The organism is Mycobacterium sp. NGS15, from assembly GCF_059813245.1.
The window spans coordinates 285028-342698 of the sequence record NZ_JCALEF010000004.1 but is presented as its reverse complement, the minus strand read 5'-3'; the positions used below and the strand labels follow the sequence as shown (position 1 = coordinate 342698).

Here is a 57671-nt window from a genome sequence, read left to right as displayed (position 1 = left end):
GGGCTCGCCGGGTCGCTTCGACCAAGAAGGCTGAGGAGACTCCTGCGGAGGAAGCTGTCGAGGTCGAGACCGACACCGCCGATGACGCGGCCGCCGAGGACGAAGGTGTGGCGGACGCCGCAACGGACACGGCCGAGGCCGAGGACGCAGACAAGAAGGAGTGACCTTTGGTCACCTCTGAGAACCAGCCCGCCACCGGAGACGGTGGCGGGCTGGTTCGTTTGCGGCTCGATATCGCCTACGACGGAACTGATTTCGCGGGCTGGGCAACTCAAGTCAGTCAGCGCACGGTCGCCGGGGTACTGAGTGAGGCGTTCACGACCATCGTGGGCGAGCCCGTGTCGCTGTACGCCGCCGGGCGCACGGATGCCGGTGTGCATGCGACAGGCCAGGTGGCGCATCTGGACATCCCACACGCTAGGCTCCCGGAGATTCTCGGTAGATCCCGCTCCGCGGATGCGCCCGAATTCGGCAGGCTGATCCGGCGGCTATCGCGTTTCCTCCCCAAAGACGTGCGCGTGCTCGACATCTGCCGCGCCCCGGCACATTTCGATGCGCGGTTCTCCGCCCTGCGACGGCACTACGAGTACCGGATGTCGACGGCGCCGTTCGGAGTGTTGCCACTTGCGCGGCATGACGTCGTCGGATGGCATCGCCCGCTGGACATCGGCGCGATGGCCGAAGCATCGCAGAAACTTGTGGGACTGAATGATTTTGCGGCCTTCTGCCGTCACCGTGAAGGTGCCACAACGATCCGCGAATTGCAGCGGTTTGACTGGACGGTCGACGGGCATCATCTAGCCGCGCACGTGAGTGCCGACGCGTTCTGCTGGTCGATGGTGCGTTCGTTGGTGGGCGCGGTGCTGGTAGTGGGGGAGGGTAGGCGGCCGGTGCAGTGGTGTGCCGACTTGCTGAAAAAGGAAAGGCGTTCAAGCGATTTCGCGGCTGCGCCGGCACGTGGACTGACACTGGTCGGCGTCGACTATCCGCCGGACGACGAGATGGCGGCACGTGTGTTGATCACCCGCGACATTCGAGTCCGGCAGGACTAACTCTCGGTGGCCTCGGCTTCACCGTGCCGGTTGAGTTTGGAGGCGACGAACGCCGCGGCCTCGGCGGGTAGCCCGGTGCGTTCGTAGGAAGTGTGGGCATCCCAGCTGTTGTTGGGCCCGGCCATGCAGATCGGATCTCCCTGATTGCAGAGATCGATGGCACGCGCACCGAATACGCCGGCGATACCGCTCAACGGGCCACCGGTTCGGTGGGTGGCGTTGCCGAAGGTGGCGATCGCGACGATGCGGTCGCCCACCGCCGGAGACAGGGGGCGGTTGAAGCCGATCCCTACATTCGGAACGCCGATGATGGTGTCGATAACCTCGGCGCCCATCGAGTACCCGCCGATGACGAACTTGGTACGCGGACAGTTGGCCGCCACCGATTGCAGGTGATTACTGAGGTCGTTGGCTCCGCCCCCGGCCGAGAAGATTCCCGCGTCGTAATTGACGGGGTAGACGTTCAGGCTGGCTCCGGTGGCCTGGATGCGCGGGGTCAGGGAATCGACGAACTCGTCGCCAACCCGGCCCAAACCGACGGGCTCCTTACGTCCCCGCGCAAACGAGACGTCGACATCCGAACACGGATCTGCCGATGCATGAGGTGCCGCATAGACAAGTCCGACGACATTCACCGCTGACAGCGCGAACACCGTCAGGGCGACAAGATAACTCAGGACAACGCCGACCCTCGTGCCCCGCTGATGCGTGGTCACACCATGATGCTACGGGTCACCAAGTTCCCGCGTGCCGTTTCCCGGAGTGTGCCCGGCTCTACAGCTTGCCCGCCACGAACGATGCAGCCTGCGCGGGCAGATTGGTCTGCTCGTAGGTCTGATGCGCGGTCCACGAACGGCCGCCTTCCTGGCAGACGGGATCGCCGGGGTTGCACTGGTCGATCCACCGTCCGGCAAGGGGGCCGGTCATTCCGCCGCCGCGGCGGTCGATGTTCCCGAATGTTGCGATTCCCCTGATCCGGCCGGCGACGTCCGGCGGCGGGTTGTTGGCGATGTCATCCACGACGGTCGCCCCCATCGAGTAGCCGCCGATCACCAGCTTGGTGTTGGGGCACGATCCCGCGATGTCACTGAGGTGGCCGCGCAGGTCATCGGCGCCTTCCCCGGTGGAAAGCAGTCCAGCGCTGTAGTTGACGGGGTAGACATTCATGCTGCCGACCTTGGGGCCCAGGGCATCGACGAACGCCTGCCCCACACGGCCCAGGCCGGGCGGCTCGTCACGGCCGCGGGCGAACGAGACGTCCACTGCGGCGCAAGGGTCGGCGCTCGCGGGCGCTGGCTGCGAGATGGTCACCAGACTGATGAACATGAGCAGGGCGGCGAGGAGATATCCGGGCCGCCGGACGTGCGAGATTGCAGGTGAAACAGCACTGTGCGTCGTCACACGCGAATGCTACGGGTAAGTCAACCTAGTTGTCATGTTGGTGCGATATGGGCCTCGTCACCTGGACGGAAGCGATCCCAGGAACTCGATCATCGCAGAGTTGATCGTGTCCGGCCGCTCCATCTGCACGAAGTGCCCGGCCCCCTCGACGATCAGAACCGACCTCAGCCCGGGAACAAGACCGGCCATCGCCGTCATTGGGTCGCGACCGAGCATTTCCAGGACCGGATCGGCCGATCCCGCCATGAACGCCACCGGTATGCCGATCGGCCTGTCATGGAGATGCTCGTTCTGGGCCCACACAAGATCCTCGGCCCGGTACCAGTTGAGGCCACCGGTGAATCCCGTGCGCGCGAATTCGGCCGCGTAGTAGTCAAGATCTTGTTCGGAAAGCCAATTCCACGGCAGGGGAGGGGGAGTCGGAAGTACGTCCAGGTAGCCGTTACGCTTCCCGTCTATCTGTGCCGGATGGTCCCAGCAATCGAGATAGCGGTTCGCGCCGCTGAGGGCGTGGAACAGCGTGGCCAGGAAAGTCTTTGGCTGCGTGTCCAGCTCGGACTCCGCCACACCCGGCCCCTGGAAATACTCCAGATGTGTGAAGTGCTGAGAGGCAAGGTAGTTGAAGCCGACGCTCGGCTTCACCGGGAGCCGTCGGGTACGCGGCACCGACAGCTGGATCAGTGCACGGACTCGATCCCCTGCCCAGGCCGGCATGTCCCACACCAGATGTGCCCCGAAGTCGTGCCCGCAGAACACCGCATCCCGCAGATCGAGGGCATCCAACAGGCCGACGAGGTCATTGACCGTGGTGCCGCGGTCATAGGCCGCAGGGTCTGGCGGGGCCGTTGTCCGTCCATATCCGCGCATATCCGGTGCGATAGCGCGATATCCGGCTGCCGAGAGCGCGGCCAGTTGGTGGCGCCAGGTATACCAGAGCCCGGGAAAGCCATGGCAGAGAACGACTGCCGGACCTTCGCCCTGCTCGGCGACGTGCATGTCGATTCCATTGACACGCAGCTGATGGTGGGTGATCTGAGAAACAGTCACCCAGGCGAGGCTAGTTCACCCTTGCAGCCGCGAAGTCCGCAGCCTGGTTAATCAGTGCGGCCGGGTACGAGGTGTGGGACTTCCAGGTGTCCTGGTTTCCGTCCATGCACACCGGATCGCCGTCGTTGCACAGATCCAGCACTCTGTCGCCGTACGCACCGGCCAGATTCTGGATGGGGGCGAAACGATTCACGATATTGCCGAATGTCACGATGGCGCGGATGTGGTCGCCCACCTCCGGTGGCACGGGGTTGTCGAAGGAGAACAGGTTGCCGATTTGGACCGGGCCGGGCACTCCGAGAGCGGTATCGACGACGCCGGCGCCCAGCGAATAGCCGCCGACGATGAGCTTGGTGTCGGGGCAGTTGTTGGCGGTCTGCTGCAGATGCGCGCTCAGGTCGTTGGCGCCACCGCCCACGTCGGTATTGGCGTCGTAGCGCACCGCGTAGACATTGAGGTTCTTGACACGATTGCGCAGTGCGCTGACGAACGCTTCGCCGATGTTGCCCAGACCCGGCGGCTGGCTGCGTCCACGGGCGAACGACACCTCGACATTGGGACAAGCCGCCGAAGCGGTAGCGGGCAGGATGACCGTGAGACCTGTGGTCAACATGATTGCCGCAACCGAAATAACCGCCGCGCGAGCGGCGGCGGTAAGCAACTTACTGGCTGGGCGTGGATTCGGCTGTAGCGTCACACACTGAGGCTACGGATAATTCGCTGTCGCTGCCATGTGATTTCAATCCCGCAGGTAAAGAGGCCGTGAGCCCGGCTGTGCTGGATTCGGGGTCCGCCGCGGTCTCCGCACCCCGGTGTGCCAGCACCAGTCCCGCGAGAATGACCGCGGCTCCTGCGTATTGGATGGGCGCAATGGTTTCCCCGAGGAGTACCCATCCCGCGATCACCGCGCACAGCACTTCGGTGAGTGCGATCAACGACGCATAGCTCGGCTTGAGTCGGGCAATGGCGGCGATACCGGTGAGATAGGCGATCGCGGTGGTGACTACGCCGAGAATGAGGATGGGCACGTAAACCGGCGCATGCCAGCCCGCGACCTGCACAGCCTGGGTAGAGAAGGTCATCGGCATGATGCCGGTCAGCCCGAAGCCGCCCACCGCGATGGTTCCGACGAGCAGCCCGCTGGTAGTCAGGGTGATGGGTTGCAGCCCTTGTGCCTTGCCGCCCGCGCGGTGTGACGAGATGAAGTAGTACGCGGCGCAGACCGCCGCTCCCAGTCCCCATAGCACCCCCACCGGCTCCACTCGGGATCCGCTGAAGATGTTGAGCACCAACAGCATTCCTAATAGTGCGAGCGCCGCGCCGGCAAGCACGCGGGTGTGCGGGCGTTGCCGCGTGGACAGCCAGATCCAGGCGATCACCAGGATGGGGCTCAGGAACTCCAGGAGCATCGCCACACCGACCGACATGTGCCTGACCGCGCCGAAGTAGCAGAATTGGGCGCCGGCGACGGGAATGATTCCGTAGAGCACAACGACTTTGGCGTGGCGCCGGGCCTCGGAGAACCACCCGGGCGCCGCGATGCAGGCGGCCACGACCATGACCGCGGCGCCGGCGGCCAGACGCGCGGTGACGACGGCAGTCAACGACCAGCCGGCCGCCATGAGCGACTTGGCGAAGGGGCCGGAAAAGCCGAAGGTGGCGGCGGAGGCGAGGGCGAGGACCACGCCGGCCCGGAAATTGGCCTTGTCGTTCACCGCACCTCCCACGTGTCATGAGTAAAATCAAATACGGTCATGACGGTATAAGCGGAGGAGGTCAGGTGTCAAATGCTTTTCACTCATGACACGGAGCAGGGGCTGAAGTCGGCCGCTGAGCTGATCAATACCGCGCGCAACGACCGCGAGCTACTCCCGGATCCGGACGCGCTGCCGCCGCTTCTGGATCGATACGGCTGGACAGGCAGGCGTGACGGTGACGAAGCTGAACTGCGGGCCGTGAAGGCGCTACGGACTCGGCTGGGCGATATCTGGGGGCATATCAACGACGAGGAGTATGTGGTCCGGCAGGTCAACGCGCTACTGGCTGATACCCATGCCTCCCCGTGGCTCACCCGGCATGTCGAGGAGCCCGATTGGCATCTGCACATGGCCGCCAGCGATGCGCCGCTGGCAGACCGCCTCGGTGCCGAGACCGCGATGGTGTTCGCGGACCTGGTACGCACCGGTGAGCAGCGGCGCCTGAAGACCTGCGCGGCCCCGGATTGCGATGCTGTTCTGGTGGACTTGTCGCGCAACAGGTCCCGGATGTTCTGTGACACCGGGAACTGCGGTAACCGGCAGCATGTGGCCGCCTACCGGGAGCGTATGCGCGACGAACCGTAGTGGTGCGAAAGCTCTACTGCGCGAAGGCCTGTATCGGCCGGCCCAGGTAGGCCAGCTCATCGCTGACCGTCACGAGGCGGACCTGAATGGTTTCACCGCCGGCGGTCAAGAGAATGTGGTCGCCGTAGCCGTTGGGCTGGTCGATGATGACGTCCGGACGGGCCGGAAGCGCGTCGTACTCGCTGCTGATGATGTGCACGGCGGTGCAGTTGCTGGGCAACGCGGTCGGCTGCATGCCGTCCACCACTGCCAGCGTGCAGCGGGGATCGATAAAGCCCGGGCCACTGGCGAATTGGATGCGATTGGCGTCGCCAATCGAGGTCACCATCACATCCCACATGTGGGGGCGGTCGGTGTAGACGACCACCAGCGCGCCGATCGCCACCGATCTCAGCACCACCTGCTGGCACACATAGAGCTCGGCGCGTACCACCACGGTGTGAACGCCCAGCCCGGACAGCCGCGCCGCAATCGCGCGGCCCGACATATCCGATCCGATCAACTGTCCGCAGCCCGATGTCGGCAGATGAATGCCGTCGAGCTCCTCGTTGCTCATCTCGATGCTGCGGGTCAGATACTCCAAGCCGATGGCACCCACGGGAAGTCCGGCGAAAAACGCGTCGCGCTGGCTGCCGTTGAGCGAGGTCATTCCGGTGGAGTGGCGTACCGGGAGTTGTTCGTCGGTGGCCCACCGCACCAGTGCGCCAACAGATGTGCGGCCCTTCGCGGCAGGGCGCAGCCGAACCGTCACGGTGGTTTCGAGCGTTGGCCGGGCCCACAGCCCGGTCAGGGTGGCATCGGTGATGTACCACGGGTCAATTCCCATGGCGACGTTGTAGGAGTCGATCAGCATGAGCCCGCTCCACTCCTCGTGCATGGGCGCGCCCGCGTACTGGCGAAGCATTTCGGCGCTGATCCGGTGAATCTGTCCGGCCTGCAGGATGGTGCTGGCGCAGTGGGCCGCCGCCAGTGCTCGCCGGACCCGTGCCGTGGCGATGACGGCGCACCTTTCCGCGCCGCGGCGGCCGCCTCCGCGACGGAACACCGCGTCGACGTTCACGCCGGGGTCGAACCTCAGTACCACCCAGACGGTGCGGATGGCGACGGCCGGCAGCGGGCCCACCAGTCGGTCATATCCACCGCGCAGGACCGTCCCTTGGGCGGTGCGCTGGCCATTGCTGATGACATCGATGCTTTCGAGCTCAATATCGTTCTGATGCATGCACTCCCGCAGCACGCGCAACGGCACCAGCGAGTCGGTGGCACAGTGATCCGGGGTGATGACCGAGGGGTGGCGCTGGGTGGCGCTGACTTCCAGCACCGTGATGAGTTTGCCGTTCTCCCAACGCGTTCCGGTCCAGCTGTCCTGGCTGCTGGGGGTGTCGGCAATGCTGCCCGAGCTACGGTAGGTGCGACCCGTCAGATACTTGAATCCGGTAACCGCCCAATGCCTGACGGTCTGGCCCCCCCACCGGCCGAGGACGAGCGCCAAGGACACGATAGCGATCAGTAGTGCGGCCCACCACGGCCAGCTGAACAGCAATGAGATCAGGACCGCGGCGAGAATCAGCAGCTGCGAGATCACCATGATCTGGATCGGCATCGTGGCCCGACGCACCTGCTCCGGAGCCGCCCCGCTCGAGGTCACCTTTCCCCCTTCTGTCCCGCCGATATGCCGTGCCGACCCGACTGGGGCACCACGGCTGCCACCCGCAACCTATCGTGGTTGCCCAGTATTGCAATAGGCTGCATGGCCGTGTGGCCGGTACGTAGGATCTAGCAAGATCTGGGGGCCGGCCTAGAGGCATCACTGGGTCGTAGATCCGAGTTTCGCAGATTTCCTGGAGGGGGGACGATGGCGCGACAACCGACAACCCGGCTGCAGGTCAGCGGGTACCGGTTCCTGGTGCGGCGTATGGAGCATGCACTGGTTCGCCGTGACGTCCGGATGATCCACGACCCGATGCGGTCGCAGTCCAGTTCGCTCATGGTCGGAATTGTGCTGGCCACCGTCGTCGTTGCCGGCTGTGCGATCTTGGCGTTCTTTCGGCCCAACATGCCGCTGGGTGATCAGCCCATCGTCATGGCCAAGGACACCGGCGCCGTCTATGTCCGGATCCAGGACACACTTCATCCCGCGCTCAATTTGGCGTCCGCCCGGTTGATCTCCGGGAACAACGAAAATCCCAAGCCGGTCAAGGACTCGGAGTTGGCTAAGGCGCGCCGCGGACCGTTGGTCGGCATTCCCGGTGCGCCGGCGTCTATTCCGGCGCCGTTGTCGGGTGACGACACCATCTGGACGGTGTGTGATGTCGCGACGCCCCCGCCGAGCTCCACCGTCACCTCTACGGTGATTGCGGGCAAGGTGACCCTCGAGAACGGCAACCAGGAGATGCCGAAGGACAGGTACGCCCTGGTGACGGTGAACAGCCAGATGTACCTGCTCTACGACGGGAAGCGCGCCGCGGTCGACCTGACGAACCCCGCGGTGACCCGCGCGCTGCGTCTGGAAGGTGTGACGCCGCGGCCGATCTCGATGTCCGTTCTCAACGCCATTCCCGAGGTACCGGCCATTGCGCCGCCGCCCATCCCGGATGCCGGAGGGCCGTCACCCATTACCACCGCCGGTGTTCGGGTGGGGTCGGTGATCAAGATGAGCCGGGCCGACTCCGCCGAGTACTACGTGGTGCTCGCGGGCGGAGTGCAACGCGTCAACGAAGTCACGGCGGATCTGATCAGATTTTCCGATTCCCAGGGGGCGCAGGACATTGTCGCCGTCGCTCCCGACGTGATCTCTGGGCACCCCAGCCTCAACCTGCTTGCGGTACAGACCTTTCCAGACCGCGCGGGGAAGATCGTGGACGTGCCGGAGAAGTCGGTGCTGTGCAGCAGCTGGAAGCCCGGTCAGGAGAAGACGCAGGAGCACGCCTCCACGAAGCTGTTGATGGGAAACTCGCTGCCGTTGAAGACCGATCAGGTGCCGGTGGTTTTGGCGCAGGCCGACAAGGAAGGCCCCAACGTCGACACGGCCTACATTCCACCCGCGCGTAGCGCCTTCGTCCGGTCCACTGGTCTGGGCGGGGATACCGGGCGTGCCGAGTCTCTCTATCTCATCCTCGACACCGGTGTGCGCTTCGGCATCGGGAACCTTGAGGCCGCGAAATCCTTAGGGCTCACAGTTGAACCCGTTCCCGCGCCGTGGCCGGTCGTCGGGCTGCTGCCGCCGGGACCCCGTCTGAGCAAGGAAGACGCGCTTGTCGTGCACGACGGAATGCCGCCGGACAAGACAGGTTTGGCGATCAATCCGTCAACGTCGAGCACCGCGCCCGCGTAAACGGTGCGGTACGGGCGCTAGTCGGTGGAGCTGTCTCGGCCTTGCCGTAGCTTGCGCACTGGCGTCAGCATCGCCAGTGCCGCGGCGAGAAATGCCGCGCAGACCGCTATTCCGATCAGCGCAAAGCGTCGCGGCCGGGGATCGGCGGGTGGCGGTGCGGGCGGCAGCTGCAGCTTCTTGGCCGCATTGGCCCGGGCGAGATCACTGGTGGTGCCGAGGTCGTCGCTGACCGCGGCGAGTGCGTCCACCACGCCGTAGCCCAGATATGGGTCCCAGCCGCCCGGCGGGCGGTGGGCAGTGTTCTTGATGCGGTCCATCACTTCACGCGCGCTCAACTGAGGGAAGCGTGAACGCACTAGCGCGACAACGCCGCTGACAACCGGCGCGGAGAAGCTGGTGCCCTGAATGGGTACCGGGCCCTGCTCGCCCATGTAGGCGTTGGTCAGTGCGTCACGGTTGGGGTCCAAGGAGACGATGTCTTCGCCGGGAGCGGAGACATCGACCCAGGGGCCGCCGAGACTGAACTTGGAAGGTTGCCCGTCCGGGCCGATCGAGCCCACTGTGAGGACGAGGTCGTTGTACCAAGCCGGACTCACTGTTTCCAGGACGGCATCCCAGTCCGGAGTGTTGGGTCGAGCCGGATCCGGTGCTGGATTCTGGTTCTTGCATTGCCCGTCGCCGACATTTCCCGCGGCAACGACCACCACCACGTTCTTGACGTCCACCGCGTATTGCAGGGCGGCGCCCAATGGTCGATCGTCCAGGAACTGTTTGGCGGAGGCGCACGCCACCTCGGAAATGTTGATGACCGTCGCGCCGAGGTCCGCGGCGGTACGCACCGCCATCGCCAGGGTGTCGACGTTTCCGACGCCGCTGATCTTGGAGGGGTCGTCTCTGTCGCTCCCGCCACCCTTGTTCTTCACTGCGAACTTCGCGCTGGATTGACGAATGGTGATGAGGCTGACGTCGGGCGCGATGCCACTGAACGCGCTTGCGCCGGTGGGATCCGGTGCGGCCGCGATGATCCCGGCGACGATGGTGCCGTGCGCGTCGCAGTCCTGAGTGCCGTTGCCGCCCTCGAAGACGTAGTCGCCGCCGGCGATGAGTGGTGGCAGCCGCGGACTGCGTGCCACACCGGTGTCGATCACCGCGACCGTCTGGCCGCCGCCGCGTGACAGCTGCCAGACCAACGGTAGATCTAGACCGCGCTGCTGCGTGGGCACCTTGTTGAGGTCGCGCTTGGGGTCTATGCCGGGGAATCGGCACAGTTCCTTCTGTTCCGTGGGCTCGATGGGAGCGGCGGGACGCGGGCCGGGAAGCATGCTCGGATCGACCGGAAGCGGCGCGAACGCGTGCGCCGTCGCGAGCATGTGTACTGAACCAGTCGCCAGCTGTGAGGACATCGCCAACATCACAACGGCTGCAGCGGTGGCGACACGGCGGGCCACGCCGAGGTTCATGGCAGGTTCAATCCCCGCACGGCGCTGTATACGCCACATACCCAGACGGCCATCGGAACGATCAGCGATAGCGCGATGTATTCGATGATCTCCACCGTGCGGCGCGCGACGGGTGAGTACTTGCGCGCCGATACCAGGAACCCGAGAGCGATGGCCGAACCGGCCGCGATCGCCGCCAACGCGGTGGTGAACACAGCGGCTGTGGGGTACGCGATGGCGATGAACGCGAATCCCGCTGCCGGAATGGCCAAGCCGCCCAGGTTGATGGCCACCGTCTGCGCAAGGTCGGCATGCGAGCGCGCCCGAAGCATCATGGCCAGCGCGATCAATCCGGCGAGCACCACACCACTGAACCGGTGTGCACCGGTGGGGTGGTGGTCGCCCGCGCCGGGGAAGGTCAGTGCCGCGAGCATGGCGCCCACGGCGGTGACGGCGGATGTTCCGCACACCAATCCGGTCAACACGGCATGCGCGCGCAACGCCTTCTCGCGAAGGTCGGGGAGCGGCGGCAGCGCCGTGGCGTCCTCGACGTCGTCACCCTCGGTATCAAGTCCGTCCAGCCCCTCGATGGCTTCGATCGGAGCCGTCGAATGTTCGGGCCTAGATGGTGCGCCCTGCGTGGGCACCGGGGGAAGGGGTAGGCGGGCGAGGGCCATTGCCACCCGCGGCGAAAGCGCCACCGAGCAGATTCCGACCGACCCGAGCACAGCGCCGAGGCTGTAGATCGGAGGTTCGAAAAGCACATAGCCGAGGGCCGCCGCGAACCCGAGTAGTGATGCCGAAGCGACGGCGACGAGTGACATCGTGCCGGTGCCGGTCGCGCGCATGGCGAGGATGGCGACGACCATCGCCACCATGAGTGCCAGCATCGCGTGGGGGGCGCCGTATTTTCCCGGCACGAAAAGGGCCCCCGCCACCGCCGAGAAGCCGACGGCGCAGTGGCTCAGCATCACGGATGCGAGCGAATCGTCGTAAACCCTGTTCGCGAAGACCGCGGCGGTCATTGCCACCAGCGCGATCGCGACAGCGATGATGGGAAGGAGTAGGCCGGGATTTGTCGCGCCGGCGCGTAACAGCGCGGTCGCGCCGAGCACCGCGGCTAGCCCGCACGCCGAGGCACCGAGTATTCGGGCGGCGGTGCGGCTCCACGGTTGTGCCGAGACGGTCCGGAATGTGGACACGGCAAGAAAGACATCGTCGAACAGTGGGTCGGGCGCGGCGACATCGGACGCGGTGAGGATGAGTTGATCGCCATCGCGAACCTCCAACTCCCCAAGGGTGCTGGACATCTGTAGCGGTGGCTGACCAGGCCGGGACAAACGCCAGTGCGTTTCCACGGCATCCTCCGGGCTGGTCAGCTCGGGGACACCGACATGTTGGTTGATGATGTCGACGATCGAGCCGACCAAGAGGGCCAGCGGGACACTCGTCGGCAGCGCCAGGTCGACCTGAGTACGGTCAGCCTGAATGGAAACGCGGCACAGTTCGAGAACCGCCGAACGTTGCTCGGCGCCCGACTGCGCATGTGTCATGCTGTGCCCCCTACCTGCCCCCACGGTCATTGATCTTTGCGCATGCACACTAGCCGAACGCGGCTGAGCGCCGCCAGCGGTTCGGTGCATCCGGGCGAACGCCAACCGCATGACCAGCGGCTCCGGTGATCTTGTGAGCGAATTCGTTGCGGCACCGGATATAACGGCCCTATCCTGTAGCCCGCCGTGGGCTGGGCGGTAGCGTGGATGCGAAATAGCCACGAGATGCGACGCGGGGGAAACCGGAGGGCCAGGGTGAGCACGGGGTGAACACCACAATTTTCATTCGTCGGCCTCGGCTTGCGGTGCCTCGCGTGCCGGGTGGCGAGGTCAATGTGCAGCCGCCGCCGGAGATTCCACGGCCGGTGCCGTCGCCGATCATCGCCAAGATCATGCCGCTGGTCATGGTGGTGGCAATGGTGGGCATGATCGCCTTCTTCGTCACCTCGGGGAGCCTGGGCGGTGGCGCGGGCGGTGGGATGATGCGCAGCCCGATGTTCATGCTGTTCCCGATCATGATGATGGTCTCGATGGTCAGCATGGTCTCCAACAGCGGTGGCAAGGGAGCTAAAACCAGCGAAATCAATGAGGACCGCAAGGATTACCTGCGGTACCTCGAGGTGGTGCGCAAGAACGTCACCGATACCGGCGGTGCTCAACGCAAGGCACTGCTGTGGAACAACCCGGACCCCTCCGCGCTGTGGACGCTGGCCGGCGGCCGCCGGATGTGGGAGCGGCGTCCCGGCGACAGTGACTACTGCCATGTGCGCGTCGGGGTGGGCGATCAGCGCCTGGCCGCGCAGCTGGTGGCGCCGGAGATCGGCCCGGTCGAAGAATTGGAGCCGGTCGCTTCCGTAGCGCTGCGCCGGTTCGTGCGGACGCACTCGTTGGTGCCCGAGCTGCCGATCGCGTTGAACCTGAGAGGTTTTGCGGCCGTCACCATTGATGGCTCACCTGAGGTGGCGCGAGGCATGTTGCGCGCCATGATTTGTCAGCTGGCGATGTTCCATGGGCCCGACCAATTCCTGGTTGCGGCAGTGGTCAATCGGCACGCGGCACCGCACTGGGACTGGCTCAAATGGCTTCCGCACGCCCAGCATCCGACCGCGTTCGACGGTGTCGGCGCCAGCCGTTTGGTCTACCACTCGCTGGGTGAGGTCGAGGAGTCGCTGGCATCGCTGATCACAGAACGTGAGCGGTTCTCGCGTACCGCTCAGCCCTCTCCCGACCGGCCGCAGATCCTCATCATCGTGGACAGCGGCACACTGATCGGTTCCGAACGCCTCATCATCGATCACGGCATCGATTCGGTGACCCTCGTCGAGATCGGCACCCGGGTGGACCCGCTGGCGGCCCGGCGCGGGATGCAATTGGAGCTGACCGAACGCGGCCTCGGAGCCAAGGGCAATGTCGGGTCCGAAGTCTTCGCTCACCCAGACCACCTCACCATCACCGAGGCGATGGCGTGCGCGCGCCGGCTGGCGCCCTACCGCGTACTCACCGGCAGTGGCGATGAGGTTCAGATCCAAACCGAGGTCAGCACGCGGTGGTCCGATATCGTGGGGATCGGCGATCCCGGGCTGCTAAACCCGGAAGTGGTGTGGCGCAATCGGGTTGGACGAGACAGGCTGCGCGTGCCCATCGGCATCGCCGTCGACGGCACTCCCATGGAACTGGACATCAAGGAGGCCGCCGAGAACGGCATGGGTCCACACGGGCTCTGCATTGGTGCGACCGGTTCGGGTAAGTCTGAGTTCCTGCGCACACTGACACTCGGCATGATTGCCACCCATTCGCCGGACGCGCTCAACCTCGTGCTCGTCGACTTCAAGGGTGGAGCGACATTCCTCGGGCTGGACCGGGCGCAGCACGTCGCGGCCATCATCACCAACCTTGCCGAAGAGGCAAATCTGGTGTCCCGCATGAAGGACGCGCTCGCCGGCGAGATGAACCGGCGCCAGGAGCTGCTGCGTGCCGCGGGCAACTTCGCCAATGTCACCGAGTATGAGCGCGCCCGCGCCGCCGGCGCATCCCTCGCCCCGCTGCCGGCGCTCTTCATCATTGTCGACGAATTCTCCGAACTGCTAAGCCAGCACCCTGATTTCGCGGAGTTGTTCGTGGCGATCGGCCGCCTGGGCCGCTCGCTGCACGTGCACTTGTTGCTTGCTTCGCAGCGTCTGGACGAGGGCCGCCTCCGCGGTCTGGAATCCCACCTGTCCTATCGGCTGTGCCTGAAGACTTTCTCTGCCAACGAGTCCCGCGCTGCCATTGGTGTTCCGGACGCCTACCACCTGCCCAACACTCCGGGTTCGTGCTACCTCAAGGACGACTCGGGGGAGCTGACACGGTTCCAGACCTCTTACGTGTCCGGCGCATATGTGCCGTACGGGCCAGCGCGTCGTGCCGTCTCAACCGGGGGTACCGGGGCCGCGCCGCGGCTGTTCACCGCGGCGCCGGTGGCACTGCAAATGCGCCCCGCGGAATTCGTGGAAGACGACGCCCCCGCCGCGTCCGAAGGGGCAATCGGAAAGTCGGTCATTGACACGATCCTCGATCGCGTTGAAGGACATGGCAATCCGGCACACGAGGTATGGCTGCCCCCGTTGGACGATTCGCCGACTCTCGGTGACTTGATTCCGCGTCATGGTCGCGCCGGCTTCGACGCGGTGGGCAGTTTGACTGTCCCGATCGGAATCGTGGACCGGCCGTATGAGCAACGGCGCGACCCGTACATCGTCGATCTTTCGGCAGCGGCGGGCAACGTCGCCATCGTCGGCGCACCGCAGTCCGGGAAGTCGATGGCGGTCCGCACCTTGGTGACGTCGCTTGCGGTGACCCACAGTCCCGCACAGGTGCAGTTCTATTGCCTGGACTTCGGTGGTGGCACGCTCACCTCTCTGGCACAACTACCGCATGTCGGTTCGGTGGCCAGCCGACTGGAGTCAGATCTGATCCGGCGCACGTTCGCCGAAATGCTGACGATTGTCAGGTCGCGCGAGAACGCGTTCCGCGCCTATGGGATTGACTCGATGGCCGAGTACCGGCGCCGCAAGGGTGCCGGTGACCCACAGCTCGCGAGCGATCCATTCGGTGACGTGTTCTTCATCATCGATGGCTGGTCCACGGTCCGTCAGGAGTTCGAGGCTCTTGAGCCGCAGGTCACCGCGCTGGCTGCGCAGGGGCTGGGCTTCGGCGTGCACACAGTGGTCACGGCCTCACGCTGGGCCGAGATCCGGCCGGCCCTGAAGGACCAGATCGGTACGCGCGTCGAGCTTCGCCTCGGTGATCCGCTGGACTCGGACTTCGACCGCAAGCTGGCACAGCTTGTCCCGGATGGCAGGCCAGGCCGGGGTATCACTCGCGACCGCCGGCACATGCTCATCGGACTGCCACGCGTCGATAGTGTCTCGTCGAATCAGGACCTCGGCGAGGCGATCGGTGCGGCCGCCGCGAGCATGCGGCAGCGCAGCTCGGCGGAAGCTCCGCAGGTTCGCATGCTGCCGCACAAGATCGATTACGCCGCGCTGGTTCCGCAGTCGCCGCAGAACGATCTGCCAAACCTGCGCATCCTCGTCGGCATCAACGAGACCGAGTTGGCTCCGACGTTCCTGGAGTTCGGCGAGCAGCCGCACATGATGATTTTCGGGGACAGCGAGTGCGGCAAGACAGGTCTGTTGCGGACCATCTGCCGCGAGATTGTCCGCACCACCACTCCGCAGCAGGCGCAGCTGTTCATCGTGGACTTTCGCCGCACCTTGCTCGGTGTCGTCGAGACGGAACACCTGGCCAAGTACGCGATGTCGAGCAGCACCTTGGTGGATGAGGTGCCGGCATTGGTCGAGCTCCTCAAATCGCGGATGCCGGGGCCCGATGTCACGCAGCAAGAGTTACGTGACAGGTCCTGGTGGTCCGGCCCAGAGATCTACATCTTGGTCGACGACTACGACCTGGTGGCTCTGGCGAGTGGAAACCCACTGCTGCCGCTCGCGGAGTACCTGCCGCACTCGAAGGACATCGGACTGCATGTTGTCATCGCGCGTCGCACCAGCGGCGCCTCGCGGGCCATGTTCGAGCCGATGATGGCGCGCATGAAGGACCTCTCCTGCATCGGCTTACAGATGAGCGGAAACAAGGACGAAGGTGTCCTGATCGGCACGGTTCGACCGAGTGAGCAGCCGCCGGGTCGCGGCACGCTGGTCATGCGCTCGGGCGGCCAACAACTGATCCAGGTTGCCTGGAGCGATCCGCAGTGATTCTGGATCGCGACCCGCAGACAGGGACGCGGGTAGCGATCGAAGTGACCGAGACCGCCGTCCGGGCACGAACCGACGAAGGGATCCGAGAAGCCGGATATCCCGATGTCCGGTCGGCGGTTGCCGCGCTCGATGACGAAACGGCCCTGTTACCCGGTCGTGTGGTTCCGTCCCGTGCGCTCTGGGCCGCCTTGTTCGAGTCGTTGCTTACCGATCGGAATGTGCCGGTCCGCCTCGATTCCATGCTGCTGATCCATCCGACGACGTGGAGTTCCGGGCGGCGCACGTTGTTGTCGAATGCCGCGCGGATGATGGCGGCGACGCTGACCGTGCGCTCGCGTGCTTTCGCGCTTGCCGAGCGCGGCGTGCGCACCGATTTGTCGGGGCGCTCGTTCGTGGTGGTCGAGGTGTCGCCGGGCGAGGTCGCCGTCACCGTGGTGGGACACGGCTCCGCCGGTGAGCCGGCATCGACGGTTCGTCATCTCGAAGAGCGGTCCTGGGAGACCAAAACCGCCGCGGACGTCGCAGGCGCGGTGGCGCGTGCTGTCGAGGAGGTAGTCCGCAGTGAACGGCCCGGAGTCGCCGCGATCCTTGTCGACTCGGCCGATGGCGAGATGGGCGAGGCGATCGTCGACGCGATCGATCGGATCGGCCTGACTCCCGGAGTATCGCAAGTCGCCGGAGATGCGGTGTTTCGTGACGTCAGCCAATCTCCCCGCGTCTCGGCGTTCATCGAGAGGCCCGCCGACGAGCCCGCTGGTGCGAGACGGCCCGAATGGACACCCACGTCATCCGCCAGATCGGTTCCGCGGCTTCCCGCGTGGTGGCCGGTTGCCGCGATGGGTCTGGCGGCCGCGATCGTCGTGACGGGTGTCGTGTTGACGGTGGCCTTCATCCGGGAGCGGCAACCGTCGCCGACGACTCCCGTGGTGGCGACATCACTGCTGGTGGAGGGCCGTGTGCAGTTCATGGTGCCCGCGGAGTGGGCGGTACGGCGTATCGCTGCGGGCGGTGCTGGTTCGGCACGGGTGGAAGTGATCTCGCCCTCGGATCCCGAGGCGATCGTGCATGTGACCCAGGTGCGGGTGAAGTCGACCGAGACCTTGGCATCAACCGCCGAGACGCTCCGAGCTGCCATGGAGAAGGAGCCGCCGGGGGTGTTTACGGACTTCAAGGCCGACGATCGCAAGATGGAGCGGCCGGCGGTCACCTACACCGAGGTACGCCAGGGCCATGACATCGCGTGGACTGTACTTCTGGACGATAACCTGCGAATAGGTGTTGGCTGTCAGTTCAAGAAAGATAGCTATGATACCGTTCGTAAAGCTTGCGAACTGGCTATTCAAACGGCCAAAGCGGTAAGATCGGGTAACTGACAAGATTGCTGAAAAAAACTTTGAAAAAGATGGAACCGATCTGACGATAGGGCCATCGTATGTAGTTGTAAGGACAAAACCGGCCAGAAACCGGAAGTCACACCCGTGACTGGCCGGGCCTGGGGACAAGGGAGGACACGAAGTGGCTGTTTTTCAGAATGACCTGGCGTTGCTCGATTCCACGGCTAAGAAGATCGACGGCAAGTACCAGGAGTTCACTGCGATGCAGTCCCAGCTGCGGGATCGCGTAGCGGTGGGTACCAGCACCTGGCAGGGTCAGGCGCGGCATGCCTTTGATGAGGCGATGGCCCGTTTCGATCAGGAGATGGGCGACATCCAGAAGGTGCTCTTGCAGATCCACGACACCATGGATTCGAACAAGCGTCGCATCCAGGAGATGGACGAGAGCCAGACCTTCTAGGCGTCTCGTAATAGTCATCAAAGACATCACATAGCAAAGGGGATTGACCATGCAGATTACTTACAACCACGGCGAGATCGACGCGCTGGTTGCCGATGTCAAGGGCATCATCAACAAGTTCCAGGCCGGCCTCGAGGAGCTGCAGCACGACATTCAGCCCCTCGTCCAGCAGGCCGAGGGCCAGGAAGCGACTGCGTACCAGGAGTACCAGAAGTCTTGGCACCAGTCCGCCGAGGACCTTAACCAGATCCTGACCCAGCTCAACTCCAAGGTTGACCAGGGTAACCAGGATGCGCAGCACACCGACCAGAGCGCTGCGGGTGCTTGGCACGGCTAAATCGCCGACGGTTTTTTCAAGCCTCTGTGAGGCCTTGGTGGAGGAGAGCCACCAAGGCCTCACAGTTTTTTTGTGAGTGCTCGAAGGTTCGAGTAGAGGACGGGCTGGACCGCGTTTTGACCTGCGGTGACGTGGCCCGGTAAGCTTCACCGCTGGCGTGCGGTACGTCATCGTGCACGAGGCTCGGGTCACCACTGGTCGCCGAGATCAACCTCCACCGTTCGCCACGACCAGCGCCCCGAACGGCAGAAACCGTCCGGGATCCATCCGAGTAGACAAGGAAAGACTGTGCCTACCTACACGCCCAAGGCGGGTGACATCACCACTAGCTGGTATGTCATCGACGCCACGGACGTAGTACTCGGCCGTCTTGCCGTCCAAGCAGCCACCCTGCTGCGCGGCAAGCACAAGCCGACCTATGCCCCCCACGCCGATGGTGGCGATTTCGTCGTCATCATCAATGCCGAGAAGATTGCCCTCAGCGGCAAGAAGCTCACCGACAAGTTCGCCTACCGTCACTCGGGTTACCCGGGCGGCCTGCGCAAGCGCAGCATGGGCGAGCAGCTGCAGAAGTTCCCCACCCGCACGGTGGAGAAGGCGATTATCGGCATGCTGCCCAAGACCAAGTTGGGCCACCAGATCGAGCGCAAGCTCAAGGTGTACGCAGGTCCCGAGCACCCGCACGCCGCGCAGCAGCCGATCCCGTTCGAGATTAAGCAGGTGGCTCAGTGACCGATATCGCTGAAGAGCAGACCCCCAAAGACAACACAGACAACACAGAGAACGCAGTCGAGCAGGCGGTTGTCGAGGTCGTTGTTGAGGAGTCTGCCGAAGAGACAGCCCCCAAGGCCGCTCCTCGTAGCCCCATCGTGATCGACAAGCCCATTCAGACCGTTGGCCGCCGCAAGGAAGCCGTCGTCCGAGTGCGTCTCGTTCCGGGCACGGGCAAGTTCCATCTGGACGGTCGCAGCCTGGAAGAGTACTTCCCGAACAAGGTGCACCAGCAGCTCATCAAGGCGCCGTTGGTGTCCGTGAACCGGGTCGACACCGTGGACATCTACGCCCACCTGGTCGGCGGTGGCCCGTCGGGTCAGGCCGGCGCACTGCGTCTTGCCATTGCGCGTGCACTCATCATCGTGGAGCCCGAGGATCGCCCGGTGCTGAAGAAGGCCGGCTTCCTCACTCGTGACCCGCGTGCGATCGAGCGTAAGAAGTACGGTCTCAAGAAGGCCCGTAAGGCGCCTCAGTACTCGAAGCGCTGATCGATTCTGTTCGTCCGCGTATTGCGCCGGCACACAACTGTGTGTCGGCGCAATCGCGTTATTGGGCCAGTCTGGTGTGAGAAATTTAAGGAATGGGCACGGTGTCTGACGTTCTTCGCGCGAGCGGCTCATCACTATTCGGCACTGACGGCGTCCGCGGTGTCGCGAATGCCGAGCTGACGGCCGAACTGGCGGTCGCCCTGGGATCGGCCGCGGCACGGTCGTTGGCGAAGGGACGCGCCACCGCTGTCGTGGGCCGCGATCCGCGCGCGAGCGGGGAGATGTTGGAGGCGGCGGTTGTCGCGGGTATCGCTGCAGAGGGTGTCGATGTACTCCGGGCCGGTGTGCTCCCCACCCCGGCGGTGGCGTATCTGACCGGCGCGTATGGCGCGGCCTTCGGCGTCATGATCTCGGCCTCGCATAACCCTATGCCCGACAACGGCATCAAGATCTTCGGCGCCGGCGGCCACAAGCTTGACGACTCCGCAGAGGACGCCATCGAGGCACAGCTGGACGCTCCCGCAGCACGTCCGACCGGAGCGGGAATCGGGCGCGTGCACGATGCAGTGGACGCACTCGACCGGTATTTGCATCATGTCGCCAATGCCGCGACCCATCCGCTGAGTGGAGTGACCGTTGTGGTCGACTGCGCGCATGGGTCGGCCTCGGACGCCGCTCCGCTGGCGTACCGGGCCGCGGGCGCTCACGTGATAGACATCAATGCCGACCCGGATGGCCTCAACATCAACGATGGTTGTGGGTCAACGCATCTCGGTCCGCTGCAGGCCGCCGTGAAGGCACACGATGCCCACCTCGGGCTTGCGCATGACGGCGACGCTGACCGATGTCTTGCGGTGGATGCCGGCGGCAACGTCATCGATGGTGATGCCATCATGGTCGTGCTTGCCGCGGCCATGGCGGACGCCGGTGAGCTCACCGACAACACGCTGGTCACCACGGTGATGAGCAATCAAGGGCTACATATCGCCATGCGCGCTGCGGGCATCGACGTCAAGGTGACCGCCGTCGGCGACCGCTATGTGCTCGAGGAGCTACGTGCGGGCGGATTCGCCCTGGGCGGTGAACAATCCGGTCATATTGTGCTGCCTTCCCTGGCCACCACCGGAGACGGCATAGTGACGGGCTTGCGACTGATGTCCCGGATGGCGCAAACAGGTAAGTCTTTGGCCGACCTCGCATCCGCGATGCGTAGTCTGCCGCAAACGCTCATCAACGTGCCGGTCTCGGACAAGCAGACGGTGGCGCAGGCGCCGGAGGTGCTCGCCGCCGTTGCCGCGGTGGAGTCTGAGCTCGCGGGTAACGGGCGAATTCTATTGCGTCCCTCCGGAACTGAGCAACTCGTTCGGGTCATGGTCGAGGCGGACGAGCAATCGACCGCACAACGTCTGGCGGAGCGGGTGGCTGAAGTGGTCGGCGCGGTCTAAACGCGCGACAGCCTGCGTGTGTACAGCGCGGAGCCGGCAGCATTGCACAGTGTGACGGTCAGATCGCCGCTTCCGCCGTCGATGTCGATCTGTCCGAAGTGCTGGTAACCGTCGAGCGGTGATTGCTGATCGGGCGGTGCCGCATGAACGAAATCGGCCCGCGGGCCGAAGGTTCCATCGAGCGGCTTCTCCTGGCCGGCGCCGGCATTCAGTGGTCCCGACACGAATTCCCAGAACGGGTCGAAGTCCGTGAAGGCGGCACGCGCGGGTGCGTATTCGTGTGCCGCGGTGTAGTGCACATCGGCGGTCAGCCATATCACGTTGCGGACCCGCAGTGCCTTGAGTTGCGAGAGAATATGCGCCAGTTCGATTTCCCGTCCCAGCGCTGGGCCGTTATCGCCGTTGGCGACGGCCTCGAAGTTTGTCTTGCCGTCGGGGACCACCAGCGCGAGCGGCAGGTCGTTGGCGACGATCTTCCATACCGCCTTCGACGACGCCATGGCGTTGATCAGCCATTCGGTTTGGCGAGCGCCGAAGATGGCGCCGTGCTGCTGCCGGTTGGGGGAGTTTGGGTCCTTGTAGCTGCGCATATCGAGAATGAATACGTCCAACAGCGGACCGTATGAGACCTGTTGGTATACAAGGCCATCTACGGCCTCACGTGGTTCGATCGGTTGCCATTCGTGGAACGCCTGGTGTCCGTACTGCGCGAGTACGTCGACTCTCTTTTCGGTGTACTTGTCGTTCTCGAGAATCTCCCCGGGATACCAGTTATTGATCACCTCGTGGTCATCCCACTGCACGAGTTGCGGCACGTGTGCGTTGAAGTACCGGTAGTTGGCATCGGTCAGGTTGTAGGCGTGTTGACCGCGATACTGCTCGAGGTTCTGCGCGACAGCGCTTTTCGCCTCCGACACCTGATTTCGCCAGACCCGTCCGTCGGGCAACGTCAGCGTCTCCGGAATCGGCACGTCGGCATACACGGTGTCCCCGCTGTGGATGAAGAACTGCGGATTTCGGTCCGCCATGGTGCGGAAGATGCTCATTCCGCCGACATCCGGATTAATGCCGAAGCCCTGGCCCGCGACATCGCCCGACCAGATCAGCCGCACATTTTCCGCGGTCGTCGGCGCGGTCCGAAAGACGCCGCTGACGGGTTCACTCAGTGTCCCGTCCGAGTCGAGTGTCACCCGGTAATGCACTTCGGTGTTCGCGGGCAGGCCAGTGAGACGCAGTCGGCCTGTTCCGTCCGATTCGGGCGTGAGGGCCGGACCGGTGAAACGTCGCGGATCCGAAAAGCTTTCGGTGGCAGAAGTTTCGACGATCATATTGGCGGGGCGATCCGAGCGGGCCCAGACCACCGCGCCGTCGGTGCGGGGGAACCCGCTTGCCACGCCGTGGGTAAGCCTCGGCCGGGCCGTCACCAACGCCGGTCCGCACGCGACGGCCGGAGCAACCGCGATTCCCAGCAGGGTGGCGCGCAAGACGGTGCGGCGCGGGATGGCTGTCATCCCACCACTTTCAGGGTCCCGCGCGAACACACGCCGAACGCTAGGCGAACGGCGGGCGAATCAGAGCAGCTCGCGCAGTGCCTCGACATGCTTGATCCGGCCTGCCGAGTCGGCGGCGAGCGGTGCCACATTGAGGGTCGTTACACCCGCCTCTTTGAAGGCCGCCACCCGTTCGGCGACAAAGCTCTTCGGTCCGATGAGCGAGATGTTTCTGACCAGCTCGTCGGGCACCGCGTCGGTTGCCTCGGCCTTCTTGCCCGCCAGATAGAGCTCCTGGATGCGGTCGGCTTCCTTGCCGAACCCGTAGGCGGTCGCGAGGTTGTGGTAGAAGTTCTTGCCCTTGGCGCCCATACCGCCGATGTAGAGCGCGAGGCTCGGCTTGACGAACCCGTACAGCGCCTCGACGTCATCACCGATCGCCAAGGCTGGGCCGGCGTAGACCTCAAGCTCGCCGAGCGACGGGTCGCGCTTGGCCTTGCCCTCGGCCAGAGAGGCGCCCCACACGTCATTGGCCTTCTCTGGGAGGAAGAAGATGGGCTGCCAGCCCTCGGCGATCTCCGCGGTCAGTGCCACGTTCTTGGGGCCAAGAGCGGCAATCAGTACCGGAATGCGTTCGCGTATAGGGTGATTGATCAGCTTCAGCGCCTTGCCCAGGCCGGTGCCCTGCTCGGGAGGAAGCGGCACGGTGAAGTACTTGCCCTCGAACTCCAGGCGTTCGCGGCGCCACACCTTGCGGCAGATCTCGACGGTCTCACGAGTACGGCCCAGCGGAGCGTCGTACTTCACGCCGTGGAATCCCTCGATGACCTGGGGACCCGAGGCGCCGATGCCGAGGACGAACCGGCCATTGGAGACGTAGTCCAGGCCGGCCGCCGTCATCGCCAGCAGGGTGGGGGTGCGGGTGTAGAGCTGGAAGATGCCCGACGCGAGCTTTACGGTCGATGTCTTGGCGGCGAGATACCCGAGCTGGCTGGCGGCGTCGTACGAGTATGCCTCGGCGACGAACGCGATGTCGAGCCCGACTTTCTCCAGCTCAGCGAGCTCGTCGACGACCTCGGTGAATCCCCCGGCGTAGCTCAACGTGGTTCCAATGCGCATGCGGCGACCCTACCCGACCAAGCGGTTGAACGGGAAGGTGCATGATCCGCAGATCGGTGAAAAAAGATGGAACCGGAATGGGTATGTCCCCGTCGTAGTCAATATGGGAGAAACCTCGATCAATGTCGCTGGTGTCCGGGGGGTCGCTGGGGAGTTCGACAGCGTGGCTGATGAGCTGAACAAAGCAATTGCGCAGCTGCGCGGATTGTCCTTTGGCGGGGCATCGGCCGGGCGGTGGCATACCGCCAAGGGGGATGAGGTCATGAGCGGCCTGCGCGAGGTGGTAACTCACCTGGAGAACTGGCATAGCACCAACACCGCGATCGCCGAGCAGCTGCGCGCGACTGCGCAACGGTATGCCGATCGTGACGCCAAGAACAAGGCAAGGTTGGCTGCAGCCAATGGCCGGTAAATACGACATCGAGTCGCTGCGCAGCGAGGGAATCCAGGCGATCGCGAACTCGCAGAATTACACGACCGCCGCGATCCGGGGGAACGGCAAGTCTCCGGTCACGATCACCAACCCGGACCTCACCGCCAACGAGCGCCAGCTGTTCGATTGGTACGACATGGATGCCGGCATGGATCTGAACAAGCTCGGCGCGGATCTCGAGTTGTTCAAGAGTGCGGTGACCACGATGAAAGCCGCCGCCGAGCGTCAGCACGGACAGCTGCAGCAGCTCATGGGGATGTGGGAAGGCCAAGGTTCGGAGGCTGCCAACCAGTTCCTTAGGACACACAACTCCACTGCCGATGCGGTGACCAAGGAGTTCGGACAGGTATCCACCGGTCTGGACGGGTTGCGCGAAGCACTGTGGACCATCGTCGATCTGAAGAAGCAGGCATCGACCATGGTCGACGGGTTGGTGACCGACCGCGCGTCCTTCGACAGTGCTGTCGCGACCTACAAGACCGGCACTGGCGACAAGTCTGTGGCCGACGAGACCAACGCGACGAAGATCGGGCCGCATGTCCAGCAGAACATCGAGGGCAAATGGCTGCCCGCGATGAAGCTTGCCTGGGGTAAGGGCGGCGAGGCATACGACACCTTGATCAGCGCGCTGAAACAGGAGCTGCCTCCGGAGTTCAAGAACCCGCCCGGCCAGCTCGGGCCCGAGTACGACTCGGATACCGAGCCCCAGCAGAACCCCGCGGACAAGGGGAAAGGCAAGGGCGGGGAGCAGGAACCCGGCGCCAGCGGCGGTGCACAGAGCAGCGGCGACAGTGGTTCGGCCAGCGGCACCGCAGGTGGCGGGATGCAGGGCACGGCCACGCCGGCCTCCGCGATGGGTAACCAGGGCGGCCAGATGTCCGGCGCCGGGCAGCAGGGTGCTGGACAGGGGCAGGGGCAGGGGCAGGGGCAGCAGGGCATGGACCCGAGCCAGATTGTCAGTGGCCTGACCGGCGCCATGACGGGTGCCCTGGGATCGATCGGCCAGGCGGCGAGCGGAATCGTCAGCGCGATTACCGAGGGCCTCTCCAACATCCCGTTCGATCAGATGGGACAGGGCGGAGAACCCGGATCAGGCGATGAGAAGCCCGATGAGAAGCCCGACGACAAGATCGACGGGAAGGCCGACGAGGCTGCCGACAAGAAGGACCCGGACGCCAAGATGGCGGCGGCCAAGGATGCGGCCATCCAGGAGGCCCGCACCGATGCAGGTGGAACCTTTGCCACGGATGGCAAGCCGATCCAGGGCCCGGGCGTCCAGTTGGCGGGTGCCAGCGGACCGGAGGCCACACCGGCCCCCGCGGGCCAGACCGCTTCTGGTGCGCCGCTGGGTACGACGCCACTGGGGGGCGGGGTTCCTCCGTCCAGCGGCGGCCTCTCGGGTGCGCAGCCCGCGGGCTCGATGGCGCCGATGAGCCCGCCGCCGGTCCATGCACAGCAGCCGGTTTCCGCGCCTCAGCATCCCGAGCCTCAACCTGCCGGGGCGCAGCAGCCGTCACCCGTGCCATCGGTTGGGCCCACCGGCCAGCCAGCACGGCCTCAGGCCGCGGGGACCGATGCCGGGGAGACGCCGTGTGAGATCGCCGCCGATGAACTGCCCAAGGCCGGACGATGATCGATATCACCGACGCGCTCGCGGGAATCGTCTCGGATTTCGAGAGCACCCTTGACCAGCTGCGCGATGAGGCCGACGCGGCTCGTGACGAGATCCCGTCCGGCGAACAGGTGCCCGTGACCACCGCGAAATCCGTCCATGAATTTCGGATGCCTACGCAGATCCACGTGAACGAGTCTGATTTCGATGAGGACGATGTGTACCGCTGGCAGCGGTGGAGGCGCTGACTACCTCAGTAGCGATTGCACGCGATCGATCTCGCTGATCTCCAGCTCGGCGACATCGGGCAGCGAGGTATTCGGCAGCTCCGCCGTGGCATCCGCGAAGTCGCGGTAGCGCTTGTCGCCCGCGAGCTGGAACAGCAGATATCCGGTCAGCAGGGCACGAGTGTTGCGTTGGGTGGCCCGGTTCGATCCGCCGAGACCGACAAACCTACGCAGCCAGCTGTGTTCGGGTAGCCCACCGGACTTCGCCTTGGCGACATTCCGTAGCTCGGCACCCGGCCACGCGCGCACGAGAGCCAAGGCATTCGATCGCAGCGACTGTGTGTCCTCGGTGCTCGTGACCACCAATCCGGGAATGGTCAGCGCGGCCGCACTGTTCTCCACGGGCGGCTGAGTCTGACTGGGAAACAGTGCCACGACGGCCTTGGCCCCGGCGGGACGATTCTTCTTGTCCACCAGCACCGGAGATCGGGTCGCCGCGAAGACCGCCGCCGAGGCCCCCAGCCCGTGACCTGCGAGCGCAAGCTTGGTCGGATGCACGCTGATCTTCCCGTCGCCGAGCCGTACCCGGGTGACGATCTCGAGCGTTGTGGCCAAGTCGGCAGCCAGATTCAGGTGTGACGGGATCAACCCCTTCTCGGTATCGGGGGCCGCCGCGACGATTCCCCAGGACGCGAGGTGTTCCAGGGTGGCTCGATACTTGTCCGTACCGGTGAGCCAGTCGTGTCCGAACGCCACCGCTGGCAGATTAAAGCCGGAATGCGGTGTGTAGACGACGCCGGTTACACCCGCGAAGGCCAGGTCGCCGCGCAGAACCTTGTGCGGACCGCGACGGGTCAGGGCTTTGAATAGCGTGCGGGTACTCGCCATGGCATGACCGTAGCCGATGGTTGTCGTTGCGGACCGCAGCGGGAACTGAACTACCCTGGTGGGCTATGTGCGGAATCGTCGGGTACGTCGGCCACCGGGACGCCCTTGGTGTCGTCCTTGAGGCGCTGCGGCGGCTCGAGTACCGGGGCTACGACTCCGCGGGAGTCGCGCTGGCCGACGGCAGCGGCGGTCTTCTGGTGCAGCGAAAGGCGGGCCGGCTGGCCAACCTGGAGTCCGCGATCGCGGAATCCGGTGAATCCTTCGCCGCGACGACGGGGATGGGCCACACCCGCTGGGCCACCCACGGTGCTCCCACCGACCGCAACGCTCACCCGCATCAGGATGCGAGTGGCAAGGTGGCGGTGGTCCACAACGGGATCATCGAGAACTTCCCGGTGCTGCGCGCCGAGCTGGAGGCGGCCGGCGTCGAGTTCGCCAGCGACACCGATTCCGAGGTGGCGGTGCATCTGGTGGCGCGCCAGTACGAATCTGGAGACACTGCCGGCGACTTCGTGGCGTCGGTGCAGGCCATCGTGCGACGGTTGGAGGGGCACTTCACCCTCGTCTTCTCCCACGCCGATGACCCGGGCACGATCGTGGCCGCACGCCGGTCCACTCCGCTGGTAGTAGGCATCGGCGACGGCGAGATGTTCCTCGGGTCCGATGTCGCCGCATTCATCGAATACACCAGGGAAGCCGTCGAGTTGGGGCAGGACCAGGTTGTTGTCATTACCGCCGACGGCTACCGCATCACCGACTTCGCGGGTAACGACGACACCCACAATGCCCGGGTGTTCACGATCGACTGGGACCTGTCGGCCGCGGAAAAGGGCGGTTACGAGTACTTCATGCTCAAGGAGATCGCCGAACAGCCGGCGGCGGTGTCCGACACGTTGTTGGGGCATTTCGATCTCGGCCGGATAGTGCTTGACGAGCAGCGACTCTCCGATCAGGAACTGCGCGATATCGACAAGGTGTTTGTGGTGGCGTGCGGTACGGCATTCCACTCGGGTCTACTGGCCAAGTACGCCATCGAGCACTGGACGCGGCTGCCCGTGGAGATCGAGCTCGCGAGCGAATTCCGCTACCGCGACCCGGTTTTGGATCGCAGCACCCTCGTCGTCGCCATTTCGCAGTCGGGTGAGACTGCCGACACCCTGGAAGCGGTGCGGCATGCCAAGGAGCAGAAGGCCAAGGTGCTGGCGGTCTGCAATACCAACGGCTCGCAGATTCCCCGCGAGTGCGATGCGGTGCTGTACACGCGGGCCGGGCCGGAGATCGGTGTCGCCGCGACTAAGACGTTCCTGGCGCAGGTAACCGCCAATTACATTGTGGGCCTTGCCCTGGCGCAGGCTCGCGGGACCAAGTACCCGGACGAGGTGGCGCGTGAGTACCACGAGCTGGAGGCCATGCCGGAACTGATCCAGCGCGTGATCGATGCGATGGATCCGGTCGCCGAGCTTGCGCGGCAGTACGCCCAATCCTCGAGCATCCTGTTCTTGGGGCGCCATGTCGGATACCCGGTGGCACTCGAAGGTGCGCTCAAGCTCAAGGAGCTGGCGTACATGCATGCCGAGGGCTTCGCAGCGGGAGAGCTCAAGCATGGTCCGATCGCGTTGATCGAAGAGGGACTGCCGGTCATCGTGGTAATGCCGTCGCCCAAGGGCATGGGGTTGTTGCATTCGAAGTTGCTCAGCAATATTCGTGAGATTCAGGCCCGCGGGGCACGGACGATCGTCATCGCCGAAGAGGGCGATGAGACGATTCGGCCGTACGCGGACCACCTCATCGAGATTCCTGCGGTGTCGACGTTGTACCAACCGCTGCTGTCCACGATCCCGATGCAGGTGTTCGCGGCGGCGGTCGCGCAGGCCCGCGGGTATGACGTGGACAAGCCGCGAAACCTGGCCAAGTCGGTAACAGTCGAGTAGCGGCAGCCGTAGGCCGTCTGCATGAATTCCGTTGCGGTACCTATGCATCGCGTCGGAAAGCGTTGGGCGGCGGACAAGCTGGGGCATTTCATCGACGAGGCGGCGTTTGGCAGGTTCGTGCGGGCGTATCTGCGCGGAATGGATGACCTGCCCTCGGTGATCTCCAGTGCGGACATTGACACTCGGTTTGGGACTGTGCGGGCGTACAGATTTGGGTCAGCACCGGGGACTCCGCTGGTGTTGCTTCCCGGCCGGAACGCGTCTACTCCCGTGTGGCGCGCCAACCTGGCATCGCTGAGCACGCGGCGTACCGTCTATACCCTGGACCTGCTCGGGGAGGCCGGTATGAGCGTGCAGCACAAGGCAATCGCCGGTGCCGAGGATCAGTCCGCGTGGCTTGAGGACGTGCTCGACGGACTCGAACTCGACCGCGTACACATGCTCGGCCTGTCGATCGGCGGTTGGAATGCCGTCAATCACGCGGTCCGATACCCGAACCGGCTCGCCTCCCTGACCCTGCTGGATCCGGCGATGACATTCGCCCCGGTCACGTGGAAAATGCTCGTGGTGTCCCTCGGCGCGGTCATCCCCGGCATGCCACAGTGGCTCCGGAACCGCTTGTTGAGCTGGATTTCGGGCGGCGTACCGGTCGATGAGTCGGTGCCCGAGGCGGCGCTGATCTCTTCCGGGATGCGCGATTTCGCGATGTATCTGCCCACGCCGCGCCCGTTCACCGATGAGCAGCTCCGAGGTTTGCGGTTGCCGGTACTGGCGGTGATTGCGGGGCGCAGCATCGTCCACCGTCCCGAGCGGGCCGCGGCCCGGGCGCAACTGCTACTGCCGCATGCGCGGGTCCAGCAGTGGAGCGACGCCTCGCATGCACTCAACGGCGAGTTCCCGGAACGGATTTCCGATGTCACCCACCAGTTCCTCGACGATATAGACGGGGGAGCGAGGGGAGCGCAGAGTTCATGAGGCACTACTACAGCGCCGGGCAGATTCGGGATGCCGAGGCGCCGCTGCTGGCGGCGTTGCCCGAGGGAGCTTTGATGCGGCGCGCGGCATACGGATTGGCCACGGTTGTCGCGGACGAGTTGTCACGCCGGGCCGGAGTGGTAGCCGGGCGAGGCGTGTGCGCGATCGTGGGTTCCGGAGACAACGGAGGAGACGCCCTGTGGGCGTTGACCTTCCTGCGTCGACGGGGTGTCGCCGCCAGCGCGCTGCTGCTGAATCCGAACCGGGCCCATCGCGCCGGTCTGGCCGCCTTCCGGAAGGCCGGCGGCCGGGTGGTGTCCGCGGTACCCAGGGACACCGATCTGGTTCTCGACGGTGTTGTGGGAATCTCGGGAATCGGTCCGCTGCGCCCGGGAGCCGCCGAGATCGCCGAGCAGATCAATGCCGAGGGCATTCCGGTGGTCGCGGTGGACATTCCCAGCGGCGTCGACGTACACACCGGGGCGGTGGACGGCCCGGCCTTCCGGTCCGCGGTTACCGTGACGTTCGGTGCTTACAAACCCGTTCATGCCCTTGGCGATTGCGGTGAGGTCAGATTGATCGACATCGGGCTTGATCTTCCCGCGTCGACGATCCGGGAACTCGACGCGGAGGATGTGGCGATCGCGTGGCCCGTTCCCGGACCGGCCGACGACAAGTACACGCAGGGGGTCACGGGCGTGCTGGCGGGATCGCACACCTATCCCGGGGCGGCCATCTTGTGTACAGGTGCTGCCGTCGCCGCGACGGCCGGGATGGTTCGGTATGCCGGATCTGCTGCCGCCGAGGTGGTTTCGCATTGGCCGGAAGTGATTGCCACCCAGACGGAAGAGGCCGCCGGCCGAGTGCAAGCCTGGGTGATCGGGCCCGGATACGGTACCGGCGAGCGCCAGACGCGAACCTTGCGGCGGGTGCTGTCGGGCGGTCTGCCCGTGCTCGTCGACGCCGATGCCCTGACGATCCTTGCCGAGCACCCCGAGCTGGCCGATCTGGTGGCATCGCGCGACGCGGCGACGATCCTGACCCCGCACGCCGGTGAATACCGGAGGCTCGCAGGTGAGCCGCCCGGCCCCGACCGGATCGGCGCCGCGCGGTCGCTGGCGGTGCGGTTGGGTGCCACGGTGCTCCTGAAGGGGAATGTCACCGTCATCGCGCAGCCGGACGGGACCGCATACGTGAATCGGTCACACGGATCGTGGGCGGCGACGGCGGGTTCGGGCGACGTGCTCTCGGGTGTGATCGGTGCCCTCCTGGCCGCTGGAGTTCCCCCGGGCAAGGCCGCGGCGATGGGCGCCTATGTGCACGCTCGCGCGGCCGCTGCCGCCGCGGCGGATCCGGGTCCGGGCACGGCCCCTATCTCGGCTTCTCGTCTTCTTGGACATCTGCGGTGGGCGATCGCCGAAATAGGGTGAGAATCGGGTTATGTCGAATCCCCGCGATCAGTTCAGCCTCTCGGCCCACGCCGGCAAGATCAACGCCTCGTCCTTTAGCCCCGCCTACACCGGCCGGTTGTCGATGGCGCCCATCCCGGCGCTGCGCCTCCCCGACGAGCCGATGGACCCGCAGGCCGCGTATCGGTTCATTCACGACGAGCTGATGCTCGATGGCAGTTCCCGGCTGAATCTGGCCACCTTTGTGACGACGTGGATGGATCCCGAGGCCGAGAAGCTGATGGCCGAGACATTCGACAAGAACATGATCGACAAGGACGAGTATCCGGCGACCGCCGCGATCGAGTCGCGATGTGTGGCCATGGTGGCCGATCTGTTCCACGCCGAGGACCTGTCGGCAGAGGATCCGTCGTCGGCGACCGGGGTGTCGACGATCGGATCGAGTGAGGCGGTGATGCTGGCCGGGCTGGCGCTCAAGTGGCGCTGGCGCGCCAAGGTGGGCGGCGCCGACGGCAGTGGCTGGAAGGGGCGCACGCCGAATCTGGTGATGGGTTCCAACGTGCAGGTGGTGTGGGAGAAGTTCTGCCGGTACTTCGATGTCGAGCCGCGATACCTGCCGATGGCAAAGGACCGGTATGTCATCACCCCCGAGCAGGTACTCGGTGCGGTGGACGACGACACCATCGGCGTGGTGGGCATTCTCGGCACCACCTTCACCGGTGAGCTCGAGCCCATCGCCGAGATCTGCGCGGCGCTGGACACATTGGCTGCCACGCCCGGCAAGCCCGATGTGCCGGTGCACGTCGATGCCGCCAGTGGCGGCTTCGTGGTGCCGTTCCTACACCCCGAAGTGCACTGGGACTTCCGGCTGCCGCGGGTGGTGTCGATCAATGTCAGCGGGCACAAGTACGGCCTGACCTATCCCGGAATCGGTTTCGTGGTGTGGCGCAGCAAGGAACACCTGCCCGAAGAGCTGGTGTTTCGGGTCAATTACCTCGGCGGTGACATGCCGACGTTCACTCTGAACTTCTCGCGGCCGGGCAATCAGGTGGTGGGGCAGTACTACAACTTCCTGCGACTGGGCCGCGCCGGATACGCACAGGTGATGCGTTCCTTGTCCGAGACCGCCCGCTGGTTCGGTGACGAGCTGCGCAAGAGCGAGCACTTCGAGGTGATCACCGATGGCTCGGCAATTCCGGTGGTCTCGTTCCGGCTGACGGGCAAACAGCCGTACACCGAGTTCGATATCTCGCATTCGCTGCGGGCCTTCGGCTGGCAGGTACCGGCGTACACCATGCCCGAGGATGTCACCGATATCGCGGTGCTGCGGGTGGTGGTGCGCGAGGGATTCTCGGGTGATCTTGCCCGGGCGCTGCGCGACGACCTCGTCACCGTGCTGAAGGGACTTGACGAGCTGAAACCAAACGGACACTTCGACGCGGTGCAGCCGTTCGCCCACTGATGCGGCGGGTAGGAGCGGAGCGACTCGGGGATTTGGCGGGGTGATGGGACAATGCGGGCGGTGACGAAAATTCCGCAGACAGCAGCCGGTCTCCCGCCGAACAGGGGAGAGACCACGGCTCAGGCCGTCATCGACCTCGGCGCCATCGCGCATAACGTTGAATTGCTGCGCGAGTACGCCGGTCCGGCGCGGCTCATGGTGGTCGTCAAGGCCGATGGGTATGGGCACGGGGCCGTGCAGGTCGCCCGCGCCGCGCTCGCCGCGGGCGCCGACGAGCTGGGTGTCGCCACCATCAGCGAGGCACTGCAGGTTCGCGCGGGTGGGATCGATGCGCCGCTGCTCGCCTGGCTGCACGCGCCGGGCGCCGACTACGCCGCCGCGCTGACCGCTGATGTCGAGGTCGCGGTGTCCTCGCTCGACCAGCTCGATGAGCTGCTCGCGGCGGCGCAATCTACCGGGCGTCAGGCGATCATGACCGTCAAGGTGGACACCGGGCTCAATCGCAACGGCGTCCCGGCCGAGTACACTCAGGACCTCTTCGAGGCATTGGCGAAGGCGCAGGCCGAGCAGTCAATCCGATTGCGCGGCATCATGTCTCATTTCGCCTATGCCGATCGGCCCGGTGATCCCACCATTGACATGCAGATCGGCCGGTTCAACGAGGCTCTTGCATTGGCGCGCGGCCTGGGATTGCGCTATGAGCTGGCACACCTGTCGAATTCGGCGGCCACGTTGACCCGTCCCGATGCCCGATATGACATGGTGCGCCCGGGTATCGCGCTGTACGGCATCAACCCGATGCCCGGAGCCGTGGAGTCGGCGGCATTCAGTCCAGGAGGCCGGTCCTTTGGTTTGACCCCGGCGATGTCCGTGACCTGTGCGGTGTCGTCGGTGAAGCCGGTGCGGGCCGGTGAGGGCGTGTCCTACGGGCACGTATGGACCGCTCCGCACGACACCAACGCGGCGCTCGTCGGCATCGGTTACGCCGATGGTGTGATTCGAGGACTGGGCAACCGCTTCGAGGTGGCCATCGGTGGGCGCCGTTACCCCAACATCGGGCGGGTCTGCATGGACCAGTTCGTGGTGGATCTGGGCGGCAACGAGGCCGGCGTGAAGCCGGGTGATGTCGCAACGCTTTTCGGTCCGGGCGCGGATGGAGAGCCGACCGCGCAGGGCTGGGCGGAGCTGCTCGACACCATCGCCTACGAGGTGGTCACCTCCCCGCGGGGCAGGATAGTGCGGACGTACCGGGATTCCGGGTCCGTTGAGCAGTAAATCGAACGCCTGGCTGGCCGGCGTGGCAGGGCTCGGTGCCGTGGTCACGGTGGCCGGTGTCGGCACTGCGCGCTCGATCGGCAGACGCAGGTTCGACGACCCCTACCGCGATGAGGACTTCGACCTCTTGGAGACCGATCGCGGCAGCATCGTGATGACCGATGACGGTGTGCCGCTCGCGGTTCGCGAGGTGGGCCCGTCGAATGCGCCGCTGACCGTCGTATTTGTACACGGTTTCTGTCTGCAGATGGCGTCCTTCCATTTCCAGCGCCGCGAGCTGGCCGGCCGCTGGGGTGACGACGTCCGAATGGTCTTCTATGACCAACGCGGACATGGGCGCTCGGGGCTGCCCGCACCGAAGTCATGCACCATCAGACAGCTCGGCGACGATCTCGAATCGGTGCTGCGGGTGCTGGTGCCGCGGGGCAACGCGGTCCTGGTGGGGCATTCGATGGGCGGCATGACCATCCTCGCTCACGCCGGACGCCACCCCGAGCAGTATGGCCGCCGGATTGTGGGGGTCGGCTTGATTGCCAGTGCAGCCGAAGGCCTTTCGCACACGGCGATCGGCGAGGGATTGCGCAATCCGGCGCTGCGCATCCTGCGGACGGCCGTGCATTACGCGCCGCGCCCTGCCCACCACGGCCGCGGCGCGATCAAGTCGCTGGTTGGTCCGGTGCTGCAGGCCGCCTCCTACGGAGGCCAGCGGGTGAGCCCCACCCTGGTGAAGTTCAGCGAGCGAATGATCCACCAGACACCGGTCACGACCATCGTGGATTTCCTGCGGGCGCTCGAGGAGCACGACGAGACGGCGGCGCTGCCGACCATCGCACCGCTACCCAGCCTGGTGGTGTGCGGCGATACGGACATGCTGACCCCTCAGGTCCAATCGGAGTCCATGGCAGCGCAATGGGAGCCACGTGGACACAACGAGCTGATCTTGGTGCGCGAATCGGGGCATCTGGTGCAGCTGGAACATCCGGAAATCGTCAACGACGGCATTGACCGGCTGGTCAGGCGTTCTACCCCAACACTTTTCGCCGCCATCAAACAGCGCCTGCGCGATCGGACCGGCCTGTGATCGATCAGTCGGGAAGCGTCGCCTTGCCCACGCTGCAGGACACGCTGGATTTCGGAGCACAGATCGGGCGCGATCTCGCCGCGGGCGACGTCGTGGTTCTCAGCGGGCCGCTCGGGGCCGGAAAGACGGCATTGGCCAAGGGGATTGCCCAGGGCATGGATGTCGATGGCCCGGTCACCTCGCCGTCGTATGTGCTCGCGCGGGTTCATGAGGCGCGCCGCCAGGGGGCCCCGGCGCTGGTACACGTGGACGTCTACCGACTGCTGGAACATCAAAGTGCCGACCTTATCGGCGAACTCGACTCATTGGACCTCGATACCGACCTGGACGATTCGGTGGTCGTCGTCGAATGGGGCGAGGGGCTGGCCGAGCGGCTGTCGGAACACCATCTGGACATCCGGCTGGCACGCGCGGCCGACTCCGACGAGCGCACCGCAACGTGGCATTGGAGCAGTCAGTCATGAGCGTGATACTCGCCGTGGACACGGCCACCCCTGCCATCACGGCGGGGCTTGTCAGGCGTTCTGCGGACGGAACCCTGAATACCCTTTCTGAACGAATCACCATGGGCGCCAAGGGGCATGCCGAGGCTCTCGCGCCGAACATCGGGGCGGCCTGTGCGGACGCCGGCGTACCGGTCGGCGAGCTCGACGCGATCGTGGTGGGTTGCGGCCCGGGGCCGTTCACGGGACTGCGCGTGGGTATGGCGACCGCGTCGGCCATGGGCCTGGCGCTGGACATCCCGGTGTACCCGGTATGCACGCTCGACGCCATCGGCTGCGACACCGCCGGCAGCGTCCTCGTCGTGACCGACGCGCGCCGGCGGGAGGTGTACTGGGCAGGTTATCGGGACGGCACGCGCATCAGCGGCCCGGCCGTCGACGCGCCCGTAGATGTGTCGTTAGAGGGCTACGCCAGGGTTGCCGGATCGCCGGACCACACAGCACTTTTCGACCTTCTGGTGCTCGATCGCCAGTACCCGTCACCGTCCCGGCTGGTGCAGGTGGTGGATTGGAGCCAGCCCCCGGGTGCCTTGACGCCGCTGTATCTGCGTCGCCCCGATGCCAAAGAACCCCGTCGATGACGGTCGAGCTCAAGCGGCTTCGCCGGCGCGATGCCCGTCGGTGTGCCGAACTCGAGGCGATTCTGTTCGCCGGTGACGACCCGTGGCCGGAGGCGGCCTTCCGGGCCGAACTTGCGTCTACTCACATCTACTACCTGGCGGCCAGGGACGGATACACGGTCGTGGGATACGGCGGTATCTCCCGGTTGGGACATCACGAACCGGAGTACGAGATCCACACCATCGGCGTGGACCCCGCGTATCAGAAGCAGGGGATAGGGCGGCGTCTGCTCGATGCGCTGCTCGCGCATGCCGACCGGGACCCGGGGCCGGTGTTCCTGGAGGTGCGCACCGACAACGAGGCGGCCATCGCGCTGTACCACGGCACCGGATTCGAGACCGTCGGCGTGCGCAAGCGGTATTACCCTGGCAGCGGGGCCGATGCCTTCACCATGAAACGCCCTGCGCACGATGCTGTGAAATAGGCTGAACCCGCCATGACAGTCATCCTTGCCATCGAAAGCTCCTGCGATGAAACCGGAGTGGGTATCGCCGAACTGACCCCGGACGGGTCGGTGGTGCTGTTGGCCGATGAGGTGGCCTCCAGCGTCGACGAGCACGCACGTTTCGGCGGGGTCGTACCCGAGATCGCATCCCGCGCCCACCTGGAGGCACTCGGCGTCACCGCGCGGCGCGCCCTGGACATCGCCGGCGTGCAAAAGCCCGACGTGATCGCCGTGACTATCGGCCCCGGCCTGGCGGGTGCGCTCCTTGTTGGCGTCGCGGCTGCCAAGGGGCTGGCACTGGCCTGGGGGGTGCCCTTCTACGGCGTCAACCATCTGGGTGGGCACATCGCCGCCGATGTCTACGAGAACGGGCCCCTGCCCCAATGCGTGGCGCTGTTGGTCTCGGGCGGACACACCAGCCTGTTGCACGTGCGGTCGCTGGCCGAGCCCATTGAGGAGCTCGGTGCCACCGTCGACGATGCCGCCGGTGAGGCCTACGACAAGGTGGCCCGGCTACTCGGTCTCGGATACCCGGGCGGCAAGGCCCTTGACGAGCTTGCGCGGCAAGGTGATTCGTCGGCGGTTCCGTTTCCGCGCGGGATGACGGGGCCGCGCGACGACAGGCATAGTTTCAGCTTCTCCGGGCTCAAGACGGCCGTCGCGCGCTACGTCGAAAAACACCGTGAAGCACCCGATTTCTCTCCTGCCGATGTGGCCGCGGGATTCCAGGAGGCGGTGGCCGATGTGCTGACCATGAAAGCAGTGCGCGCCGCGAAGGATCTGGGGGTGTCGACGCTGCTGATCGCCGGAGGTGTGGCCGCCAACTCGCGGGTGCGCGAACTCGCCGAGCAGCGGTGCGCCGAGGCGGGCATCACGCTTCGGGTGCCGCCGCTGCGGTTGTGTACCGACAACGGCGCCATGATCGCCTCCTTCGCGGCACACCTGGTGGCGGCGGGGGCGCAGCCGTCCTCCCTGCAGGCCGCCACGGATCCGGGGCTGCCGGTCGTGAAGGGGCAGGTGCGGTGATGAGCGCCTCGCAGGGTGGGTACTTCAGTTCGCGCTGGGTGGAGGTTGCGATGATCGGCGATGTGTCAGCGCATCTGCTCATGGATATCGGGCCCCTGAACGGATAAGGACAACCCAGCCTTGAGCGCTAGCACTCTCATGTATAGAGTGCTAGACGGCGATCGTTTGTACGTCGTGTCGGCACCCGCGACGACGGCGCGACACGCATCCGGCCGCCGAAACATCTGTTGACAATCCAGGCTCATGGGCATCAGGCCCACCGAGCCACCCTGAGAGGGAAAGGGATCACTGTGGCCGTGAACATCAAGCCACTCGAGGACAAGATCCTCGTTCAGGCCAATGAGGCCGAGACCACGACCGCTTCTGGTCTGGTCATCCCGGACACCGCCAAGGAGAAGCCGCAAGAAGGCACCGTCGTCGCAGTTGGCCCCGGCCGCTGGGATGAGGATGGCGACAAGCGGATCCCCCTGGACGTGTCCGAGGGCGACGTCGTCATCTACAGCAAGTACGGCGGCACCGAGATCAAGTACAACGGCGAGGAGTACCTGATCCTGTCGGCTCGCGACGTGCTGGCAGTCGTTAGCAAGTAACACCGTGTGACCGCCCCGGAATCGCCCTGCATCGCAGGCGGTTTCCGGGGCGGCACGCGTTTTTAGCCATTCCTGTCCGGTACTGAGTCAGCCGAATAGAGAGAACTCATGAGCAAGCTGATCGAATTCAATGAGACCGCGCGCCGCGCCCTGGAAGCCGGGGTCAACAAGCTGGCCGACGTGGTCAAGGTCACGCTCGGTCCCCGTGGACGGCACGTGGTGCTGGCCAAGGCATTCGGCGGTCCCGCCGTGACCAACGACGGCGTCACCATCGCCCGCGATATCGACCTGGAGGACCCGTTCGAGAACTTGGGCGCCCAGCTCGTCAAGTCGGTGGCGACCAAGACCAACGACGTCGCCGGTGACGGCACCACCACCGCCACGGTGCTGGCCCAGGCGCTGGTCAAGGCCGGCCTGCGCAATGTGGCCGCCGGTGCCAACCCGATCGCACTCGGCATCGGTATTGCCCGCGCCGCGGATGCGGTGTCCGAGCGTCTGCTGACGGTGGCCGCCCCGGTATCCGGCGAGCACGCCATCGCCCAGGTGGCCACGGTCTCCTCGCGTGACGCCGAGATCGGCGAGTTGGTTGGCCAGGCCATGACTAAGGTCGGCCGGGATGGCGTGGTCAGTGTCGAGGAGTCGTCGACCATCAACACCGAGCTGGTCATCACCGACGGTGTGCAGTTCGACAAGGGCTACCTGTCGCAGTACTTCGTCACCGACTTCGACGAGCAGAAGGCGATCCTGGAAGACGCGCTGGTGCTCCTGCACCGCGACAAGATCAGCTCGCTGCCCGATCTGCTGCCGCTGCTGGAGCTGGTGGCCAAGGAAGGCAAGCCGCTGCTGATCGTGGCCGAGGATGTGGAGGGCGAGCCGCTGTCCACCCTGGTCGTCAACGCGATCCGCAAGACCCTCAAGGCCGTCGCGGTCAAGGCGCCGTTCTTCGGTGACCGCCGCAAGGCGTTCCTGGAGGACCTGGCCATCGTCACCAACGCCCAGGTGGTCAATCCCGATGTGGGTCTGTCCCTGCGCGAAGCGGGTATCGAGGTGCTCGGCACCGCCCGCCGCATCGTGGTGAGCAAGGACGAGACGGTCATCGTCGAAGGCGGCGGCACCGAGGACGCCATCAAGGCGCGCGTTGCCCAGCTGAAGGCGGAGATCGAGACCACCGACTCGGACTGGGACCGCGAGAAGCTGCAGGAGCGCCTCGCCAAGCTGGCCGGCGGCGTCGCGGTGATCAAGGTGGGCGCTGCCACCGACACCGCGCTCAAGGAGCGCAAGCATCGCGTGGAGGACGCCGTCTCGGCCGCCAAGGCGGCCGTGGAGGAGGGCATCGTCGCCGGCGGCGGTAGCGCCCTGGTGCAGGCCCGTTCGGCACTGGACGGCTTGCGTGTCGAGCTCAAGGGTGACGAGGCCAAGGGCGTCGACGTATTCGAAGCCGCGCTGTCCGCGCCGCTGTTCTGGATCGCCACCAATGCGGGCCTGGACGGAGCCGTCGTGGTCAGCAAGGTGGCCGAGCTGGATGCCGGACACGGCTTCAACGCCGCGACGTTGGAGTACGGCGATCTGATCGCCGACGGCGTCATCGACCCGGTGAAGGTGACCCGTTCGGCTGTCATCAACGCCGCGTCGGCGGCCCGGATGATCCTGACCACGGAGACCACCATCGTGGAGAAGCCGGCACAGCAGGCCGACCACGGCCACGGACACGGCCACCACGGTCACGCTCACTAGTTAGCGCTACGAAGACACCCCCGGCCCCTGAAGGCCCGGGGGTGCTTTCGTCTCTGCGGAGGTTTACTGAACAGATGGCTATTCACACGTCCAGACTGACGGGGCTCGTCCTCGTCGGGCTGATGCTCTCGGGCTGCGGGGCGCACTTCGGTGTGGGGTCATCGTCCCCTGAACTCGCCAAGGCGAAGCTGGAGCAGGGGCTCAAGGACGGAATCAGGGACAGGACCGGGGTCACGCTCAGCGGCGCCACGTGCGACGGCCCGCTGAAGGGCGATAAGGGCGCGACGCAGCGGTGCGAGGTCCGCGATGGCGAGGGGAAGACGATCGGCGTCACCGTCACGGCAACCGACGTGCAGGGATCGCAGATTTCCTTCAACTGGAAGGTCGACGACCAGCCGGCGGGTTCCACCACCTAGACCGGTCGCCGCAAACGTTGGGCCCCCGCAACCCGATGAATGGTTGCGGGGGCCCAACGCATGCTGCACGTATTAGGCGCTGCGGCGTATCCCGCGACGCAAAATCAGTTCGCGCTCGGACTCGGAGAGTCCGCCCCAGATTCCGTACGGTTCGGCGACGGCCAGCGCGTGTGCGCGGCACTGCACCAGCACCGGGCATGCCCGGCACATCTCCTTGGCCTTCATCTCGCGTTGTGCGCGGGCACGGCCGCGTTCACCGTCGGGATGGAAGAAGACGGACGAATCGACCCCTCGGCAAAGGCCTTTCATCTGCCAATCCCAAATATCTGCGTTGGGCCCAGGCAATTGCTGTGGCTGCGGCATGTGGTTAACCCTCTCGCTGCGCGCGCAGTCGACCTGCGCGTGAGTGAAGTGCACCAGACGTGTCGCCGATGACAAGCGGTGTACACAAAGTAGGTGCGCGGTCGAAATACAGTCAATAGGCGATGATCATGGCAACATCACACCATTAGGTCCAGAATTAACATCACGTTCATCGTCTTTGCTCTTCGTTGGTATGTAACGCTCGCTCACCTGCGTGGTCAGGGTGTTTTGGCCGTGGGTTTTTCGTTTCCTTAACGCTGCGTTGGGTAAGTGTTTACGACACTGGTTGACGTGGATTTAACGTCCGCTGCATCAACTGTTAACTCCATTTTTTGGGGAATTGGTACGGTGGCCGCTCCGATGGTGACTTTCCGAACGACCGCAGCAGCCGAGCTCACCGATGCCGCCTTCGGGCTGCATCCAGCAATCTGGCCATTTCCGGCCGCCTCGGCACCCGAGGATGCCTGGCTGCGGGCCGTGGCGCTGGGGGGAGCGGGGCGCTATGCCGCCGCGCACGCCGAGTTGAACGCCTTGGAGGTGCCCACGGGCCGCACGGATCGGCTTGCCTCGCTGTCGCTGAGTACACGCGCGTCGCTCCTGCGCCAGCTTGGATGGCATGCGCAGGCCCGCGGATTGGATGGCCGAGCGTTGGCGATGGCCGATGCCGACGCGGAGGCTCGGTCCGACGCGCTCATCGGATTGGCGGCGGATGCATTGGGATTGGGGCGATTCCCGCTTGCTCACGCGTTACTGGGACAGGCCGAGGGGCTATCTGCGCACGGTGACGTCCGTTGGCCATGGCGCCTGCCTTTGCGCCTGGCCTGGGTGCGCGCCGAGTTGGCCATGGTGTCCGGTGACGGCGCGCGATCGTTGCGATACGCCCGCACCGCCGAACGGCTCGCGCTGGACGTTCCATCGGTAAGACACCAGGTCAAGACAGCGATGGTGCTCGCTGCGGCGCTCAGTAGTGCGGGCGATTTCACGGAATCGGCGGCCGTTGCGGCGCGTGGACTGCGGGCCGCGACGGCCCATGGGCTGGTCCCGCTGCGCTGGGCGCTGGCGGCGATGCTGGTGAGTCTGCCCGCTGCGGAGGAGGCAGGGCAAAGTCATGAAGACCTCGTTGCTATTCGCCGCGACTGTGCCGCGTGGATAGCCCATGCGGGCGGCCGTTGGCGCCTCGAGGTGGTGGACTAAATGCGTTACCCCTCGATGTCCAACGCTATTGTCCTAGGTGACAGCACCACCACGGTGCACCACACGTAACGCTGGGGAATGCGCAGTCGATGACAAGTACGGAGAGCGGGCTCGACGACGTCGTTGCTGCTGCCGTCAAAGGCGATCGCGACGCGCTTTCCGAGGTACTTAGTGCCATCCGGCCCGTCGTGGTGCGATATTGCCGCGCGCGTGTCGGAACGGCGGAAAGAAGTGGTCTCTCCGCAGACGACGTAGCGCAGGAGGTGTGTCTCGCGGTGATCGCAGCGCTGCCTCGCTATCAGGACCAGGGACGCCCGTTCCTGGCGTTTGTGTACGGCATCGCCGCGCACAAGGTGGCTGATGCGCATCGTGCGATGGCGCGGGACAAGTCCGATCCTGCCGAGAGTCTGCCAGAGCAGTTCGACCGCCACGCGGGACCCGAGCAGGAGGCGTTGAACTCCGAGTCGGCGCGACGGATGCAGGCCCTGCTGGAAGTGCTGCCAGAGAAGCAGCGCGAGATCCTGATCCTGCGGGTCGTCGTCGGCCTGTCGGCAGAGGAGACCGCCGACGCGGTGGGCAGTAGCGCGGGTGCGGTGCGCGTGGCGCAGCACAGGGCATTGCAGAGACTCAAGGCCGAGATGACCCGGGCGGGTGATCACCGTGGCTGATGGACGCGGATGGTTCCCCGGCGGGCCGGGCAGGCCGGGCGACGAGGGGCCCGAGGACCTGGCGGCACTGCGGCGCACCAACCGGATGATCGACGCCATTGCGGCAGATCTGCCGGTGGCAACCTCCGATTCCGACGAGTACGCCGTGGCGATGATGTTGGCCGCGTGGCGCGAGGATGTCGGGCGCGAGCCGATGCCTGCGAAACCCACACTCGGGCAGGCGCGTAACGCCTTGCGTGATCGGGGCGGCCGTTCGCGGCTGTTGGCCACCACGGTGGGTTCAGCTGCCGCCGTGACGTTGCTGTTCGGTGGATTCGGTGCGGCGGTGTACCAATCGCATCCCGGTGACGCGTTGTACGGGCTCCGTACCTCGTTGTTCGGTGCGGGTCCGACGGTGCGCACCGATCCCGTGGTGCTGTCGGCGCAGACTGAGCTTGCTCAGGTGGAAAAGCTTATTTCCCAAGGTGATTGGGAGGGCGCGCAGCAGCAGCTTGAGGTGGCTGCCGCGCGCGTCAACGAGGTCGGCGACGCTCAGCAGAAGGCAGAACTGGCCAGCCGGGTACAGCAGGCGGAGGTCAGGATCGACGCCAAGGACCCAGTGGCCACGGTGCCGCCGGAGATGGCGACCGAGACACCACGAATCATGTTGTCGCCTCCGGTGATTGTGACCACCACGAGCACGACGACCTCGGTGACCTCGGTGACTTCGACAACGTCCACCACGTCCACCACGTCCACCACGTCCACCACGTCGGAGACGACGACGCCCTCATCGCCGACAGAGTCGACGGCCACGTCCTCCTCGCCGACCGAGACGAGCACTTCCGGCTCCGTATCGACGAGCTCCGCATCGACGTCTGCCTCGGCCACCGTTTCGGCCACGTCGACGCCCCCGAGCTCGGCCTCGACGGTCACCTCGACCGCGTCCAGTGCGCCGGTGACGACGACGGCGCCTATCCCGTCTACATCCGTGCCGGGGCCGACAGTCGGCACCACGGCGCCCTCGACGGTCCCCGTTGTGACCGTCCCCACCACTCCTGAGGGGGTGACCATCGTCACCACCCAGCGCGGAGCCGGGGATGTCCCCGTCATCACGGCGCCGACGACGATCCAGGCTCCGTCCCCGATTACCCGGACCCCTGACAACCCAGTGCCGATCTATCAGGCGCCCGTCAACAACCCGGGCTCCGGGAGCATCAATGGCTTACCCGGCAGTGGTGGGAACGCGGGCTCGGGCTCCGACGGTCCGCCACGGCACATGCCGGTGATGACCTCGGTGCCGGCGGCACCGGCCAACCCGGGTGGGGGATCATCGAGTCACGGCAGTGGATCGGGTTCGAGCTCCGGCGAGTAGGCCGAGAGCGGCTAAATCAGCGGAATCCGTCGCGGTCCGTCGCTGCCTCGTTGAGTGAGGCATCTGCGTATCCCCGGCAATAATCCCAGGTCACGTAGGCTTCCGGCTCCGGGTCGAAGGCAGGCTCGTGCGGTCGCACGGTTCCGTCGACGAGTAGCTGCAGCAGGTTAGCGCGGAGCATGTCCCAGTCGTGGTAGTGATCCTGCTGGCATTCGTCGCAGCAAACGACTAATCCGCGAATGCCCTTATGGCCGAGCAACGCCTCGTAGACCGCGAGGTCGGCGAGGTCCTCCTCGACCGCGATCCGCTCCTGAGGATCGAGCGGTTGACCCGGCTCGATCGCGTCGAGTGCGGCCGACGGATCGTGGGGATCGTCGGCGAAAGGATCTGGTGGCAATCCCGGCGGAAAGTGGTCGCGCACACTCTTAGAGTACGCAGTTCGCGGGTTCGCGCGCCAGCTCACGTGGGGCATGTCCGAGCACATGTCCGCGAGATTGCAGTCGAGGCGAGCCGATAGGATGGATCTACTCCTTCCTAGTTGCGCGCCCATTGCGCACCGGGATGTATACGACGGCTATCTGGCATGGAGGCTTGAATGACCATTGCGGCAGGGTCCGTCCACACCGGCGGAGACGACCCGCACAAGGTCGCCATGCTCGGGTTGACCTTTGACGATGTGCTGTTGCTACCCGCCGCTTCGGATGTGCTGCCCAACGGCGCCGACACGTCCTCGCAGCTGACAAAGCGGATCAGACTGAATGTCCCGCTCGTCAGCTCGGCGATGGACACGGTGACCGAGGCCCGGATGGCCATCGCGATGGCCCGTGCGGGAGGCATGGGGGTGTTGCATCGCAATCTCTCTCTGGAGGACCAGGCCAGTCAGGTCGAGACCGTGAAGCGGTCCGAGGCCGGGATGGTGACCAACCCGGTGACCTGCTCGCCCGACAACACCCTCGCCGAAGTCGACGCACTGTGTGCCCGATTCCGCATCTCGGGTCTGCCGGTCGTCGATAAGGCCGGTTCGCTCGTCGGCATCATCACCAACCGCGATATGCGGTTCGAGGCAGACCTGTCCAAATCGGTCGCCGAGGTGATGACCAAGCCGCCGCTGATTACGGCGCGTCAGGGAGTGACCGCAGACGCCGCGCTGGGCCTGTTACGCCGCAACAAGATCGAGAAGCTGCCCATCGTCGACGGTGAGGGCCGCCTGACCGGCCTCATCACGGTGAAGGATTTCGCGAAGACCGAACAGCATCCCAATGCCACCAAGGACAGTGACGGGCGGCTTCTGGTCGGTGCGGCTGTGGGTGTGGGCGATGACGCATGGACGCGGGCCATGGCACTCGTGGACGCCGGTGTCGATGTGCTGATCGTGGACACCGCGCATGCGCATAACCGCAAGGTGCTGGACATGGTCGGCAAGCTCAAGGCCGAAGTGGGCGAGCGCGTCGACGTGGTCGGTGGGAACGTCGCCACCCGGTCGGGCGCCGCGGCGCTCATCGAGGCAGGCGCCGACGCGGTGAAGGTCGGTGTGGGCCCCGGTTCCATCTGCACCACTCGCGTGGTGGCGGGCGTCGGTGCGCCGCAGATCACCGCAATCCTTGAGGCGGCGTCCGTCTGCCACCCCGCCGGTGTTCCCGTGATCGCCGACGGCGGCATGCAGTACTCGGGTGATATCGCCAAAGCGCTTGCGGCGGGTGCATCCACGACCATGCTCGGGTCGCTTCTGGCTGGCACCGCGGAGTCGCCCGGTGATTTGATCTTCGTCAACGGCAAGCAGTTCAAGAGTTACCGCGGCATGGGGTCCATGGGCGCCATGCAGGGCCGTGGTGCGGCCGGAAACACCGGGCGAAGCTATTCGAAGGACCGCTACTTCCAGGACGACGTGTTGTCGGAGGACAAGCTGGTACCTGAGGGTATCGAGGGCCGGGTTCCGTTCCGTGGTCCGTTGTCGACGGTCATGCACCAACTGACGGGTGGCCTGCGCGCTGCCATGGGGTACACCGGGGCGTCGAGCATCGAAGAGCTGCAGCGCGCCCAGTTCGTACAGATCACCGCGGCGGGGCTCAAGGAGAGCCATCCGCACGACATCACCATGACGGCCGAAGCGCCGAACTACTACGTGCGTTAACAGTCGGCACCGCAAAGGAAGTCAACATGCGTGACCTCGTCGAAATAGGCATGGGCAGAAGCGCCCGACGTACCTACGAACTCGATGACGTGAACATCGTCCCGTCACGTCGCACTCGTTCCTCACAGGACGTGTCGACGGCATGGCAGCTCGATGCCTACCGCTTCGAGATTCCGGTGGTGGCGCACCCGACCGATGCGCTGGTTTCGCCGCGCTTCGCCATCGAACTTGGCCGAGCCGGTGGCCTCGGCGTCATCAACGGTGAGGGGCTGTGGGGCCGGCACGCCGACGTCGAGGCCCGGATTGCCGAGGTAGTCGAGGTTGCCCAGAAGGAGCCGGAACCGTCCACCGCGATTCGCCTGCTGCAGCAATTGCATTCGGCGCCAATCGATCCCGAGCTGTTGGCGGCGGCCATCGCCGAGGTTCGCGGGGCCGGGGTGACCACCGCGGTGCGGGTGAGCCCGCAGAACGCGCAGCTGCTCACCCCACATTTGATCTCCGCCGGTATCGACCTGTTGGTCATCCATGGCACCATCGTCTCGGCCGAGCGGGTGGCCCGCGACGGTGAACCGCTCAACCTGAAAACCTTTATCTCCGAACTGGACATCCCCGTCGTCGCCGGTGGCGTGATCGACCACCGCACGGCCCTGCACCTGATGCGGACCGGGGCCGCGGGTGTCATCGTCGGGTACGGGCAGACCGCGGGTGCGACGACCAGCGGAGAGGTGCTGGGTATCAGCGTCGCGATGGCCACCGCCATCGCCGATGCCGCCGCCGCCCGTCGTGAGTATCTCGATGAGACCGGTGGCAGGTATGTCCATGTGCTGGCCGACGGCGACATCCACACCTCGGGAGATCTCGCGAAATCCATCGCCTGTGGCGCCGATGCCGTCGTGCTGGGTACACCCCTGGCCGCCGCACAGGAGTCCGCGGGTGACGGGTGGTTCTGGCCGAATGCCGCCGCACATCCCTCGCTGCCCCGTGGCGCACTGCTGCAGGTGGCTGTGGGTGAGCGGCCCCCGCTGAGCGAGGTGCTCGCCGGGCCGTCCGACGACCCGTTTGGCACGTTGAATCTTGTTGGTGGGCTCCGCCGTTCGATGGCGAAGTCCGGATACTGCGATCTCAAGGAATTTCAGAAGGTCGGGTTGACCGTCAACTCTTAGACATGTGTCTACTTAGGGTGACCTAATTTACATAACCCCCCTCGTTGTATTCCATACTGGTCGGTAACGTGACCACGCGGAGGTAGGCCAACGATGTCATCACCGGTAGCAGTCCCTGTTAAACCTGAAGTAGATGCCGACTTTGACGTACTCATCGTCGGATCCGGATTCGGCGGAAGCGTCACCGCCATGCGGTTGACCGAAAAGGGTTACCGCGTAGGCGTCCTGGAGGCCGGTCGCCGGTTCTCTGACGAGGAATTCGCCGAGACATCGTGGAATCTGCGCAAGTTCCTGTGGGCACCGATGTTCAAGTGTTTCGGGATTCAGCGGATCCACCTGCTGAGCAACTGCATGATTCTGGCGGGTGCCGGGGTGGGCGGTGGCTCGCTGAACTACGCCAACACCCTGTACGTGCCGCCGGAGCCTTTCTTCAGCGATCCGCAGTGGAAGGGCATCACCGACTGGCGTGCCGAGCTCTCGCCGCATTATGAGCAGGCGCAGCGGATGCTCGGCGTGGTGAAGAACCCCACCTTCACCGACGCGGATCGGCTCATCAAGGAGGTCGCCGACGACATGGGTGCCGGCGACACCTTTGTCGCCACACCGGTGGGCGTCTACTTCGGGCCCGACGGCGCCAAGGCTCCCGGAGTCAAGGTGGCCGATCCCTACTTCGGTGGTGCCGGACCCGATCGGGTGGGCTGCACCGAGTGCGGTTCCTGCATGACCGGTTGCCGGGTCGGTGCCAAGAACACCCTCGTCAAGAACTATCTGGGACTGGCTGAATCCTCTGGTGCCCAGGTCATCCCGCTCACCACCGTCACCGCGGTCGAGCAGGGCGCTGACGGAATATGGCGGGTCTCCACCAAGGCCACGGGCCGCTGGGTGCGCAAGCAGCGCAAGACGTATACGGCCAAGTACGTGGTGCTGGCCGCCGGAACCTGGGGCACGCAGAACCTGTTGTTCAAGATGAAGGACAAGGGTCTGCTGCCCAAGCTGTCGCAGCGCCTGGGCGTGTTGACTCGTACCAACTCCGAATCCATCGTCGGTGCAGGCCGATTGGAGTACAAGGACGATTTGGACCTCACCCACGGTGTGGCCATCACATCCTCGTTCCACCCGACCAGCGACACCCACATCGAGCCGGTGCGGTACGGCAAGGGCTCCAACGCGATGGGCCTGCTGCAGACCCTGATGACCGATGGCGATGGTGAGAAGTCGCGGTGGCGTCAGCTCATCGAGGCCGCCCGTGCCGATCCAAGGGGTACGTTGCGCATGCTCAACGTGACGCAGTGGAGCGAGCGGACCGTCATCGCGCTGGTCATGCAGCACCTGGACAACTCGATCACCACGTTCACCAAGAAGACGCTGTTCTGGCGGCGCCTCGACAGCAAGCAGGGCCACGGCGAACCCAACCCCACCTGGATCCCGGCGGGCAACGAAGCCACGCGGCGACTTGCCGCCAAGATCGATGGCGTGGCGGGTGGCACCTGGGGTGAGCTGTTCAACATCCCGCTCACCGCCCACTTCCTGGGTGGGGCCGTGATCGGGACCAGCCCGGAGGACGGCGTCATCGACCCCTATCACCGGGTATACGGCTACCCGACCATGTACGTCGTGGACGGGGCGGCGATCTCGGCGAACCTGGGCGTCAACCCGTCGCTGAGCATCACCGCACAGGCCGAGCGGGCGGCGTCGTTGTGGCCCAACAAGGGCGAGACGGACCTGCGTCCGGAGCAGGGTCTGCCGTATCAGCGGATGGCGGCGGTGCCCCCGGCGCACCCCGTCGTTCCGGCAGGTGCTCCCGGCGCATTGCGGAATCTGCCGATCGAACCGGTGCGGTCGGTCAGTTAGATCCGGGTAATCCCCCACAAATGGGAGGTGCCCCCAGCACCACTAAGCTAATCCGGTGGCGCAAACGGAGCAGCATGGCGACCGACCGGTTCTGGTCATCGACTTCGGGGCACAGTACGCCCAGCTGATCGCACGGCGCGTGCGTGAGGCGCGGGTGTTCTCCGAAGTGATCCCGCACTCGGCGAGTATCGACGAGATCAAGGACCGCAACCCCCGGGCGATCGTCCTGTCAGGTGGTCCGTCGAGTGTCTATGAAGAGGGCGCACCCCAGCTCGACCCCGGTGTATTCGATTTGGATGTTCCCGTTTTCGGTATCTGCTACGGCTTTCAGGCCATGGCGCAGGTGCTCGGCGGAACCGTCGCCCGCACCGGCACCAGCGAGTACGGCCGTACCGAGCTGAACGTGGTGGGCGGAGACCTGCATGAGGGTCTGCCCGGCGTCCAGCCCGTGTGGATGAGCCACGGCGATGCCGTAACCGAAGCACCCCAGGGCTTTACCGTGGTCGCCCGCAGCGAGGGTGCCCCTGTCGCGGCATTCGAGGACCGCTCTCGCCGCCTGGCCGGTGTGCAGTACCACCCCGAGGTGCTGCATTCGCCCCATGGGCAGCAGGTGCTCAGCCGGTTTCTGCATGAGTTCGCGGGCATCGAATCCGCGTGGACGGCAGCCAATATCGCCGAATCGCTGGTCGAGCAGGTGCGCGCGCAGATCGGTGACGGCCGCGCATTGTGCGGCCTCTCTGGTGGGGTGGATTCCGCCGTGGCGGCAGCCCTGGTGCAGCGCGCCATCGGGGACAGGCTGACCTGTGTGTTCGTCGACCACGGTCTGCTGCGCAGCGGGGAGCGCGCGCAGGTGGAACACGACTTTGTGGCGGCCACCGGCGCCAAGCTGGTGACTGTTGATGTCGCGGAGAAGTTCCTCGGTGAGCTCGCCGGTGTCAGCGACCCGGAGGCCAAACGCAAAATCATTGGCCGTGAATTCATCCGGGCGTTCGAGGGTGCCGTCTCCGATGCGATCGGCAACTCCGAGGACGGGATCGAGTTTTTGGTGCAGGGCACGCTGTACCCGGATGTCGTCGAGTCCGGGGGCGGCAGCGGCACCGCCAACATCAAGAGTCACCACAATGTGGGTGGGCTGCCCGAGGACCTGAGCTTCGCACTTGTGGAGCCGCTGAGGCTGCTGTTCAAGGACGAGGTCCGTGCGGTCGGCCGCGAACTGGGCCTGCCGGAGGAAATCGTTGGCCGCCAGCCCTTCCCGGGGCCGGGTCTGGCCATCAGGATTGTCGGCGAGGTCACTGCCGACCGGCTGGATACTCTGCGCCGCGCCGATGCCATTGCGCGCGAAGAACTTACTGCTGCCGGTCAAGACCGCAACATTTGGCAGTGCCCGGTGGTGCTGTTGGCCGATGTGCGCTCGGTCGGGGTGCAGGGTGACGGCCGTACCTATGGGCATCCGATTGTGTTGCGGCCGGTGTCCAGTGAGGACGCGATGACCGCGGACTGGACGCGCCTGCCGTACGAGGTGCTGGAGCGGATCTCGACCCGAATCACCAACGAGGTTCCGGAGGTGAACCGGGTGGTGCTGGACATCACCAGCAAGCCGCCCGGCACCATCGAATGGGAGTAATTTAGGTCCGGTTACGGCGGGTCGGAACCGCGACCAGCGCAACGCCGATGGCGATCGCCACGGCAATCGCGACCCAGCCGAGCAGATTGCTGTGCACCAGTGCTCCAAAGTCTTGGCCGGTGAGGGCCCACCCCCCGACAAGCAAGGCAACCAGCCCCGACAGCGCCAGCAGGATGGACGGCCTGCCCTTCTCATCGACGGTGGCCTCTGGTGAGGATTCCGCTCGATTCTCCGCAGTGGGATCATGCTTGGCGCCGGTTACTGGTTCGTCGATGTTCTCAGACACGTTGCACCTCAATGCTTCCTACATTTGCCGTTGCGTTGATCGTCAGTGCCGGTCCGGTGCCGTTGGGTGAGGGCAGGCAATCGAAGCTGCCGATGTTCACCTCGCACGAGGAGTGCACATTCATCGAGGGCGGAACCAGCACCTGGATATCGCCCATCCCGACGTCGAGGTTCACCGTCTTATCGTGGGCGAGTGTGACCTGCGTGAGGTCAAGGGTGATGGTGCCGATGCCTACCTCGTAGTAGTCCTCGATATCGGAAGCCTCTGTGACGCGGTAATTTTGGTCGCCGATGTTGAGTGACATCTCCAGTGGGCCGATGGAGGCTGCCACGATGACGAATCCCGCCAGCGGTACCGCCAGGAAGAGCAGTGAGTAACCACTGCGGAGCCATGCCCCCACCAGCATGCCCACTCCCAGGACAACCAGTGCCGTCGCTGTCACCACCACGGGTGTTACCCAGCTGCCGCCGAGCAGCCCGATGGCCACGAGCACCGCGCTGATGATGAGCGCCGCTCCGATGGTCACCGAGACTACGCGAGACTTGGGTTTGGCAGGTGGCGCAGGCAGCGGCGCCTGATCGGGTAGGTTCCAGGCGAAAGGGGCCGCCCGCAGTGGATCCCAGGTGGGAGGGGGAGGTGGCAAGAGCGGTTCGGTGGCCGCGGTGTTGCTATTCGATTCGCCATCTTCGGTGGTGAGAGGCTCGTCGGTGCTGGGCTGCGCCATCGAACTCGCTGGAGGCGCCGGAGTTTCGGTTTGGCGCTGATAGAGCAGATACCAGCCGCCGAGCAGGACAACGGCACTGACCAGTCCCCAGGGATCGCGGTCGGGGTCGATGAACGGTCCGCCGACAAGCAGCAAGACGATGATCCAGAAGACCATCTTCACCTTGGACTCGTGGTACGGGGTGGTGTAGCGGGCGGTAGGCATGAGCAGCCAGCACGCCACGTACATGATGGCACCCGCACCGCCGAAAATTGTTGTGACCACGAAAATTACGCGTACCAACAGCGGATCCACGTTGTAGCGGTAGCCGATTCCCGCGGCGACACCGGCGAGCTTGCCGTGTCCCGGCAATCGCAACGGCCGCGTTCGCCACATATCTCCGAGTGTGGAGGACGGCGTCCGTTTGGTGGTGGTATCCGTATCCATGACAGCTATGGTGCCCAGTCGCGGGCATGTCCGCCATCAGGATTCACCCTGATCTTTGCACAGCGGGGTTCAGGGATAAGCCCGATGCCGTACGGAGCTTTGCCATGGCAGTATCGCAGAGGTGAGTCCCACGTTCCGGAATGCCTTCGCCGGCGGGAATCGGCTGACTGCCGCCCCGCCGTTGCGCCGGCGTACCGGTGGACGAGTGGTCGCAGGCGTCGCCGGAGGGCTCGCCGATCATCTCGATGTTCCGGTGTTTCGGGTGCGGTTGGCCTTTGCGGTGCTCGGTGCGGCCAGCGGAATGGGTATCGCGGCCTACGGGCTGCTGTGGATGCTGATGCCGCCAGGCGACGACGTCGCGGCTGTCAGCGCGACGGATCGCAGGCGGGCGACGGGGCTCTTGCTGTTGAGTCTCGCCGCGCTGATCATCTTGATGTCGACGGTCAGTGGTTCGACGGCAGCGCTGGTTTTCCCGATCGTGCTGGCGCTGGTCGGGCTCGCCGTAGTGTGGCGCGAATTCGATACGCAGGGGCCAAGTTCGGCGGTACTGGGCGAGTCAGGAAAATCGTCGCTATTGACCTTGGTCCGGGTGATCGCCGGTGCGGCACTTGTCTTCGGTGGGATCGCGGTGGTGGTCTTGCGCAATGTGGATTTGTCCTCGTTGCGCGACTCGCTGGTGGCGATCGCGGCGACCCTGGTGGGCGCGGTGCTGCTGACGGTGCCGTTGTGGCTGCGGTTGTGGCGTGCCCTCGGTGCCGAGCGTGCCGCACGCATCCGTACCGAGGAGCGGGAAGAAATTGCCTCGCATCTGCACGATTCGGTGCTCCAGACGCTGGCGCTGATCCAGAAGCGGACAGATAACCCCAGTGAGGTGCTACGGCTGGCTCGCAGCCAGGAGCGAGAACTACGCAGCTGGTTGTTCTCGGCGGGGGTGTCCTCGGACTCATCGCTGGCGCAGGAACTGCGCACCGTGGCCGGTGAGGTCGAGGATGCGCACACCGTAGTGGTCAGTTCGGTGATCGTCAGCGATGCCGATCTGTCCGCGGAACCCGAGACCAGACGAGCGCTGATCGGAGCTATTCGTGAGGCACTCGTCAACGCCGCCAAGCATTCCGGGCAATCGGATATCAACCTGTATGCCGAGGTGGAACCCGGGAAGATCAGCGTTTTCGTCAGAGACCGGGGCAAGGGGTTCGATCTCGAGGCGGTGCCACAGGACCGGCAGGGCATCGTGCGCTCCATCAAGGCCAGGGTGATGCGCCGGGGTGGACAGGTGCAGATCAAATCGGAGATCGGCAAGGGTACGGAGGTACGAATTACCATGCCGTACAACGATGCCAATCATGACGACGCGCAGAAGGGGGCGTAATGCTGCGAGTATTCCTGGTCGACGATCACGGGGTGTTCCGGTCCGGGGTGCGGGCCGAGCTGGCCGGCGAATCGGATATCGAGATCGTGGGCGAGGCGGGGTCGGTTGTCGAGGCGGTGGCCGGAATACATTCCAGCGCACCGGATGTGGTGCTGCTCGATGTGCACATGCCCTCCGGTGGCGGGGTCGCCGTCATCAACGGAGTGAAGAATTCGGATTCCGGCGCCACATCTGATCCTCTTCGCGCAAGCGGCTCGTCGGTGTTTCTGGCGCTCAGTGTGTCGGATGCCGCCGAGGACGTCATCGCGGTAATCCGCGCGGGAGCCAGGGGCTATGTCACCAAGACGATTTCGGGGGGTGAACTCGCCGATGCCGTGCGCCGGGTGGCAGGCGGGGATGCGGTGTTCAGTCCGCGGCTTGCCGGATTCGTGCTCGATTCGTTCACCGGGCGGTCGAATACCCCGGAGCCGGCACTGGATCCGGAGCTGGACTCGTTGACCCCACGCGAGCTTGAGGTGCTGCGGCTACTCGCCCGCGGATACACCTATCGGGAGATCGCCGAGGAGCTGGTGATCTCCGTCAAGACGGTGGAGACACATGCCTCCAATGTGCTGCGTAAGACACAGCAGTCCAATCGCAACGCGTTGACCCGCTGGGCGCACACCCGCCAGCTGGACTAGGACAGGCCATCGGCACGTCGTCTCATACGGACGTGTGCGACACGAATCCGCCGCAACGTGGCGTGTCGGCAGAGGGGGCCAGCATGGGGCCCCGCCCGTACCTCCCGTCTTGACGGTTGTCGGTGGCTGGGTGTTTACTCCAGGCATCGAACATATGTTCTAGTCGAGTGTGTCTGGAGGTGCGGTTGTGACGGCAGTGGCGGCCGCCGATGAGGTGCTGGTCAACCGCACTGACCAGCTACAAAAGCTCCGGCAGCAGATGGCGGCGATATCGGGGAAGGTCGGCGGGGACCGGTCGTCGGCTGGCCGGTTCCAGGAGGTGCTGCCAGACGCTCAATCTTTGCTGCTGGGGTCCGACGCGCTGGCCAGCTCGATAGGTCACGTGTTGCGGCGCGGCACGGTCGCGGTGGCCGGCGGGGCCCGATCGCTGCCGCTGGATGTGGTGGCTTCGGTGACCGCGGCGGGCGGGTACGCCGCGATCGTGGGCATGCCGGAGGTGAGCGTGCTGGCGGCGGTGGAGCGGGGAGCGGACCTGAGCCGCCTGGCGTTGATTCCCCGCCCGGGCCTGAGTGCCGTGGAGGTGGCCTCGGTGCTCATGGACGGGATGGATCTGGTGGTGCTGGGTCTGGGTGGACGACGGGTGACCTCGACGTCGGCGCGCGCGATAGTGGCCCGGGCACATAGCAACGGATGCACGTTGCTGGCAGTCGATGGGGATTGGGAAGGCGCTGCGGTGCGGTTGCAGGCCCGAGTGACCGGCTATGACGGAGTGTCCACTTGTGGCCTGGGGCGGATTCGTGGGGTGCGGACAGCGGTACGGGCGACGGGGCGCAGGGTGCCCAGAGCTGCCGGGGAGGTGTGTGGCAGCCGTGGCTCCATCAGGTCTGCATAAACGGCAGCGTAAAGCTCCACGGGTGCTGGCGATCTGGTGTCCGGACTGGCCGGCGGTGGCGGCTGCGGCGATGGCTGATCTTCCTGCCACCCGGCCCGTGGCAGTGACCCTGGCCAATAGGGTGGCGGCATGCACTGCCGCCGCACGGGCGCTGGGAGTACGACGGGGTATGCGGCGGCGTGAGTCCCAAGCCCGTTGTCCGCAACTGCATGTCGCGGTGGCCGATGTCGATCGCGATGCGCGATTCTTCGAGCCGATGATCGCCGCAGTGGATGATCTGGTGCCGGGGGCCGAGATCCTGCGCCCCGGGCTGATGGCGCTGCCGGTGACCGGTGCCGCCCGGTACTTCGGTGGTGAGCAGGCCGCGGCGGAACGGCTGGCCGATGCGGTCTCGGTGGCCGGGGCCGAATGTCAGGTGGGCATTGCCGATCAGATGTCCACGGCGGTGTACGCCGCGCGGCATGCGGTATTGGTATCACCCGGTGGGGATGCGGAGTTCTTGGCTCCACTGTCGATCAAGGAGATGGCCGCCGAACCCAGCCTGTGTCATCCGCAGCGCGAAGACTTGGTGGATCTGTTGTGGCGTATGGGAATCCGCACCATAGGTGCTTTCGCGGAACTAGCACGGTCGGATGTCGCCTCGCGGTTCGACGATGACGCGGTGCAGGCGCACCGCCATGCGCGCGCCGAAGCGCAGCGCTCTCCCTCGGGGCATGCGGTCCCGGCCGAGCTGGGAGTCGAGCTGCCGTGCGATCCGCCGATCGAGCGGGTGGATGCGGCGGCTTTCGCGGGACGAACGCTGGCGGTGAGCCTGCACGAGGCGCTGGCCTCGGCCGGAGTGGCCTGCTCCCGGTTGGCTATTCACGCGGTGACGGTGGACGGTCAGGAGCTGTCGCGGGTGTGGCGGTGTGCCGAACCGCTTACCGAGGAGGCGACCGCGGATCGGGTGCGCTGGCAGCTTGATGGCTGGCTTGCCCGGCGCCGGTCTCTGGACGGGCCGGTGGCGATGTTGCGGTTGGAGCCGGTCGAGGTGGTGGCTGCCGAGGCATTGCAGCTGACGTTGTGGGGAGCGGTGGGCGCCGAGGAACGCCAGCGGGCTCGTCGCGCATTGATACGAGTTCAGGATTTATTGGGAGAGGAGTCGGTACAGGTGGGAGTGATCAGCGGCGGGCGCGGTCCGGCTGAACGAATTACGTTGGTGCCCTTAGGAGATGAGCTGAGACCGCGAGCCGATCCCGATGCACCGTGGCCCGGGAGGCTGCCCGATCCGGCTCCGACGGTGCTGCTCGATGCGGACGGCGAACCGGTGGAGCTGTTAGATATCGATGGAGCGCCGGTGACGGTGACCGGACGGGGAATGTTCTCCGGGGAACCGGCCAGGGTTCGGCGGGGCAATGGCCGGTGGGAGTTGAGTTGGTGGGCGGGACCATGGCCGATCGATGAGCGATGGTGGGAGGAGCGGGAGCCGACTCCCACCCCGGTATCGGTGGCCGCCAGGGCCCAAGTGCTGCTAGAAGACAAGGGCGGCGGTCAGGCGCTACTCCTGCACTTCCGCAGGCAGCGATGGTACGTGGAGGGTGTTTATGAATGACGGTCTCACCGGAATCAGCGGGCGCCGTCAACCTTTCGCGCGAAGACGCTCACGCGCTCGATGAATCGCGCGAAGAACGCTTCGGGGTCGGTTTCCACCGCGATCTGTGCATTGGGCTTCTGGCCCCACTGGCCCTTCCAATCCGCGATGGTCATCGCACGGGTCAGATCGCCGGTCAGCTCGACATCCACGGTCGCGGGACGGGTCTCTACCAATGCTGGATCCAGCGCCACCGCGGCGGCGAATGGATCGTGCATATGCGCCAAGAAGCCCTCGTCCTGCTTCATGTGGAATTCGAAATAGAAACGCACCGCGTCCTCGATGAATCGCAGCAGTGAGTTGGTCGCCGCCGAACGGCTCGAGGAAAGGTCGAGCACCGACAGCGGCGTGGTGGTGGCACCCGTGGCCTCGGCCAGTCTGACCAGATGCTCCGGTGTCATGGCGATCGTCTCGGTGAGATTTAGGCCGCACACGATCGGAAGCTCTTGTACGCCAGCCGCGCCCCAAGCGGCGTACACCTCCGCCGTCGCGCCCGGATCCACCACGACATTCCATTCCGCCACCGGGGTGGTGTTGCCGGGATAGTCGAAGGAGCCGCCCATGATGACGAGCCGTTTGATGAGTTTGGGCAATTCGGGCTCGGTGCGCAGGGCCAGCGCCAAATTGGTGAGGGGGCCGGTCGCCAGGCCCACCAACTCGCCGGGGTGCGCGTGTGCGGCTCTCACCCAGGCCTCGGCCGCGTCGTAATCGGTGAGCGTGCGCGTGGAGTCCGGCAGCACGGCGTACCCGAGCCCGGTGGGTCCGTGCGTGTCTTCCGCGGTACGTAGTGCCGCGCTCAACGGCTCGGCGACGCCCT

General features: G+C 65.4%; 54 protein-coding genes and 1 pseudogene (2 of these 55 only partly in view). 39 read left to right on the top strand and 16 right to left on the bottom strand.

The window, feature by feature from the left end; all coding sequences use genetic code 11:
• Both rplQ and truA read left to right on the top strand, forming a co-directional pair.
• Positions 1-164: the final stretch of a 50S ribosomal protein L17 gene (gene rplQ, locus AC5Y5C_RS12730; RefSeq protein WP_499972569.1), read on the top strand. The gene continues 379 nt to the left of window position 1, outside the view; 164 of the gene's 543 nt are visible here — the last part of the coding sequence; the start codon falls outside the window, past its left edge; the stop codon is at positions 162-164.
• A 3-nt stretch (positions 165-167) separates the two neighbouring features.
• Complete coding sequence (gene truA, locus AC5Y5C_RS12725; RefSeq protein WP_499972568.1) at positions 168-1052, top strand: tRNA pseudouridine(38-40) synthase TruA; 885 nt, start codon at positions 168-170, stop codon at positions 1050-1052.
• Here the strand turns inward: truA and AC5Y5C_RS12720 are convergent.
• From AC5Y5C_RS12720 to AC5Y5C_RS12700, 5 genes are all read right to left on the bottom strand, one after another.
• A complete protein-coding gene (locus tag AC5Y5C_RS12720) occupies positions 1049-1768 on the bottom strand; it encodes a cutinase family protein (protein WP_499972567.1) in 720 nt (239 codons plus the stop codon). The two genes, truA and AC5Y5C_RS12720, sit on opposite strands and share 4 nt — an antisense overlap.
• A gap of 58 nt (positions 1769-1826) precedes the next feature.
• Positions 1827-2378, bottom strand: coding sequence for a cutinase family protein (locus AC5Y5C_RS12715; RefSeq protein WP_499973189.1), 552 nt, complete (start codon positions 2376-2378; stop codon positions 1827-1829).
• A 132-nt stretch (positions 2379-2510) separates the two neighbouring features.
• A complete protein-coding gene (locus AC5Y5C_RS12710) occupies positions 2511-3500 on the bottom strand; it encodes an alpha/beta fold hydrolase (RefSeq protein ID WP_499972565.1) in 990 nt (329 codons plus the stop codon).
• 10 nt (positions 3501-3510) lie between these two features.
• Positions 3511-4161, bottom strand: coding sequence for a cutinase family protein (locus AC5Y5C_RS12705; RefSeq protein ID WP_499973187.1), 651 nt, complete (start codon positions 4159-4161; stop codon positions 3511-3513).
• A 1-nt stretch (position 4162) separates the two neighbouring features.
• Positions 4163-5215 (bottom strand): EamA family transporter, encoded by a 1053-nt coding sequence (locus AC5Y5C_RS12700; RefSeq protein WP_499973184.1) that lies wholly within the window; start codon positions 5213-5215, stop codon positions 4163-4165.
• A gap of 72 nt (positions 5216-5287) precedes the next feature.
• Here AC5Y5C_RS12700 and AC5Y5C_RS12695 point away from each other — a divergent pair, with 72 nt between their 5' ends.
• Entirely contained in the window at positions 5288-5842 is a 555-nt protein-coding gene (locus AC5Y5C_RS12695) for a CGNR zinc finger domain-containing protein (protein WP_499972564.1), read from the top strand.
• A gap of 13 nt (positions 5843-5855) precedes the next feature.
• On the opposite strand, the gene eccE is transcribed toward AC5Y5C_RS12695, so the two are convergent.
• On the bottom strand, positions 5856-7490 hold the full coding sequence (gene eccE / locus AC5Y5C_RS12690; RefSeq protein ID WP_499972563.1) for a type VII secretion protein EccE: 1635 nt from the start codon (positions 7488-7490) through the stop codon (positions 5856-5858).
• A 207-nt stretch (positions 7491-7697) separates the two neighbouring features.
• Here eccE and eccB point away from each other — a divergent pair, with 207 nt between their 5' ends.
• Entirely contained in the window at positions 7698-9176 is a 1479-nt protein-coding gene (eccB, locus tag AC5Y5C_RS12685; protein WP_499972561.1) for a type VII secretion protein EccB, read from the top strand.
• 17 nt (positions 9177-9193) lie between these two features.
• Here the strand turns inward: eccB and mycP are convergent, their stop codons facing one another.
• Both mycP and eccD read right to left on the bottom strand, forming a co-directional pair.
• On the bottom strand, positions 9194-10636 hold the full coding sequence (mycP, locus tag AC5Y5C_RS12680; RefSeq protein WP_499972560.1) for a type VII secretion-associated serine protease mycosin: 1443 nt from the start codon (positions 10634-10636) through the stop codon (positions 9194-9196).
• Entirely contained in the window at positions 10633-12168 is a 1536-nt protein-coding gene (gene eccD / locus AC5Y5C_RS12675) for a type VII secretion integral membrane protein EccD (RefSeq protein ID WP_499972558.1), read from the bottom strand. The genes mycP and eccD overlap by 4 nt, the downstream gene beginning before the upstream one ends.
• A 266-nt stretch (positions 12169-12434) precedes the next feature.
• Between eccD and eccCa the strand changes: the two genes are divergently transcribed.
• The 7 genes from eccCa to glmM all read left to right on the top strand — a co-directional run bounded on the left by eccCa (position 12435) and on the right by glmM (position 21262).
• Positions 12435-16421 (top strand): type VII secretion protein EccCa, encoded by a 3987-nt coding sequence (gene eccCa / locus AC5Y5C_RS12670; protein WP_499972557.1) that lies wholly within the window; start codon positions 12435-12437, stop codon positions 16419-16421.
• Complete coding sequence (locus AC5Y5C_RS12665) at positions 16418-17797, top strand: type VII secretion-associated protein (protein WP_499972556.1); 1380 nt, start codon at positions 16418-16420, stop codon at positions 17795-17797. Before eccCa ends, AC5Y5C_RS12665 begins: the two co-directional genes overlap by 4 nt.
• A 142-nt stretch (positions 17798-17939) precedes the next feature.
• Positions 17940-18218 carry a WXG100 family type VII secretion target gene (locus tag AC5Y5C_RS12660; protein ID WP_078288346.1) on the top strand — a complete coding sequence of 93 codons (279 nt, stop codon included), beginning with the start codon at positions 17940-17942 and terminating at the stop codon, positions 18216-18218.
• Positions 18219-18267: 49 nt separating this feature from the next.
• Positions 18268-18555 (top strand): WXG100 family type VII secretion target, encoded by a 288-nt coding sequence (locus tag AC5Y5C_RS12655; RefSeq protein WP_134066017.1) that lies wholly within the window; start codon positions 18268-18270, stop codon positions 18553-18555.
• 288 nt (positions 18556-18843) lie between these two features.
• Entirely contained in the window at positions 18844-19287 is a 444-nt protein-coding gene (gene rplM / locus AC5Y5C_RS12650; RefSeq protein WP_499972554.1) for a 50S ribosomal protein L13, read from the top strand.
• A gap of 134 nt (positions 19288-19421) precedes the next feature.
• On the top strand, positions 19422-19817 hold the full coding sequence (gene rpsI, locus AC5Y5C_RS12645; RefSeq protein WP_499973183.1) for a 30S ribosomal protein S9: 396 nt from the start codon (positions 19422-19424) through the stop codon (positions 19815-19817).
• 101 nt (positions 19818-19918) lie between these two features.
• On the top strand, positions 19919-21262 hold the full coding sequence (glmM, locus tag AC5Y5C_RS12640) for a phosphoglucosamine mutase (protein WP_499972552.1): 1344 nt from the start codon (positions 19919-19921) through the stop codon (positions 21260-21262).
• Here the strand turns inward: glmM and AC5Y5C_RS12635 are convergent.
• Complete coding sequence (locus AC5Y5C_RS12635) at positions 21259-22773, bottom strand: alkaline phosphatase D family protein (protein ID WP_499972550.1); 1515 nt, start codon at positions 22771-22773, stop codon at positions 21259-21261. The genes glmM and AC5Y5C_RS12635 overlap by 4 nt on opposite strands.
• A gap of 60 nt (positions 22774-22833) precedes the next feature.
• Positions 22834-23871 (bottom strand): LLM class F420-dependent oxidoreductase, encoded by a 1038-nt coding sequence (locus AC5Y5C_RS12630; RefSeq protein WP_499972548.1) that lies wholly within the window; start codon positions 23869-23871, stop codon positions 22834-22836.
• A 103-nt stretch (positions 23872-23974) separates the two neighbouring features.
• On the opposite strand from AC5Y5C_RS12630, the gene AC5Y5C_RS12625 reads away from it, so the two are divergent.
• Genes AC5Y5C_RS12625 through AC5Y5C_RS12615 form a run of 3 tightly spaced genes read left to right on the top strand, consistent with a single transcriptional unit; the run spans position 23975 to position 26164 of the window.
• Positions 23975-24283, top strand: a complete 309-nt coding sequence (locus tag AC5Y5C_RS12625) for a WXG100 family type VII secretion target (RefSeq protein ID WP_499972546.1) — start codon at positions 23975-23977, stop codon at positions 24281-24283.
• Positions 24273-25937, top strand: coding sequence for a hypothetical protein (locus AC5Y5C_RS12620; protein ID WP_499972543.1), 1665 nt, complete (start codon positions 24273-24275; stop codon positions 25935-25937). The genes AC5Y5C_RS12625 and AC5Y5C_RS12620 overlap by 11 nt, the downstream gene beginning before the upstream one ends.
• The gene (locus AC5Y5C_RS12615) at positions 25934-26164 is read left to right on the top strand and encodes a hypothetical protein (protein WP_499972541.1); all 231 of its coding nucleotides are present in this window, start codon (positions 25934-25936) and stop codon (positions 26162-26164) included. Before AC5Y5C_RS12620 ends, AC5Y5C_RS12615 begins: the two co-directional genes overlap by 4 nt.
• On the opposite strand, the gene AC5Y5C_RS12610 is transcribed toward AC5Y5C_RS12615, so the two are convergent.
• Positions 26165-27031, bottom strand: a complete 867-nt coding sequence (locus AC5Y5C_RS12610; protein ID WP_499972540.1) for a dienelactone hydrolase family protein — start codon at positions 27029-27031, stop codon at positions 26165-26167.
• Between the two features lie 65 nt (positions 27032-27096).
• On the opposite strand from AC5Y5C_RS12610, the gene glmS reads away from it, so the two are divergent.
• The 14 genes and pseudogenes from glmS (at position 27097) to AC5Y5C_RS12540 (ending at position 40499) form a co-directional block, all read left to right on the top strand.
• Positions 27097-28962, top strand: coding sequence for a glutamine--fructose-6-phosphate transaminase (isomerizing) (gene glmS / locus AC5Y5C_RS12605; RefSeq protein ID WP_499972539.1), 1866 nt, complete (start codon positions 27097-27099; stop codon positions 28960-28962).
• 21 nt (positions 28963-28983) lie between these two features.
• Positions 28984-29937, top strand: coding sequence for an alpha/beta fold hydrolase (locus AC5Y5C_RS12600; protein WP_499972537.1), 954 nt, complete (start codon positions 28984-28986; stop codon positions 29935-29937).
• Positions 29934-31367: an NAD(P)H-hydrate dehydratase gene (locus AC5Y5C_RS12595; RefSeq protein ID WP_499972535.1), complete on the top strand. Its 1434-nt coding sequence runs from the start codon at positions 29934-29936 to the stop codon at positions 31365-31367. The genes AC5Y5C_RS12600 and AC5Y5C_RS12595 overlap by 4 nt, the downstream gene beginning before the upstream one ends.
• A 10-nt stretch (positions 31368-31377) precedes the next feature.
• The gene (gene gad / locus AC5Y5C_RS12590; RefSeq protein WP_499972534.1) at positions 31378-32808 is read left to right on the top strand and encodes a glutamate decarboxylase; all 1431 of its coding nucleotides are present in this window, start codon (positions 31378-31380) and stop codon (positions 32806-32808) included.
• Between the two features lie 51 nt (positions 32809-32859).
• On the top strand, positions 32860-34083 hold the full coding sequence (alr, locus tag AC5Y5C_RS12585) for an alanine racemase (protein WP_499972533.1): 1224 nt from the start codon (positions 32860-32862) through the stop codon (positions 34081-34083).
• Positions 34073-35164, top strand: a complete 1092-nt coding sequence (locus AC5Y5C_RS12580; RefSeq protein ID WP_499972531.1) for an alpha/beta fold hydrolase — start codon at positions 34073-34075, stop codon at positions 35162-35164. Before alr ends, AC5Y5C_RS12580 begins: the two co-directional genes overlap by 11 nt.
• Entirely contained in the window at positions 35161-35628 is a 468-nt protein-coding gene (gene tsaE / locus AC5Y5C_RS12575; protein WP_499972530.1) for a tRNA (adenosine(37)-N6)-threonylcarbamoyltransferase complex ATPase subunit type 1 TsaE, read from the top strand. The genes AC5Y5C_RS12580 and tsaE overlap by 4 nt, the downstream gene beginning before the upstream one ends.
• On the top strand, positions 35625-36248 hold the full coding sequence (gene tsaB, locus AC5Y5C_RS12570; RefSeq protein ID WP_499972528.1) for a tRNA (adenosine(37)-N6)-threonylcarbamoyltransferase complex dimerization subunit type 1 TsaB: 624 nt from the start codon (positions 35625-35627) through the stop codon (positions 36246-36248). Before tsaE ends, tsaB begins: the two co-directional genes overlap by 4 nt.
• A complete protein-coding gene (gene rimI / locus AC5Y5C_RS12565; protein ID WP_499972525.1) occupies positions 36245-36712 on the top strand; it encodes a ribosomal protein S18-alanine N-acetyltransferase in 468 nt (155 codons plus the stop codon). The genes tsaB and rimI overlap by 4 nt, the downstream gene beginning before the upstream one ends.
• 12 nt (positions 36713-36724) lie before the next feature.
• Entirely contained in the window at positions 36725-37759 is a 1035-nt protein-coding gene (tsaD, locus tag AC5Y5C_RS12560; RefSeq protein WP_499972523.1) for a tRNA (adenosine(37)-N6)-threonylcarbamoyltransferase complex transferase subunit TsaD, read from the top strand.
• Between the two features lie 14 nt (positions 37760-37773).
• Positions 37774-37866, top strand: a pseudogene (locus AC5Y5C_RS12555) (nuclear transport factor 2 family protein); the annotation flags it as partial.
• Positions 37867-38049: 183 nt separating this feature from the next.
• Positions 38050-38349 carry a co-chaperone GroES gene (gene groES / locus AC5Y5C_RS12550; RefSeq protein ID WP_070952100.1) on the top strand — a complete coding sequence of 100 codons (300 nt, stop codon included), beginning with the start codon at positions 38050-38052 and terminating at the stop codon, positions 38347-38349.
• A 108-nt stretch (positions 38350-38457) separates the two neighbouring features.
• Entirely contained in the window at positions 38458-40083 is a 1626-nt protein-coding gene (groL, locus tag AC5Y5C_RS12545) for a chaperonin GroEL (protein ID WP_499972521.1), read from the top strand.
• A gap of 74 nt (positions 40084-40157) precedes the next feature.
• On the top strand, positions 40158-40499 hold the full coding sequence (locus tag AC5Y5C_RS12540) for a DUF4333 domain-containing protein (RefSeq protein ID WP_499972519.1): 342 nt from the start codon (positions 40158-40160) through the stop codon (positions 40497-40499).
• 72 nt (positions 40500-40571) lie between these two features.
• Here AC5Y5C_RS12540 and AC5Y5C_RS12535 read toward each other — a convergent pair whose 3' ends face one another.
• Positions 40572-40862 (bottom strand): WhiB family transcriptional regulator, encoded by a 291-nt coding sequence (locus AC5Y5C_RS12535; RefSeq protein ID WP_030096777.1) that lies wholly within the window; start codon positions 40860-40862, stop codon positions 40572-40574.
• A 348-nt stretch (positions 40863-41210) separates the two neighbouring features.
• Between AC5Y5C_RS12535 and AC5Y5C_RS12530 the strand changes: the two genes are divergently transcribed.
• From AC5Y5C_RS12530 to AC5Y5C_RS12520, 3 genes are all read left to right on the top strand, one after another.
• Positions 41211-42056: a hypothetical protein gene (locus AC5Y5C_RS12530; protein ID WP_499972516.1), complete on the top strand. Its 846-nt coding sequence runs from the start codon at positions 41211-41213 to the stop codon at positions 42054-42056.
• An 89-nt stretch (positions 42057-42145) separates the two neighbouring features.
• Positions 42146-42724 carry a sigma-70 family RNA polymerase sigma factor gene (locus AC5Y5C_RS12525; protein WP_078288326.1) on the top strand — a complete coding sequence of 193 codons (579 nt, stop codon included), beginning with the start codon at positions 42146-42148 and terminating at the stop codon, positions 42722-42724.
• Positions 42717-44078 (top strand): anti-sigma-D factor RsdA, encoded by a 1362-nt coding sequence (locus tag AC5Y5C_RS12520; protein WP_499972513.1) that lies wholly within the window; start codon positions 42717-42719, stop codon positions 44076-44078. The genes AC5Y5C_RS12525 and AC5Y5C_RS12520 overlap by 8 nt, the downstream gene beginning before the upstream one ends.
• A 16-nt stretch (positions 44079-44094) precedes the next feature.
• Here the strand turns inward: AC5Y5C_RS12520 and AC5Y5C_RS12515 are convergent, their stop codons facing one another.
• Positions 44095-44499: a DUF5319 domain-containing protein gene (locus tag AC5Y5C_RS12515; RefSeq protein WP_499972511.1), complete on the bottom strand. Its 405-nt coding sequence runs from the start codon at positions 44497-44499 to the stop codon at positions 44095-44097.
• Positions 44500-44673: 174 nt separating this feature from the next.
• Between AC5Y5C_RS12515 and guaB the strand changes: the two genes are divergently transcribed.
• The 4 genes from guaB (at position 44674) to guaA (ending at position 50847) form a co-directional block, all read left to right on the top strand.
• Positions 44674-46209 carry an IMP dehydrogenase gene (guaB, locus tag AC5Y5C_RS12510; protein ID WP_499972510.1) on the top strand — a complete coding sequence of 512 codons (1536 nt, stop codon included), beginning with the start codon at positions 44674-44676 and terminating at the stop codon, positions 46207-46209.
• A gap of 26 nt (positions 46210-46235) precedes the next feature.
• A complete protein-coding gene (locus AC5Y5C_RS12505; RefSeq protein ID WP_499972508.1) occupies positions 46236-47372 on the top strand; it encodes a GuaB3 family IMP dehydrogenase-related protein in 1137 nt (378 codons plus the stop codon).
• A gap of 93 nt (positions 47373-47465) precedes the next feature.
• Positions 47466-49223 carry a GMC oxidoreductase gene (locus tag AC5Y5C_RS12500; protein ID WP_499972507.1) on the top strand — a complete coding sequence of 586 codons (1758 nt, stop codon included), beginning with the start codon at positions 47466-47468 and terminating at the stop codon, positions 49221-49223.
• Positions 49224-49278: 55 nt separating this feature from the next.
• A complete protein-coding gene (guaA, locus tag AC5Y5C_RS12495; protein WP_499972506.1) occupies positions 49279-50847 on the top strand; it encodes a glutamine-hydrolyzing GMP synthase in 1569 nt (522 codons plus the stop codon).
• A 1-nt stretch (position 50848) separates the two neighbouring features.
• Here the strand turns inward: guaA and AC5Y5C_RS12490 are convergent, their stop codons facing one another.
• Both AC5Y5C_RS12490 and AC5Y5C_RS12485 read right to left on the bottom strand, forming a co-directional pair.
• A complete protein-coding gene (locus AC5Y5C_RS12490; protein WP_499972502.1) occupies positions 50849-51133 on the bottom strand; it encodes a hypothetical protein in 285 nt (94 codons plus the stop codon).
• The gene (locus tag AC5Y5C_RS12485) at positions 51126-52283 is read right to left on the bottom strand and encodes a PspC domain-containing protein (RefSeq protein ID WP_499972500.1); all 1158 of its coding nucleotides are present in this window, start codon (positions 52281-52283) and stop codon (positions 51126-51128) included. Before AC5Y5C_RS12485 ends, AC5Y5C_RS12490 begins: the two co-directional genes overlap by 8 nt.
• A 163-nt stretch (positions 52284-52446) precedes the next feature.
• Between AC5Y5C_RS12485 and AC5Y5C_RS12480 the strand changes: the two genes are divergently transcribed.
• The 4 genes from AC5Y5C_RS12480 (at position 52447) to AC5Y5C_RS12465 (ending at position 56815) form a co-directional block, all read left to right on the top strand.
• Positions 52447-53652, top strand: a complete 1206-nt coding sequence (locus tag AC5Y5C_RS12480) for an ATP-binding protein (RefSeq protein ID WP_499973181.1) — start codon at positions 52447-52449, stop codon at positions 53650-53652.
• The gene (locus AC5Y5C_RS12475) at positions 53652-54332 is read left to right on the top strand and encodes a LuxR C-terminal-related transcriptional regulator (protein WP_499972497.1); all 681 of its coding nucleotides are present in this window, start codon (positions 53652-53654) and stop codon (positions 54330-54332) included. Before AC5Y5C_RS12480 ends, AC5Y5C_RS12475 begins: the two co-directional genes overlap by 1 nt.
• A gap of 187 nt (positions 54333-54519) precedes the next feature.
• Complete coding sequence (imuA', locus tag AC5Y5C_RS12470; protein WP_499972494.1) at positions 54520-55224, top strand: DnaE2-dependent mutagenesis accessory factor ImuA'; 705 nt, start codon at positions 54520-54522, stop codon at positions 55222-55224.
• Between the two features lie 70 nt (positions 55225-55294).
• Positions 55295-56815 (top strand): DNA polymerase Y family protein, encoded by a 1521-nt coding sequence (locus tag AC5Y5C_RS12465; protein ID WP_499973179.1) that lies wholly within the window; start codon positions 55295-55297, stop codon positions 56813-56815.
• A gap of 14 nt (positions 56816-56829) precedes the next feature.
• Here the strand turns inward: AC5Y5C_RS12465 and AC5Y5C_RS12460 are convergent, their stop codons facing one another.
• Positions 56830-57671, bottom strand: partial view of a nucleoside hydrolase gene (locus AC5Y5C_RS12460; protein ID WP_499972491.1) — the 3' portion only. Its footprint extends 190 nt past the window's final position; 842 of the gene's 1032 nt are visible here — the last part of the coding sequence; the start codon falls outside the window, past its right edge; the stop codon is at positions 56830-56832.

Coding starts and splice junctions, on each gene's coding strand:
- tsaB (WP_499972528.1), top strand. CDS start 35,625: ATGAGCGTGATACTCGCCGTGGACACGGCCACCCCTGCCATCACGGCG.
- AC5Y5C_RS12620 (WP_499972543.1), top strand. CDS start 24,273: ATGGCCGGTAAATACGACATCGAGTCGCTGCGCAGCGAGGGAATCCAG.
- tsaD (WP_499972523.1), top strand. CDS start 36,725: ATGACAGTCATCCTTGCCATCGAAAGCTCCTGCGATGAAACCGGAGTG.
- AC5Y5C_RS12600 (WP_499972537.1), top strand. CDS start 28,984: ATGAATTCCGTTGCGGTACCTATGCATCGCGTCGGAAAGCGTTGGGCG.
- AC5Y5C_RS12655 (WP_134066017.1), top strand. CDS start 18,268: ATGCAGATTACTTACAACCACGGCGAGATCGACGCGCTGGTTGCCGAT.
- AC5Y5C_RS12540 (WP_499972519.1), top strand. CDS start 40,158: ATGGCTATTCACACGTCCAGACTGACGGGGCTCGTCCTCGTCGGGCTG.
- AC5Y5C_RS12505 (WP_499972508.1), top strand. CDS start 46,236: ATGCGTGACCTCGTCGAAATAGGCATGGGCAGAAGCGCCCGACGTACC.
- AC5Y5C_RS12630 (WP_499972548.1), bottom strand. CDS start 23,871: ATGCGCATTGGAACCACGTTGAGCTACGCCGGGGGATTCACCGAGGTC.
- AC5Y5C_RS12475 (WP_499972497.1), top strand. CDS start 53,652: ATGCTGCGAGTATTCCTGGTCGACGATCACGGGGTGTTCCGGTCCGGG.
- AC5Y5C_RS12625 (WP_499972546.1), top strand. CDS start 23,975: ATGGGAGAAACCTCGATCAATGTCGCTGGTGTCCGGGGGGTCGCTGGG.
- AC5Y5C_RS12485 (WP_499972500.1), bottom strand. CDS start 52,283: ATGGATACGGATACCACCACCAAACGGACGCCGTCCTCCACACTCGGA.
- rimI (WP_499972525.1), top strand. CDS start 36,245: ATGACGGTCGAGCTCAAGCGGCTTCGCCGGCGCGATGCCCGTCGGTGT.
- glmS (WP_499972539.1), top strand. CDS start 27,097: ATGTGCGGAATCGTCGGGTACGTCGGCCACCGGGACGCCCTTGGTGTC.
- AC5Y5C_RS12610 (WP_499972540.1), bottom strand. CDS start 27,031: ATGGCGAGTACCCGCACGCTATTCAAAGCCCTGACCCGTCGCGGTCCG.
- AC5Y5C_RS12595 (WP_499972535.1), top strand. CDS start 29,934: ATGAGGCACTACTACAGCGCCGGGCAGATTCGGGATGCCGAGGCGCCG.
- eccD (WP_499972558.1), bottom strand. CDS start 12,168: ATGACACATGCGCAGTCGGGCGCCGAGCAACGTTCGGCGGTTCTCGAA.
- AC5Y5C_RS12635 (WP_499972550.1), bottom strand. CDS start 22,773: ATGACAGCCATCCCGCGCCGCACCGTCTTGCGCGCCACCCTGCTGGGA.
- AC5Y5C_RS12715 (WP_499973189.1), bottom strand. CDS start 2,378: ATGTTCATCAGTCTGGTGACCATCTCGCAGCCAGCGCCCGCGAGCGCC.
- alr (WP_499972533.1), top strand. CDS start 32,860: ATGCGGGCGGTGACGAAAATTCCGCAGACAGCAGCCGGTCTCCCGCCG.
- AC5Y5C_RS12500 (WP_499972507.1), top strand. CDS start 47,466: ATGTCATCACCGGTAGCAGTCCCTGTTAAACCTGAAGTAGATGCCGAC.
- eccB (WP_499972561.1), top strand. CDS start 7,698: ATGGCGCGACAACCGACAACCCGGCTGCAGGTCAGCGGGTACCGGTTC.
- AC5Y5C_RS12535 (WP_030096777.1), bottom strand. CDS start 40,862: ATGCCGCAGCCACAGCAATTGCCTGGGCCCAACGCAGATATTTGGGAT.
- AC5Y5C_RS12465 (WP_499973179.1), top strand. CDS start 55,295: ATGGCTGATCTTCCTGCCACCCGGCCCGTGGCAGTGACCCTGGCCAAT.
- guaB (WP_499972510.1), top strand. CDS start 44,674: ATGACCATTGCGGCAGGGTCCGTCCACACCGGCGGAGACGACCCGCAC.
- mycP (WP_499972560.1), bottom strand. CDS start 10,636: ATGAACCTCGGCGTGGCCCGCCGTGTCGCCACCGCTGCAGCCGTTGTG.
- AC5Y5C_RS12615 (WP_499972541.1), top strand. CDS start 25,934: ATGATCGATATCACCGACGCGCTCGCGGGAATCGTCTCGGATTTCGAG.
- gad (WP_499972534.1), top strand. CDS start 31,378: ATGTCGAATCCCCGCGATCAGTTCAGCCTCTCGGCCCACGCCGGCAAG.
- AC5Y5C_RS12695 (WP_499972564.1), top strand. CDS start 5,288: ATGCTTTTCACTCATGACACGGAGCAGGGGCTGAAGTCGGCCGCTGAG.
- groL (WP_499972521.1), top strand. CDS start 38,458: ATGAGCAAGCTGATCGAATTCAATGAGACCGCGCGCCGCGCCCTGGAA.
- AC5Y5C_RS12525 (WP_078288326.1), top strand. CDS start 42,146: ATGACAAGTACGGAGAGCGGGCTCGACGACGTCGTTGCTGCTGCCGTC.